The organism is Aeribacillus sp. JST-2 (assembly GCF_056032925.1).
In genome coordinates, this window is sequence record NZ_JBVVUU010000006.1 from 1 (window position 1) to 56875 (window position 56875).

At 41.2% G+C, this 56875-nt stretch carries 62 protein-coding genes and 2 tRNA genes (1 of these 64 cut by a window edge); 16 read left to right on the top strand and 48 right to left on the bottom strand.

The features are described 5' to 3' along the window. Positions 1 to 284 (bottom strand): IS110 family transposase (locus AC0KTX_RS04860; protein ID WP_474251116.1); only part of this gene is annotated, 284 nt, incomplete at its 3' end. A gap of 235 nt (positions 285 to 519) precedes the next feature. On the opposite strand from AC0KTX_RS04860, the gene AC0KTX_RS04865 reads away from it, so the two are divergent. Further along, positions 520 to 593 (top strand) — tRNA-Pro (locus AC0KTX_RS04865). Between the two features lie 11 nt (positions 594 to 604). Beyond that, positions 605 to 692: transfer RNA gene (locus AC0KTX_RS04870), tRNA-Ser, on the top strand. 153 nt (positions 693 to 845) lie between these two features. Here AC0KTX_RS04870 and AC0KTX_RS04875 read toward each other — a convergent pair. Beyond that, entirely contained in the window at positions 846 to 3989 is a 3144-nt protein-coding gene (locus AC0KTX_RS04875; protein WP_474251117.1) for an efflux RND transporter permease subunit, read from the bottom strand. 160 nt (positions 3990 to 4149) lie between these two features. On the opposite strand from AC0KTX_RS04875, the gene AC0KTX_RS04880 reads away from it, so the two are divergent. Beyond that, positions 4150 to 5019 carry a TetR/AcrR family transcriptional regulator gene (locus tag AC0KTX_RS04880; protein WP_474251118.1) on the top strand — a complete coding sequence of 290 codons (870 nt, stop codon included), beginning with the start codon at positions 4150 to 4152 and terminating at the stop codon, positions 5017 to 5019. Between the two features lie 33 nt (positions 5020 to 5052). Here AC0KTX_RS04880 and AC0KTX_RS04885 read toward each other — a convergent pair whose 3' ends face one another. Further along, positions 5053 to 6249: an MFS transporter gene (locus AC0KTX_RS04885; protein WP_474251119.1), complete on the bottom strand. Its 1197-nt coding sequence runs from the start codon at positions 6247 to 6249 to the stop codon at positions 5053 to 5055. Positions 6250 to 6829: 580 nt separating this feature from the next. Between AC0KTX_RS04885 and AC0KTX_RS04890 the strand changes: the two genes are divergently transcribed. Continuing rightward, positions 6830 to 7459, top strand: coding sequence for an NUDIX hydrolase (locus AC0KTX_RS04890; protein WP_474251120.1), 630 nt, complete (start codon positions 6830 to 6832; stop codon positions 7457 to 7459). Positions 7460 to 7479: 20 nt separating this feature from the next. On the opposite strand, the gene AC0KTX_RS04895 is transcribed toward AC0KTX_RS04890, so the two are convergent. Continuing rightward, the gene (locus AC0KTX_RS04895; protein ID WP_474251121.1) at positions 7480 to 8820 is read right to left on the bottom strand and encodes an MATE family efflux transporter; all 1341 of its coding nucleotides are present in this window, start codon (positions 8818 to 8820) and stop codon (positions 7480 to 7482) included. A gap of 135 nt (positions 8821 to 8955) precedes the next feature. Between AC0KTX_RS04895 and AC0KTX_RS04900 the strand changes: the two genes are divergently transcribed. Continuing rightward, positions 8956 to 10197 (top strand): YeeE/YedE family protein, encoded by a 1242-nt coding sequence (locus AC0KTX_RS04900; RefSeq protein ID WP_474251122.1) that lies wholly within the window; start codon positions 8956 to 8958, stop codon positions 10195 to 10197. 32 nt (positions 10198 to 10229) lie between these two features. On the opposite strand, the gene AC0KTX_RS04905 is transcribed toward AC0KTX_RS04900, so the two are convergent. Next, positions 10230 to 10961 carry a glucose 1-dehydrogenase gene (locus tag AC0KTX_RS04905; RefSeq protein ID WP_474251123.1) on the bottom strand — a complete coding sequence of 244 codons (732 nt, stop codon included), beginning with the start codon at positions 10959 to 10961 and terminating at the stop codon, positions 10230 to 10232. Between the two features lie 140 nt (positions 10962 to 11101). Here AC0KTX_RS04905 and AC0KTX_RS04910 point away from each other — a divergent pair, with 140 nt between their 5' ends. The 4 genes from AC0KTX_RS04910 to AC0KTX_RS04925 all read left to right on the top strand — a co-directional run bounded on the left by AC0KTX_RS04910 (position 11102) and on the right by AC0KTX_RS04925 (position 14029). Further along, complete coding sequence (locus AC0KTX_RS04910) at positions 11102 to 11422, top strand: hypothetical protein (RefSeq protein WP_474251124.1); 321 nt, start codon at positions 11102 to 11104, stop codon at positions 11420 to 11422. Between the two features lie 33 nt (positions 11423 to 11455). Continuing rightward, positions 11456 to 11983 carry a peptide-methionine (S)-S-oxide reductase MsrA gene (gene msrA, locus AC0KTX_RS04915; RefSeq protein WP_474251125.1) on the top strand — a complete coding sequence of 176 codons (528 nt, stop codon included), beginning with the start codon at positions 11456 to 11458 and terminating at the stop codon, positions 11981 to 11983. Positions 11984 to 12142: 159 nt separating this feature from the next. Further along, positions 12143 to 12478: a DUF485 domain-containing protein gene (locus AC0KTX_RS04920; protein WP_474251126.1), complete on the top strand. Its 336-nt coding sequence runs from the start codon at positions 12143 to 12145 to the stop codon at positions 12476 to 12478. Between the two features lie 15 nt (positions 12479 to 12493). After that, the gene (locus AC0KTX_RS04925) at positions 12494 to 14029 is read left to right on the top strand and encodes a solute symporter family protein (RefSeq protein ID WP_474251127.1); all 1536 of its coding nucleotides are present in this window, start codon (positions 12494 to 12496) and stop codon (positions 14027 to 14029) included. A 110-nt stretch (positions 14030 to 14139) separates the two neighbouring features. Here AC0KTX_RS04925 and ilvD read toward each other — a convergent pair whose 3' ends face one another. The 13 genes from ilvD to yunB all read right to left on the bottom strand — a co-directional run bounded on the left by ilvD (position 14140) and on the right by yunB (position 25047). Next, positions 14140 to 15816, bottom strand: a complete 1677-nt coding sequence (ilvD, locus tag AC0KTX_RS04930) for a dihydroxy-acid dehydratase (protein ID WP_474251128.1) — start codon at positions 15814 to 15816, stop codon at positions 14140 to 14142. A gap of 158 nt (positions 15817 to 15974) precedes the next feature. Beyond that, complete coding sequence (locus tag AC0KTX_RS04935) at positions 15975 to 16766, bottom strand: TIGR00266 family protein (RefSeq protein ID WP_474251245.1); 792 nt, start codon at positions 16764 to 16766, stop codon at positions 15975 to 15977. A 113-nt stretch (positions 16767 to 16879) separates the two neighbouring features. Next, positions 16880 to 18052 (bottom strand): LL-diaminopimelate aminotransferase, encoded by a 1173-nt coding sequence (locus tag AC0KTX_RS04940; RefSeq protein WP_474251129.1) that lies wholly within the window; start codon positions 18050 to 18052, stop codon positions 16880 to 16882. Between the two features lie 71 nt (positions 18053 to 18123). Next, complete coding sequence (locus tag AC0KTX_RS04945; RefSeq protein ID WP_474251130.1) at positions 18124 to 19524, bottom strand: M48 family metallopeptidase; 1401 nt, start codon at positions 19522 to 19524, stop codon at positions 18124 to 18126. A 118-nt stretch (positions 19525 to 19642) separates the two neighbouring features. Then, entirely contained in the window at positions 19643 to 20557 is a 915-nt protein-coding gene (locus tag AC0KTX_RS04950) for an NAD(P)/FAD-dependent oxidoreductase (RefSeq protein WP_474251131.1), read from the bottom strand. A gap of 14 nt (positions 20558 to 20571) precedes the next feature. After that, a complete protein-coding gene (locus AC0KTX_RS04955) occupies positions 20572 to 21432 on the bottom strand; it encodes a DUF421 domain-containing protein (protein WP_474251132.1) in 861 nt (286 codons plus the stop codon). Between the two features lie 14 nt (positions 21433 to 21446). Beyond that, the gene (locus tag AC0KTX_RS04960; RefSeq protein ID WP_474251133.1) at positions 21447 to 21653 is read right to left on the bottom strand and encodes a DUF1657 domain-containing protein; all 207 of its coding nucleotides are present in this window, start codon (positions 21651 to 21653) and stop codon (positions 21447 to 21449) included. A 4-nt stretch (positions 21654 to 21657) separates the two neighbouring features. Further along, positions 21658 to 22014: a stage V sporulation protein AE gene (spoVAE, locus tag AC0KTX_RS04965; protein WP_474251134.1), complete on the bottom strand. Its 357-nt coding sequence runs from the start codon at positions 22012 to 22014 to the stop codon at positions 21658 to 21660. 5 nt (positions 22015 to 22019) lie between these two features. After that, positions 22020 to 23027 (bottom strand): stage V sporulation protein AD, encoded by a 1008-nt coding sequence (spoVAD, locus tag AC0KTX_RS04970; protein ID WP_474251135.1) that lies wholly within the window; start codon positions 23025 to 23027, stop codon positions 22020 to 22022. After that, on the bottom strand, positions 23027 to 23506 hold the full coding sequence (gene spoVAC / locus AC0KTX_RS04975; RefSeq protein ID WP_474251136.1) for a stage V sporulation protein AC: 480 nt from the start codon (positions 23504 to 23506) through the stop codon (positions 23027 to 23029). Before spoVAC ends, spoVAD begins: the two co-directional genes overlap by 1 nt. A 15-nt stretch (positions 23507 to 23521) precedes the next feature. Continuing rightward, the gene (locus AC0KTX_RS04980; RefSeq protein WP_474251137.1) at positions 23522 to 24043 is read right to left on the bottom strand and encodes a YhcN/YlaJ family sporulation lipoprotein; all 522 of its coding nucleotides are present in this window, start codon (positions 24041 to 24043) and stop codon (positions 23522 to 23524) included. Next, positions 24015 to 24221, bottom strand: coding sequence for a DUF1657 domain-containing protein (locus tag AC0KTX_RS04985; RefSeq protein WP_474251138.1), 207 nt, complete (start codon positions 24219 to 24221; stop codon positions 24015 to 24017). Before AC0KTX_RS04985 ends, AC0KTX_RS04980 begins: the two co-directional genes overlap by 29 nt. Before the next feature lie 70 nt (positions 24222 to 24291). Continuing rightward, positions 24292 to 25047 carry a sporulation protein YunB gene (gene yunB, locus AC0KTX_RS04990; protein WP_474251139.1) on the bottom strand — a complete coding sequence of 252 codons (756 nt, stop codon included), beginning with the start codon at positions 25045 to 25047 and terminating at the stop codon, positions 24292 to 24294. A 168-nt stretch (positions 25048 to 25215) separates the two neighbouring features. Here yunB and AC0KTX_RS04995 point away from each other — a divergent pair, with 168 nt between their 5' ends. After that, complete coding sequence (locus AC0KTX_RS04995) at positions 25216 to 25437, top strand: hypothetical protein (protein ID WP_474251140.1); 222 nt, start codon at positions 25216 to 25218, stop codon at positions 25435 to 25437. A 157-nt stretch (positions 25438 to 25594) separates the two neighbouring features. Continuing rightward, on the top strand, positions 25595 to 26821 hold the full coding sequence (locus AC0KTX_RS05000; protein ID WP_474251141.1) for an MFS transporter: 1227 nt from the start codon (positions 25595 to 25597) through the stop codon (positions 26819 to 26821). A 41-nt stretch (positions 26822 to 26862) separates the two neighbouring features. On the opposite strand, the gene AC0KTX_RS05005 is transcribed toward AC0KTX_RS05000, so the two are convergent. The 5 genes from AC0KTX_RS05005 to AC0KTX_RS05025 form a co-directional block, all read right to left on the bottom strand. After that, positions 26863 to 28569 carry an ABC-ATPase domain-containing protein gene (locus AC0KTX_RS05005; RefSeq protein ID WP_474251142.1) on the bottom strand — a complete coding sequence of 569 codons (1707 nt, stop codon included), beginning with the start codon at positions 28567 to 28569 and terminating at the stop codon, positions 26863 to 26865. An 18-nt stretch (positions 28570 to 28587) separates the two neighbouring features. Further along, entirely contained in the window at positions 28588 to 28953 is a 366-nt protein-coding gene (locus AC0KTX_RS05010; protein WP_474251143.1) for a replication termination protein, read from the bottom strand. Positions 28954 to 29213: 260 nt separating this feature from the next. Further along, entirely contained in the window at positions 29214 to 29783 is a 570-nt protein-coding gene (gene cotJC / locus AC0KTX_RS05015) for a spore coat protein CotJC (protein WP_474251144.1), read from the bottom strand. A 32-nt stretch (positions 29784 to 29815) separates the two neighbouring features. Continuing rightward, positions 29816 to 30076 (bottom strand): spore coat protein CotJB, encoded by a 261-nt coding sequence (locus tag AC0KTX_RS05020; RefSeq protein ID WP_474251145.1) that lies wholly within the window; start codon positions 30074 to 30076, stop codon positions 29816 to 29818. Next, positions 30073 to 30288: a spore coat associated protein CotJA gene (locus tag AC0KTX_RS05025; RefSeq protein WP_474251246.1), complete on the bottom strand. Its 216-nt coding sequence runs from the start codon at positions 30286 to 30288 to the stop codon at positions 30073 to 30075. Before AC0KTX_RS05025 ends, AC0KTX_RS05020 begins: the two co-directional genes overlap by 4 nt. A gap of 234 nt (positions 30289 to 30522) precedes the next feature. Here AC0KTX_RS05025 and AC0KTX_RS05030 point away from each other — a divergent pair, with 234 nt between their 5' ends. Together AC0KTX_RS05030 and AC0KTX_RS05035 are read left to right on the top strand one after the other, a co-directional pair. Then, positions 30523 to 32007, top strand: a complete 1485-nt coding sequence (locus AC0KTX_RS05030; protein ID WP_474251146.1) for an aldehyde dehydrogenase family protein — start codon at positions 30523 to 30525, stop codon at positions 32005 to 32007. Between the two features lie 186 nt (positions 32008 to 32193). After that, positions 32194 to 33042 (top strand): superoxide dismutase, encoded by an 849-nt coding sequence (locus AC0KTX_RS05035; protein ID WP_474251147.1) that lies wholly within the window; start codon positions 32194 to 32196, stop codon positions 33040 to 33042. 32 nt (positions 33043 to 33074) lie between these two features. Here the strand turns inward: AC0KTX_RS05035 and AC0KTX_RS05040 are convergent, their stop codons facing one another. From AC0KTX_RS05040 to rarD, 12 genes are all read right to left on the bottom strand, one after another. Further along, positions 33075 to 34523 (bottom strand): NAD(P)H-hydrate dehydratase, encoded by a 1449-nt coding sequence (locus AC0KTX_RS05040; RefSeq protein ID WP_474251148.1) that lies wholly within the window; start codon positions 34521 to 34523, stop codon positions 33075 to 33077. A gap of 37 nt (positions 34524 to 34560) precedes the next feature. Continuing rightward, positions 34561 to 34767: a DUF6501 family protein gene (locus AC0KTX_RS05045; protein ID WP_474251149.1), complete on the bottom strand. Its 207-nt coding sequence runs from the start codon at positions 34765 to 34767 to the stop codon at positions 34561 to 34563. A gap of 108 nt (positions 34768 to 34875) precedes the next feature. After that, complete coding sequence (gene odhB / locus AC0KTX_RS05050) at positions 34876 to 36123, bottom strand: 2-oxoglutarate dehydrogenase complex dihydrolipoyllysine-residue succinyltransferase (protein WP_474251150.1); 1248 nt, start codon at positions 36121 to 36123, stop codon at positions 34876 to 34878. A 14-nt stretch (positions 36124 to 36137) separates the two neighbouring features. After that, a complete protein-coding gene (gene sucA, locus AC0KTX_RS05055; protein WP_474251151.1) occupies positions 36138 to 38978 on the bottom strand; it encodes a 2-oxoglutarate dehydrogenase E1 component in 2841 nt (946 codons plus the stop codon). A 225-nt stretch (positions 38979 to 39203) separates the two neighbouring features. Next, positions 39204 to 41117, bottom strand: coding sequence for a vWA domain-containing protein (locus AC0KTX_RS05060; protein WP_474251152.1), 1914 nt, complete (start codon positions 41115 to 41117; stop codon positions 39204 to 39206). A gap of 10 nt (positions 41118 to 41127) precedes the next feature. After that, on the bottom strand, positions 41128 to 42009 hold the full coding sequence (locus tag AC0KTX_RS05065) for an ATP-binding protein (RefSeq protein WP_474251153.1): 882 nt from the start codon (positions 42007 to 42009) through the stop codon (positions 41128 to 41130). Positions 42010 to 42036: 27 nt separating this feature from the next. Next, positions 42037 to 42501: a hypothetical protein gene (locus AC0KTX_RS05070; RefSeq protein WP_474251154.1), complete on the bottom strand. Its 465-nt coding sequence runs from the start codon at positions 42499 to 42501 to the stop codon at positions 42037 to 42039. Positions 42502 to 42616: 115 nt separating this feature from the next. After that, positions 42617 to 43672 carry a C40 family peptidase gene (locus AC0KTX_RS05075; protein ID WP_474251155.1) on the bottom strand — a complete coding sequence of 352 codons (1056 nt, stop codon included), beginning with the start codon at positions 43670 to 43672 and terminating at the stop codon, positions 42617 to 42619. Positions 43673 to 43871: 199 nt separating this feature from the next. Further along, a complete protein-coding gene (gene bshB2, locus AC0KTX_RS05080) occupies positions 43872 to 44540 on the bottom strand; it encodes a bacillithiol biosynthesis deacetylase BshB2 (protein WP_474251156.1) in 669 nt (222 codons plus the stop codon). Between the two features lie 38 nt (positions 44541 to 44578). Continuing rightward, complete coding sequence (locus AC0KTX_RS05085) at positions 44579 to 44929, bottom strand: YojF family protein (protein ID WP_474251157.1); 351 nt, start codon at positions 44927 to 44929, stop codon at positions 44579 to 44581. Further along, a complete protein-coding gene (locus tag AC0KTX_RS05090) occupies positions 44916 to 45212 on the bottom strand; it encodes a hypothetical protein (protein WP_474251158.1) in 297 nt (98 codons plus the stop codon). The genes AC0KTX_RS05085 and AC0KTX_RS05090 overlap by 14 nt, the downstream gene beginning before the upstream one ends. A gap of 18 nt (positions 45213 to 45230) precedes the next feature. Then, positions 45231 to 46142 (bottom strand): EamA family transporter RarD, encoded by a 912-nt coding sequence (rarD, locus tag AC0KTX_RS05095; RefSeq protein WP_474251159.1) that lies wholly within the window; start codon positions 46140 to 46142, stop codon positions 45231 to 45233. A 137-nt stretch (positions 46143 to 46279) separates the two neighbouring features. On the opposite strand from rarD, the gene AC0KTX_RS05100 reads away from it, so the two are divergent. Next, positions 46280 to 46687, top strand: coding sequence for a spore gernimation protein GerT (locus tag AC0KTX_RS05100; RefSeq protein ID WP_474251160.1), 408 nt, complete (start codon positions 46280 to 46282; stop codon positions 46685 to 46687). A 49-nt stretch (positions 46688 to 46736) separates the two neighbouring features. Here the strand turns inward: AC0KTX_RS05100 and AC0KTX_RS05105 are convergent, their stop codons facing one another. Continuing rightward, the gene (locus tag AC0KTX_RS05105) at positions 46737 to 46910 is read right to left on the bottom strand and encodes a hypothetical protein (RefSeq protein WP_474251161.1); all 174 of its coding nucleotides are present in this window, start codon (positions 46908 to 46910) and stop codon (positions 46737 to 46739) included. 271 nt (positions 46911 to 47181) lie between these two features. Between AC0KTX_RS05105 and AC0KTX_RS05110 the strand changes: the two genes are divergently transcribed. Further along, positions 47182 to 47805: a nitroreductase family protein gene (locus AC0KTX_RS05110; RefSeq protein ID WP_474251162.1), complete on the top strand. Its 624-nt coding sequence runs from the start codon at positions 47182 to 47184 to the stop codon at positions 47803 to 47805. 171 nt (positions 47806 to 47976) lie between these two features. Here AC0KTX_RS05110 and AC0KTX_RS05115 read toward each other — a convergent pair whose 3' ends face one another. From AC0KTX_RS05115 to AC0KTX_RS05145, 7 genes are all read right to left on the bottom strand, one after another. Beyond that, on the bottom strand, positions 47977 to 49320 hold the full coding sequence (locus tag AC0KTX_RS05115) for a S41 family peptidase (RefSeq protein WP_474251247.1): 1344 nt from the start codon (positions 49318 to 49320) through the stop codon (positions 47977 to 47979). Between the two features lie 156 nt (positions 49321 to 49476). Further along, a complete protein-coding gene (locus tag AC0KTX_RS05120; protein ID WP_474251163.1) occupies positions 49477 to 50316 on the bottom strand; it encodes a M15 family metallopeptidase in 840 nt (279 codons plus the stop codon). Between the two features lie 122 nt (positions 50317 to 50438). After that, positions 50439 to 51146 carry a purine-nucleoside phosphorylase gene (gene deoD / locus AC0KTX_RS05125; protein ID WP_474251164.1) on the bottom strand — a complete coding sequence of 236 codons (708 nt, stop codon included), beginning with the start codon at positions 51144 to 51146 and terminating at the stop codon, positions 50439 to 50441. 107 nt (positions 51147 to 51253) lie between these two features. Next, positions 51254 to 51568, bottom strand: a complete 315-nt coding sequence (locus tag AC0KTX_RS05130; protein ID WP_474251165.1) for a hypothetical protein — start codon at positions 51566 to 51568, stop codon at positions 51254 to 51256. A 71-nt stretch (positions 51569 to 51639) separates the two neighbouring features. Then, positions 51640 to 52248: a phosphatase PAP2 family protein gene (locus AC0KTX_RS05135; protein ID WP_474251166.1), complete on the bottom strand. Its 609-nt coding sequence runs from the start codon at positions 52246 to 52248 to the stop codon at positions 51640 to 51642. Between the two features lie 85 nt (positions 52249 to 52333). Further along, positions 52334 to 53107, bottom strand: a complete 774-nt coding sequence (locus tag AC0KTX_RS05140; protein WP_474251167.1) for a sporulation protein — start codon at positions 53105 to 53107, stop codon at positions 52334 to 52336. Next, complete coding sequence (locus tag AC0KTX_RS05145; protein ID WP_474251168.1) at positions 53094 to 53912, bottom strand: serine/threonine protein kinase; 819 nt, start codon at positions 53910 to 53912, stop codon at positions 53094 to 53096. The genes AC0KTX_RS05140 and AC0KTX_RS05145 overlap by 14 nt, the downstream gene beginning before the upstream one ends. A 76-nt stretch (positions 53913 to 53988) precedes the next feature. Between AC0KTX_RS05145 and AC0KTX_RS05150 the strand changes: the two genes are divergently transcribed. Then, on the top strand, positions 53989 to 54174 hold the full coding sequence (locus AC0KTX_RS05150; RefSeq protein WP_474251169.1) for a hypothetical protein: 186 nt from the start codon (positions 53989 to 53991) through the stop codon (positions 54172 to 54174). Positions 54175 to 54193: 19 nt separating this feature from the next. On the opposite strand, the gene AC0KTX_RS05155 is transcribed toward AC0KTX_RS05150, so the two are convergent. The 5 genes from AC0KTX_RS05155 to AC0KTX_RS05175 all read right to left on the bottom strand — a co-directional run. Beyond that, positions 54194 to 54871, bottom strand: a complete 678-nt coding sequence (locus AC0KTX_RS05155; RefSeq protein WP_474251170.1) for a hypothetical protein — start codon at positions 54869 to 54871, stop codon at positions 54194 to 54196. A gap of 97 nt (positions 54872 to 54968) precedes the next feature. After that, a complete protein-coding gene (locus AC0KTX_RS05160; protein WP_474251248.1) occupies positions 54969 to 55196 on the bottom strand; it encodes a YozE family protein in 228 nt (75 codons plus the stop codon). Between the two features lie 84 nt (positions 55197 to 55280). After that, the gene (gene bioB, locus AC0KTX_RS05165; RefSeq protein WP_474251171.1) at positions 55281 to 56279 is read right to left on the bottom strand and encodes a biotin synthase BioB; all 999 of its coding nucleotides are present in this window, start codon (positions 56277 to 56279) and stop codon (positions 55281 to 55283) included. 133 nt (positions 56280 to 56412) lie between these two features. Continuing rightward, positions 56413 to 56553, bottom strand: a complete 141-nt coding sequence (locus tag AC0KTX_RS05170) for a YjcZ family sporulation protein (RefSeq protein WP_474251172.1) — start codon at positions 56551 to 56553, stop codon at positions 56413 to 56415. Between the two features lie 106 nt (positions 56554 to 56659). After that, positions 56660 to 56875, bottom strand: the final stretch of a protein-coding gene (locus AC0KTX_RS05175; protein WP_474251173.1) for a magnesium transporter CorA family protein. The gene runs 723 nt beyond the window's last position; 216 of the gene's 939 nt are visible here — the last part of the coding sequence; its start codon lies off the right edge, out of view — the gene reads right to left on this strand; it ends in the stop codon at positions 56660 to 56662.

Consider the following 56875-nt stretch of genomic DNA (forward strand, 5'->3'; position numbering starts at 1 on the left):
ATGCCCTTCTCGTCAAGAAAGTAAGCGAGATTGAGCCAATAATGTCCCGTTGGCTCGATGCCAACGATCACTTCCGTTTTTTCAAATTCCTCCATCGCTTTCACGATGCACTGGTACAACCATTCCAACCCTTCTCTGGATTGCGGAACGGGAAACGATTTTTTCAGCACCCTCCCTCGCTCATCCACAAAGCAGGCGTAATGCTTCTTTTTCGCGATATCCATGCCAACAACCAGCGTTTGATCGGTGACTTGATTAATCTTCTTGTTTGAGATAGAATTCATGTATAGTCCTCCTTGGTATCCAAATTAGGGGTCAATTCGTGTGATTGACACCCCCGAATCATACCAAGAGGGCTTTTTTTATTCAAGTCCCCGAAAAAACTTCTAACAGGAATGCTCCTTTCTGTATTTCTACCTTCATTCTACAAAAAGATGGCCATTCCTTTATTTAAAAAAAATAAATTTTTTTGATGACAAAATGTTCACTATGTTGTATAATGTTTTTTGTCGACACAAACGGGAAGTAGCTCAGCTTGGTAGAGCACCACGTTCGGGACGTGGGGGTCGCAGGTTCAAATCCTGTCTTCCCGATCAAATATTTTGGAGAAGTACCCAAGTGGTTGAAGGGGACGCACTCGAAATGCGTTAGGGCGGGCAACCGCCGCGTGAGTTCGAATCTCACCTTCTCCGTTAAAGCCGCCTGTTTTGCCTAACAGGCGGCTTTATGTTTCAATTGCAATTATGAAAAAAACCGGGTGCATCATTCAGCATCCGGTTTTTTTGTGCATTTTTTCAAACGTCGGTGTTTCCTGCCTTTTTAAAAAGTGCTGCTTTTCAGCGGCATCATTGTTGATGTTCAAGCGAACTTTTCCTTCTAAACTTGCTCAATATTTCATAGACAATCGGGACGATGACAAGCGTTAGCAATGTAGAGCTTGTTAAACCGCCGATCACCGTAACGCCGAGTCCCTTCGAAATCATCCCTCCATCGCCTTCATAACCTAAAGCAAGCGGAATTAATGCTCCGATTGTAGCCAGCGCCGTCATTAAGATCGGACGGAGACGAGTTGCACCGGCTTCTACGAGCGCTTCTCGAGTGGATAGTCCTTCCCGTTCCTTATGAATCACTCTGTCAATCAAAACGATTGCGTTCGTCACGACGATCCCGATCAACATCAACGCGCCGATTAATGCGGAAACGCTTAATGTTTCACCGGAAATCCACAGTGCTAAAAGTCCGCCAATGACGGTAAATGGCAGCGAGAACAAAATGGCAAATGGCGCAAGTCCTTGGCTAAACGTAACGACCAGCACAAAATAAACAACCGCAATCGCAGCAAGCATCGCCATTCCTAATTGAGCAAACGATTCATTCATCTGCTCTGCCACCCCGCCCGTTTCAACATCTACACCAGGCGGCAAATCCAATTCATCAAGTTTTTCTTGGATGTCCGCATTCACTTTTCCAACATTATCTGAAGTGATTTCGCCGCTGATCGTTGCGGCATATTTCCCGTCTCGTCTTGATATCGTATTGGATGTCTCGCCCTCTTTCACTTCTGTAATATCTCCAATTTTCACATTTACGCCTAATGGAGAGAGAATGGTCTTATTTTTCATATCTTCGATAGAACGATAGGTTTCTTCCTCTGTTTCTAAATAAACGTCAATATCACGGCCGTCTTTTTGAATCGTTGTTAAAACCGGACGATCATGCTGGCGGCTGAGTTCCATGGCAATTTGGCCGGTTGTCAAACCCAGCTTGCTCAATTCTTTGTGATTGACGGCAAATGTGTATTCATCATATGTTTCAGATAAACTTGTATCGACATTTCGAACATCTGGTTCCTCTTTTAGCAGCCTTTCCACTTTAGAAGCAACTGGTTCAATATCTTTCATTGAATCGCCGTATACATACAATGTATACTCGTTCGTTGATCCTGAGGACATGTCCATCGTTTCCCAGTCGCCTTGCTTATTCGATAACTTGCTTAAATCTTTGATAATGGCCTCTTTTTCTTTTTCAAAGTTCGGCGTATCCTCATCATACATAATAAAAAATATCGCTTGATTTTGATTTCCCGGATTCATCGGGTTTTCGCCGCCAACAGATAATTGGATCGTTCGGACATGATCGCGGTGGAGAAAATAATCTTCTGCTTTTAAAGCAATGTCTTTCACATCTTCCAGCGTTTGTCCTGGTTTAGGGTTATAGGTGGCAATGACTTGTTTTTGTTGTTCATTAGGCAAAAAGCTTGCTCCGATGAAAGGGACTAAAAACAAACTGGAAACAAGCAAAAGGACTGCGATAAGAGATGTTATCCATTTATGATTGAGAGCCCAAGTCAAAATCTTTTTGTAGCTGTTCACTAGCAGGCCAGAATTACTTTTGTTCTCAGCCCGACGGTTCACTCCTTTTCTGAACAAAACATAAGCCAATGCCGGCACAACCGTCACGGCTACCAATAATGATGCCAACAGCGAAAATACAATGGTAAGTGCAAACGGCATAAATAATTGGCCTACCATTCCTCCCACAAAAGCAAGAGGCAAGAAAACCGCGATTGTCACAATCGTTGATGACATAATAGGAATAAACATTTCTTTCGTTGCCGCAATGATCAACTGTTTTCCTTTTAACGTTTCTTCTTTTAATGTCATGCGGCGGTAAATGTTTTCGATCACGACAATCGAATCATCAATCACCCTGCCGATCGCCATTGTCATGGCACCTAATGTCATCATGTTAAGAGTGATGTCCATTTCCTTCAAAACAATGAGCGCGATCAAAATGGAAAGCGGAATAGATACGACAGATATCAATGTTGAACGAACGTTGCGCAAAAAGAGCAATATGACAATGACGGCAAAAATGGAGCCGAACAAAGCTTTATTTAACATTGTTTCAACGGATTTTTCAATCGGTTCTGCCTGATCCAGAGTTGAATCGACTTCAAGCCCTTTGTATTCTTTGCGCAAATCGGCGAGCTTTTCCTTCACTTCATTGACAACTTCAACGGTATTTGCATCCGTTGCTTTGACAATCTGCAATCCGATAGCCTCTTTACCGTTTGTTCTTGATACCGTTTCCGCCCTTCCAACGATTTCAATGTCGGCAATTTCGCCTAATTTTACAGTTGGCAGCCCTGTAATCGTTGCCTGGTTTATCGGATTTGGCCCGACCGGACGATTTTGTCTAGCGTTTTGCGGCAACGCTGAATGCTGATCTTGGACTGAAGGCGCTGGAGTGATCGGAATTTCAAGAGCTTTTAAATCATCGACGGTTGCTATATTCCCGTCTACAACTACAGATTTTTCGGCATCTTGAAACGCATACAGGCCCAACGGTGTTCTCAGATCTGCGCCTTGAATGTAATTTTTGACCGTTTCTTCATCAAGACCATATTTTTTTAGTTTGTCTTGACGAAAAACGAGCCGTCCTTCTTCTACTTGCTGTCCGGAAGTCACAACGTTCTCCACACCATCTATGCCTTTCAGTTCCGGAACAATCACATCCTCTACAAGCCTCGTCAGCTCTGCAAGAGATTTTCCGCTATCAGAGAAGCTGACGGTATATACCGGAAACGCGTTAATGCTGAACCTTGCAATATTCGGTTCACCTGCGCCTTCGGGGAATTCAATCTGTTTGATCGCCTTTTCCACTTCTGCTTCGGCCCGCTCCATATCTTTTTCATATTGATATTCTATCTGGATGGAAGAAGCATTTTCAAAAGAATTGGAGCTCACCGTTTCCACGCCGTTTAAATTGCGGACGGCTTCCTCAAGAGGGATCGTCACCTTTTCTTTTACTTCTTCCGGCGCAGCCCCCGGATATGTAGTCGTGATAGTTATGACAGGAGTATTAATGTCAGGGATTGTTTCCAATTTCATATGCAAACCGGAGTACAAACCGGCAAAAATTGCCATCGCCGTTAAAATCCAAATGGCGAGCCGATTTTTTAATGAAAACTGAATGATCTTCTCCAAAGTCTCACATCCTTTTTTAAAATTGACAATGTAGTCAAAATCCGCCATACTAATAGATGACTGACTAGATAATCACATTATAATTGACCGGTCGTCTACTAGTCAACATGAAATACATTTTGTTGATGAAAAGAATCAAAAATGAAGGGGCGTGAAGGAGATGAAAGATAAAGAACGTTTAATCATTGAATCGGCCATGAAGTTGTTTGCCCGAAAAGGATATTCCTCCACCTCAATCCAAGAAATCGCCAATGAATGCGGCATTCCGAAAGGTTCCTTTTATTTTTATTTCAAATCAAAAGAAGACTTGTTGATCAAAATTCTCGAACAATTTTTTAGTAAATTAAAGACAAACACCAACTTGATCGGGTCCAAATACGATGACCCGCGAGAGCGTTTTTTGCAACAATTATCTTCCCTGCTTGAGGTGATTCTCGATCACAAAGAAATGTTCATTATGCAAAACCAAGAAAATTTAACAAAACACAATGAAAAAATTGATACGCTGTTAACCGCTATGAAAAACTACATGTTCGGGTTTTTCTCTGCAAATTTAAAAAATATTTACGGGAGCCGCATCGAAAAATATATAGCTGATTTAAACATTATTATTCAGGGAATATATTTTTGCTTTATTCAGTTTTTCATTTTTGAAAAAAAAGCCGCAGCAGAAAAAGAGGAGTTGGCCGGGTATATTTTGCATATTCTAGATGACATTGTGGAAGGATTATTATCCAGACAATCACCGCCGTTAATTTGTGCTGAGATGCTTCAAAATCTGTTGTTTCAAACTGATGTCGATCCAAAAGATGCAGATTGCCCAAAGGGCATCTTAGAACAATTGAAAGAAGCGAGCCAACAGATAAATGATAATGGGCATTTACAAGTCACCATTGATGTTTTGGAAAAAGAAATGATGTCTGATGAGCCAAGGCTTCCAGTTATAAAAGGGATGCTTTCAAATCTTTCCGAATACCCCGAACTTTCTTCCTTTCAAAAACAACTTTTCAACTACTATCAAATCAAGTAGGCCTCTAAAGGAAAAATTCCTTCAGAGGCCCTTTTACTCAAGTTCCAGAGCTTTTGTTTCTCTGCCGAACAAAAGAACAACCAATGCCCCTATCACAATGGCGATGCAAAAAATCAAAAAAATATTTCCGACCGAAACGTTTTGTGCTGCCAAATAGCCGACGAAAAGCGGGCCAAAAATGCCGCCGATCCGGCCGAAAGACGCCGCCATACCAGCACCAGTTCCCCGAATTTCCGTTGGATAAAGTTCAGGTGTATAAGCATAAAGCGCCCCCCATGCTCCCAAGTTAAAAAACGATAAAAAGATTCCTGACATTAAAAGCACAAAAACCGAGTCGGCAAAACTGAAAAAGAAGGCGCTGACCGCTGTTCCAATCAAATAGGTGACTAGGACGAATTTTCTTCCCGCCCGTTCAATAAGCCAAGCCGCGCTAAAGTAACCCGGCAGCTGCGCAAGAGTCATAATCAAAACATATTCAAAGCTTTGGACTAAACTGTAGCCTTTCATGATCACAACGCTTGGCAGCCATAAAAACATGCCGTAATAGGAAAAGACGACCGAAAACCATAATATCCAAAGCACAGCCGTCGATTTGGCATGTTTTTTTGAACAAACGGCGGCAATGTGCTGCCATGCATTTCTTTTTGCTTTGTATTGACTTGATTCGAACTTTTTTGAATCAGGAAGCTGCAGACGCAAATATATAGCATAAAAGGCAGGGATGGCGGTTAATAGCAAAGCCGTTTGCCACCCGTATTTCGGAATTATAAAGTAGGAGATGATCGCAGCTGCCAGCCAGCCTCCTGCCCAGAAACTTTCAAGCAAGACAACCGTTTTTCCCCTCTCCTTTGCAGGAACGCTCTCCGAAACAAGCGTGGAAGCGACCGGCAGTTCTCCGCCTAAACCCATGCCGATCAAAAAGCGTAAAATTAAAAAAGCCGATAAAGTCGCAGTAAAGGCTGACAGGCCGCTCCCGACTGAAAATAACAATAACGTAATGATAAAGACTTTTTTTCTTCCAATCTTGTCGGATAAAAGACCAAATAAAAATGCACCTGCTGCCATCCCGATCGAGTTCATGCTTCCGATCCAGCTCATTTGTTCAGGAGATAAATCCCAATCTTCTTTTAAAGCCGCAATTATAAATGAAAGCACACCAACATCCATCGCATCAAAAAGCCATGCAAGACCAGCTATTCCTAAAAGTTTTTCCTTTGAAAGGCTCTTCATTTTTCAACCTCCCCCATTCATCTGTCTTTACAAATGAATTGTTATATGTAAACATTCTTTATCATATCATATTTTGCACCACTGTCATGACATTTGGCAAAAAAATTATTTTTATCAAATTCGCTTCAGTATGCCAATCATGCTGAGGATGTTCGAAATTGATTTGTAATTTTGCTGGCAACTAGGTTCGGGGTAGATTTTAGAAAAAGACATAAAAAGAACCGGGGATTCCCGGTTTTGGAGGAAAAATATTTACGTTGACTGAAAATATCTTGTGATCAATTCCCTTCCGATTCTTTCTCCTCTTCTTCCTTATCCTTAATGTGATAAGCCTGCCCGTATGCTTCACGAGACGGCTCATACAAATCATGAACATCAGTTCGCATTTCCAAAGATGTTTGTTTTCGTGTCCTTTTTTTGTTTGGGAACCATTCCACGGATCTTCACCTCTCGCTGTTTCTTCTCCTTATTGTGGCAAAATATTTTTGGCTTATTCAAAAGAAAAACGATATGATCAACGAATTTTTCTTTTTTTCCTATATAATGAAAAAGAGAGAGAACAACTGGAGAAGGTGGAAACATGCAAGTCAAAGATATTTTTAATACAGTCAAACAGCGGAAACCAACTTTGCACGGAATCGACAAGCTGAAAAAATTCGCCGTTTTGCTCCCTTTCATTCAAGAAGCAGAAGAACCTTGTCTTTTGTTTGAAGTTCGCGCAAAACATTTAAGATGCCAGCCTGGGGATGTTTGTTTCCCCGGCGGGAAGATCGAGCCGTTTGACCGCCACGCAATGGAGACAGCCATCCGAGAGACCTCTGAGGAGCTCGGCATACCTGCCGAGGCGATCCATCACGTGCATCCGATCGATTATTTGATCACACCATACGGAACAATGATTTATCCTTTTATCGGCATAATTGAAGCAAATACATTGTTTCACCCGAATGAAGATGAAGTCTCCGAAATGTTTACAGTTCCTTTTTCCTTTTTTCTCAATACTGAACCGAAAGTATACGAAGTGCAGTTTCAAGCAGTTCCTGATGAAAATTTTCCATTCGAGCATATTTACGGGGGAAAACAATACAGATTTAGATCAGCAAAAACGAAACAGTTTTTCTATTATTACCAAGATAAAGTCATCTGGGGCTTAACAGCTAAATTAATCTATAATTTTGCCGATTATGTAAAAAGCCATCCCTCTGAATAAATGAGGGAATGGCTTTTTTCTCATGCAGCATCTTTAAACAATTCTTTCTTTCTCCAGCCTCCGAAACGATAATAAAGAAAAGCAAACAGACTGGAAATAACAAAGCTTACCCCCATTCCGATGCCTATCCCTTCATCTCCCAGCAATTTTGAGAAAAGATAGGTGAGCGGATACCTAAGCACCCAAAACGAGATAATGTTCAACATCAACACTTGCATCATCGCGCCCGACGCTCGCACTACACCGTTTAAAATAAAATTGATCCCTAGAAAAGGATAGAAAAAAGCAATGATTTTTAAATATTCCGTGCCAAAATCCACTGCCCTTTCTTCCTTGATAAACCATTGCACTCCGATATGAGCAAAAAAGAGAATAAAAAAAGCGAATGTCAGCATGATCATCAAATTATAAACCAAACCGTACCGGCCGATTTTGTAAACACGATCCCAGCGGTTCGCTCCAATATTTTGTCCGGCAAGACTTGTGACAGCCGTGCCGAGGGACGTTGCCGGGAGCATGATGAGGTTGTCAAGCCTTTGGGCTGCTCCGAATCCTGCAAGCACATCTTCTCCAAATCCTGCCACCACGCTCATGATCGCTGTCACTCCGGCAGAAATAACCAACATTTGCAGACCGGACGGCACCCCCATTTTTAATATGAGCAGAATCTCTTTTTTATCGGGCATTTTTGGCCAAGAAAAAGGGACGAGCTTGCGCTTGATCGCCAAATACATGCCGAATAGAAAGGCAATTCCCTGTGCAAAAACCGTTGCATATGCTGCGCCGGCAATCCCGAAACCGAAAACAGAAATAAATAATGGGTCTAAAACAGCATTTAACAAAACAGCCATTACGACAAAATAAACCGGCGCTTTGCTTTCCCCCACTGCACGCATCAAAGTCGCCACAAAGTTATATCCAAACAAAAAAATGATACCGAGAAAATTAATTTGCAAATAAAGCGTGGCAGCATCCATCATGCCGTCAGGAGTGTCAAGCATGCGCAAAATAGGCTGCGCCAAAAAGAATCCGATGCACCCCAAAATAATGGATAGAAGAAAAAGCGTGACGACAAAAGCATTGACGTATTGCTTCAGCCCCTCTTCATCCTGCTTCCCTTTCAGCTGCGATAAAATCGTTAATGTCGCCTGGTTGATGCCGATAATGAAGGATAAAACCGCAAAGATGACCGTACCGGAAATGGCAACAGCACCAAGGGCATTGGCTCCCAGTAAATTTCCAACCCATAGGCTGTCAATAAACTGGAAGGAAACTTGGAGAAAATTGGTCACCATAATCGGTGCTGAAAAAAAGATAAGTTGTTTTAAAATGTTTCCTTGAGTATAGTCGCCCTGTTTCATGAATAATCTCCTTCCAGCTCATAAAGTCGCGAATCGTTTGAAGAAAATCAAATCATTTTACAAATAAATATTTTTGTAATAAAATATCCCACATGCAAAACTTACTAAACAAATCAGAATAAGGAGTGATTAAAATTGGCAGCTGAACAAGCAGCTATCACAACAAAGAAAGAAACAACGAAAGCTTCTTTGCCATCGCCGCAAAAAACACTGGCAACAGTCGTTTTGCTTTCGCTACTTATTTTAAGTATATATATCTTTTTAAATCAAGGATTGCAGCTTGGCATTCAGCTTTGGATCGGATTTTTGCTCGGAACAGCATTGTTTCATGCCCGGTTCGGCTTTACCTCCGCTTTTCGGCGATTGGTTTCTGTCGGCAATGGGGAAGGAATTCGCGCTCATATGGTGATGCTGGCGGTTGCCTCCACCCTGTTCGCTATCATTCTGGCCAACGGCTACGGGCTTTTTGGTGTTAAACCGGCCGGATATGTTTCACCTGTAGGTGTGAGTTTAATCGTCGGTTCATTCTTGTTCGGCGTCGGGATGCAGCTTGGAAACGGCTGTGCTTCAGGCACTTTATACAGCCTTGGAGGCGGCCAATCTTCCATGTTTATCACGTTATTTGGTTTTATTGTCGGCTCTGTGCTCGGTGCTTGGCACTTTGATTTTTGGATCAATAAAATGCCCGCTTTCCCCACCGTTTCCTTGGCCGATGTGACGGGGAGCTACTTTTCCGCATGGGCGGTTCAAATGGCCGTCTTTGCAGCTATTTTTGCGGGGACTCTTGCCATTGAACGAAAAGTGAGACCGCCCAAAATGAAGCCTCTTCCAACAACGACAGGATGGAAAAGAATCATCCGCGGTTCTTGGCCGTTATGGACGGCGGCGGTTGTCCTTGCTGTTTTAAATGCTGCTACATTAATTGTCCGCGGACAGCCTTGGGGAATTACATCCGCTTTTGCTCTTTGGGGATCAAAAGCCGCCATGGCCGTGGGGATTGATGTCACGGAATGGGCATACTGGTCAGGGGCTAACAGCCAAGCTTTGAAGAGGTCCGTTTTGGCCGATTCCACTAGTGTAATGAATTTTGGAATTATATTGGGCGCCATGCTGGCTTCATGCGCCGGCGGATTTTATGCCCTTCGCAAAATCCCTCTTCGCAAAGCAGCTGCTGCGCTTATCGGCGGCATTTTAATGGGATACGGCGCCCGCCTTGCCTTTGGCTGCAACGTTGGCGCTTATTTCGGCGGCATTGCCTCTTTCAGCTTTCATGGTTGGGTATGGGCCGTCATCGCACTTCTTGGCAGCTACACCGCTCTTTTCTTACGCCCGCTTTTCGGCCTGTCCAACCCGAATCGGAATGACCAGTTTTGCTGAAAACAAACCGGGAATCCCCGGTTTGTTTTCGTTTATTCTTCATAAATCATTTTTTTGGTCATGCCGCCGTCTATAATAATATTTTCTCCTGTGATGAAATCGTTGTCCGGATGGGATAAAAACAAACAGGCTCTGGCAATGTCTTCCGGTTTGCCCACACGTTTTGCCGGATGCTGAAAATGATCGCGTTCAGTAAGCGCATGATAATCTTTTGTTTCAATCCAACCTGGACTGATGCAGTTTACCCGAATATTATCTTCCCCAAGGGAAATGGCAAGAGCATGGGTTAACGCAACGATCCCTCCCTTTGTGGCGGCATATGCTTCCGAATGTTTCTCCGACATGAACGCTCTTGTGGAAGCAATGTTGATGATGGCTCCACCTTTTTCATTTTTCTTCATATACCTTGAAGCTTCTCTTGCACATAAAAACACCCCCCTCAAGTTTGTATTCACGACCTCATCCCATTCTTCAACAGTTAATTCATAAAGAGATTTGAATCTGGAAACACCCGCATTGTTTACGACAATATCGATTCTTCCAAATTTATGATGTGCATCACCCATTAAATGGATAATGTCTAATGGATTTTTGACATCTGTCCGGATAAAGGTGGCGTCTATTTCATCAGCTGTTTGCCGTCCCTTTTCGTTTACATCTGCAATCACTACTTTTGCACCGTTTTTTCCATAGGCATTGGCGACTGCTCTGCCAATCCCTTGCGCTCCTCCGGTGACAATCACGACTTTTCCTTCAAAACTCATTAATATTCCCCCTAATGACATAGTATTTCTACCATCTTACCATAATCAAGCACGATCGTTGACATGGACTATATTCAAACATAAAATACATATAAACTCATATATTTAATCGGAATCGTATTTGGAAAGGGGCATCACGTTTGCTGCAAAAAATTCCACTAATCTCTATATTGCTTTTAATGATCTTTTCATGGTTATTTGGATTGTATTCTCTATCTTTATTTTATACTCCCACAATTGTCTTCCCTGTTTTAGACAATTATTATTGGTTTGCTCCTACTGCAGCCATGTTGGGTTTAACCGCAATTTTTACCATTGTATCTGTTTTGATCTACTTTATGCTAAAAAAACGGCAGCCAAGAAAGTTTCCGGCTATACATGTTTTCAATGCCCTCGCTTGGGTGCTCATCATTGCGATACAAGTAAAAATTGTTTTCTTTAATCTTGGCATCTGCCATTAGAAACATACAAGAAACGAACAAGGAGCGATTCAAATGAAGAAAAAACTGGACGTAGCAACATTTGCCGGCGGATGTTTTTGGTGTATGGTAAAACCTTTTGATCAATGGGAAGGAATTGAAAAAGTCGTTTCCGGCTATACGGGCGGGCATGTCGATCATCCTACTTATGAACTAGTGAAAACAGGAACAACCGGGCATTTTGAGGCGGTACAAATTGTGTTTGATCCCAGCGTGTTCCCGTACGAAAAGCTGTTGGAAATTTACTGGCAGCAAATTGACCCGACAGATGACGGAGGCCAATTTCATGACAGAGGCAGCCAATATCGAACTGCTATTTTCTACCATAATGCAGAACAAAAAGAGAAAGCGGAGCAGTCCAAAGAAAAGATAGAAAAAAGCGGAAAATTCAACAAGCCGATTGTGACGAAAATATTGCCGGCAGGACCTTTTTACCCGGCGGAAGACTACCATCAAGACTTTTATAAAAAAAATCCCGAAGAATATGAAGAAGATCGCCGAAAATCAGGTCGTGACGAATTTTTGAAGCAGCATTGGAAATAACAAAACGTTCTTTTTTTAGAACAGTAAAATCTTATGAAAGATTTTGCTGTTTTTTTATTCGTGATGAAAGCGCTTTATTTTTTTGTTGACTGTTCATTGTATATTCATTATTATTAGAATTGATCTAGAATTATAAATATTCTGAAAAGGAGTGGGATTATGTTGGAAAATAACAACGAATTGGCATCGCCAAAACCTAATGCTGTTGATTATGAAAAAATTGTATCTTCCAGTAAATTTAAACAGTTGATTCAAAAAAAAGTTCAGTTTGTTGTCCCCATCATGGCCGTTTTTTTTGTTTCATACTTTCTTTTGCCGATTCTGACAGGCTACACCTCCATTCTTGAGGTCAAGGCAATCGGCTGGATTACTTGGACATGGATTTATTCCCTGGGGCTGTTTGTCATGGTTTGGGTGTTTGCCATGATGTATGTCAAGAAAGCGGCAACATTTGATCAAATGGCTGATGAAATTATTGAAGAAAACATTAAATAAGGAGGCTCCCCTTTCATGAGTGTACCGGCATTTATTTTGTTTTTAATTATTCTTTTAATCACTTTGTATATCACATATTGGGCTGCAAAAAGAACAAAAACCGCAAACGAATTTTATACAGCCGGCGGCGGCTTAACCGGGTGGCAAAATGGGTTGGCGATAGCAGGCGATTATTTATCAGCCGCATCCTTTCTTGGAATTGCAGGCGCCATCGCATTAAACGGATTTGATGGTTTTTATTACAGCATCGGCTATTTAACCGCTTATCTCTTCGTTTTATTTATCGTTGCAGAGCCTCTCAGAAATTTAGGAAAATATACACTGGCTGATATGATAAATGCAAGGTTTAGCGAGAAAAAAGTCCGCGCAACAGCTGCTCTCAGCTCCATCACCATTGTTATTTTCTATATGATTGCTCAACTTGTAGGTGCAGGTGCACTTATAAAATTATTATTAGGAATTGATTATTGGATCGCAGTATTGCTCGTTGGCGTCATGATGACGATTTACGTATTATTTGGAGGAATGACAGCCACAAGCTGGGTGCAAATCATAAAGGCTATCTTGCTTATGGCGGGAACGATCATCATTTCTTTCCTAGTTTTGTTGAAATTTAACTTTAATGTTGTTGGCATGTTCAACGATATGACTGAAGCGACGCCACATGGCGAAAACTACCTGCATTCAGGAATTGTATATCAAAACCCGTTAGATTTAATTTCGATGATGCTTGCCTTAGTGTTGGGAACGGCTGGGCTCCCGCATATCTTAATGAGGTTTTTTACTGTAAAGGACGCAAAAACTGCACGTTCATCGGTTGTCAACGCAACATGGGTTGTCGGAATCTTTTATGTCATGACAATCTTTTTAGGATTCGGTGCGGCAAAATTTGTCGGATCAGAAACGATAATCGCTGAAAATCCGGCTGGTAATATGGCGGCGCCGCTGCTAGCGAAAGCACTTGGCGGAGACTTCTTAATGTCATTCGTTTCCGCAGTCGCTTTTGCAACAATACTCGCAGTTGTTGCTGGTTTGGTTTTGTCTGGTGCATCCGCATTTGCTCATGACATTTACGGACAGATCATCAAAAAAGGAAAAGTGACAGAAAAACAGCAAATGATGGCAGCAAGATGGGCATCTGTCGGAGTTGCTGCATTTTCGATCCTGCTGGCGCTTGGTGCGCAATCATTAAATGTCGCATTTCTTGTTTCTCTTGCTTTTTGCGTCGCTGCGAGCGCTAATTTGCCTGTCATAATTTATACGATTTACTGGAAAAGGTTTAATACTGCCGGAGCCGTTACTGCTATGCTGGCCGGTTTAATTTCGGCGATCGTTTTAGTGTCGGTCAGTCCAAACGTCATTCATCCGGAAGTCGGAAAAGCCTTTTTTGTCGGCGAACCTCTTTTCCCGCTCACAAACCCTGCACTCATTTCTGTGCCTGCTGGTTTCATCGGAGGTGTGATTGGCACGCTTGTCTCCGCAAAACGGGACGAGAAAAAGTATGCGGAGGTATCTTTTAAAGCCAATACCGGGTTCAAAGGGGCAGATTGAGAAAAAAAGATCGATTTTTAGCACGTTATAAGATATAAAAAACAATAAAAAAGCTTGCAGAGAAAATCCCTTTCTCCACAAGCTGAACTCGCCGATGGGCGAGTTCTTTTTTATATTTTCATAATACCGCCTGTACTTGCGGATGTAACGAGTTTCGAGTAGCGTGCCAAATAACCGGTTTTTACTTTCGGCTCAAAGCCTTTCCATTCCGCTTTTCGCTTGTTCCATTCATCTTCGGAGACATGAACATCAATGGTTCGTTTCTCAATATCAATGACAATATGATCGCCGTCCTGAATAAAGGCAATTGGCCCGCCTTCAGCAGCTTCTGGTGACACATGCCCGATCGAAAGCCCGCGGGATGCGCCTGAAAAACGTCCGTCCGTGATGAGAGCCACTTTCGGACCAAGACCCATGCCGACAATTTGCGATGTTGGTGCGAGCATTTCCGGCATTCCAGGGCCGCCTTTTGGTCCTTCGTAGCGAATGACAACAACATCTCCTTCTTTCACTTTGCCTTTCGCAATGCCCTCGAGCGCTTCTTCTTGAGAGTCAAAAATGACCGCAGGGCCTTCAAAATGGGTAATTCCTCCTTGAACGCCGCCTGTTTTGATAATTGCGCCATCAGGAGCCAAATTGCCAAATAAAACAGCAAGCCCGCCTTTTTCGGAATAAGGTTTGTCAATCGGACGAATCACATTGTAATCTTTCACTTCTGAGCCGGCAATATTTTCACCGAGCGTTTTGCCTGTTACAGTGATGCAATCCAAATGGAGTGTTCCTTCTTTTTTCGTCAGTTCGTTCAACACCGCAGAAACTCCTCCAGCTGCATGTAAATCTTCAATATGAACATCGGATGCCGGAGCAAGCTTTGCTAAATGAGGCACTCTTTCCGCCACTTGATTGATCCGTTCAAGCGGGTAGTCAACGCCAGCTTCATTGGCAAGGGCGAGCGTATGCAAGACAGTGTTTGTCGAGCCTCCTAAAGCCATATCTAAAGCAAAGGCGTTATCGATTGCTTTTTCCGTCACGATATCGCGCGGTTTTAAATCCATTTCGATCAATTTCATTAGCTGTTTCGCTGTCCGTTTGACAAGTTCTTTCCGTTCCGGTGAAACAGCTAAAATCGTCCCGTTTCCAGGGAGTGCCAAGCCTAATGCTTCAGATAGACAGTTCATTGAGTTTGCCGTAAACATGCCTGAACAAGAGCCGCACGTCGGACAACCGTACATCTCAAGTTCTTTTAATCCGTTTTCATCGATTTTCCCCGATTGATAAGCGCCTACTCCCTCAAAGACAGAAGATAGGGAAATTTTTCGCCCGTCGCTTGTTCTTCCGGCAGCCATCGGTCCACCGCTGACGAATATCGTCGGAATGTTGATCCGCAAAGCCGCCATTAACATTCCCGGCGTAATTTTATCGCAGTTTGGAATGCAGACCATCCCATCAAACCAGTGGGCGTTGACAACTGTTTCAACCGAATCGGCAATAATTTCACGGCTTGGGAGCGAATAGCGCATTCCGATATGCCCCATTGCAATACCGTCATCGACACCGATTGTATTAAATTCAAATGGCACACCGCCGGCTTCGCGAATCGCTTCTTTCACAAGCTTTCCAAATTCTTGCAAATGAACATGGCCCGGGATAATATCAACATAAGAGTTGACCACGGCAATAAACGGTTTGTCGAAATCTTCCTCTTTAACGCCGGCTGCACGCAACAGGCTGCGGTGCGGAGCGCGGTCAAATCCTTTTTTTATCATATTGCTGCGTAATTGTGCCAAAATAAATCCCCCCGCTTTTGAAATCCATTTAATTTTCAATTAATTTTAATATTTTAATATTATACTACTATTTTATTTTTTTCACAAAGGGTTTTTCTCTCTGCTTTTTCCCATAAGAAAAGAGGAATGGCCTTCAGCCGCTTCCTCTTTTCTTCGAATTAATCGTCTCCGTCAAACAAGTCGCCGAGACCTCCTAAAATGCTGCCTTCCCCAACGCTGCCTCCCCTTTGCGGAGCCGCGGCAAAGACTCTGTCAGCTAAACGGCTGAACGGCAATGATTGCACCCAAACAGACCCGGGACCGCGTACGGTTGCGAAAAACAACCCTTCACCGCCAAAAAAAGCGGTTTTCACCTTGCCGACAAATTCAATGCTGTAATCGACTTCTTTTGTCATTGCCACTAAACAACCTGTGTCAATTCTCAATTTTTCTCCCGGCGACAAATCTTTTTTGATAATCGTACCGCCCGCATGCAAGAAAGACAATCCGTCTCCCTCCAGCTTCTGCATGATGAAACCTTCGCCGCCGAAAAATCCAGTTCCAAGTTTACGCTGGAACTCAATCCCAACTGAAACCCCTCTTGCAGCACAAAGAAAAGCATCTTTTTGGCAAATGACTTTTCCGCCAAATTCTTTCAAATCAATTGGGATAATTTTCCCCGGGTATGGAGCGGCAAAGGAAACATGTTTTTTTTCCAACCCTTGATTTGTAAACACCGTCATAAACAGGCTTTCTCCGGTAATCAGACGTTTCCCGGCACCGACGAGTTTACCGAGGAGTCCTTTTCCTTGATCACTTCCATCACCAAACACGGTTTCCATCTCAATGCCATCATCCATCATCATCATGGCGCCGGCTTCGGCAATCGCACTTTCACCGGGATCTAATTCAATTTCGACAAACTGCATATCGTCTCCATACAGCTTGTATTCAATCTCATGAGCTCCCATTTCTTCACCACCCATCACTTTCAATTTTGCATTTGAATATGTAGCATACTCATCATAGCTCTTTTTCATCCAGATTGCCAGATCTTTCGCAAGAATCTTCTGCCATATTTTTTCTATACTCTGAGCAAGCCGCTTCGATCAATCCGTTCAACGGCCTCTTTCAATCGCGCTTCCGGTTGAACAAGCGCAATGCGGACATACCCTTCTCCATGTTGACCGAATGCTGATCCTGGTGTTACAACAACACCCGCCCGTTCGATCAGTTCTAAAGCAAATTCTCTCGACTTGATGGGCTTTGGAATTTTTGCCCACATGAACATCGTTGCTTTCGGCGCCTCGACATCCCAGCCGATTGCTTTCAATCCATCGGCTAAAAGGTCTCGCCGTTTTTCATACATGGATCGATTCAGATCCAAAAACTGATCGCCGTCTGTCAACGCAGCAGCCGCCGCTTGTTGGATTGGAGCAAACACTCCGTAATCCAGATTGGATTTGAAACGGGCAAACTGACGGATGATTTCTTCATTGCCAACAATGTAGCCGATCCGGCAGCCGGCCATGTTAAAGCTTTTTGACAATGAATTGAATTCCACGCCAACGTCTTTTGCTCCTTCGACGGATAGAAAACTGATACCTTTCCTTCCGTCAAATATTAACTCAGAGTAGGCAAAATCGTGAACAACCATGATTTGATATTGTTTCGCAAAGCGCACCACCTTTTCAAAAAATGCTTTTGTCGCTAAAGCTGGGACGGGATTTCCGGGAAAATTCAAAATCAACATTTTTGCTTTTTCTGCAATTTCGCCTGGAATATGATCCAAATCAGGCAAAAAGGAGTTGCGCTCCAATAAAGGCAGAGGGTATATCGTTGCTCCCGCCAGCTTCGCTCCGGCTTCATAGGCAGGATAACCCGGATCAGGAAGCAACACGATATCGCCTTCATTGACAAAAGCCATAGGGAAATGAACGAGTCCATCTTGTGAGCCCATCGTCTGGATGACTTCTGTAGAAGGATTGAGATGAACTTGAAATTTCCGATGATAGTATTGGCAGACAGCCAAATGAAACTCATGAGACCCCGAGAGGCTGTAGCCATATTCATTTTCATTTAAGACAGCTTTGCTGAGAATATTACGGATAAATTCAGGAGGCGGGGCGTCAGGGCTGCCGACGCTCAGATCAATGATATCGATCCCTTCCCTCATTTTCCTTTTTTTATGGTATGCCAATTCTGTAAAAATTAACGTTTCAAATGCATTCATTTTTTTGGATGTTTTGATTTCCATTTTCGATTGCTCCTCTTTCATAGCATATTTTGCTTTCCATTCGTTTCCCTTGCAGGTGGAGAGCAAGCCTGTTACCGCATTTCTTTTCTCAACATGTCGATAATTACCCGATTTTGAGGCTGTTGACGAATCGCATAAACTAGTGGCGTATCGCCTGCATAATCCGTTTTGATAGGATCCGCCCCGGCATCAAGCAGCAATTTGACGATTTCAGGACGATTGCTCATCACTCCATAGAAGAGCGGAGTCATGCCGTCCGCATCCTCTGCATTCGGATCGCTTCCGTGAAGAAGCAATTGTTCGGCGACGTTTAGATGGCCATTTTGCGCAGCTTCCATCAAAGGAGTCATCATATAGTCATCCGTTTCATCAATGTTCGCTCCATTCTGCAGTAAAAGCAAAACCATTTCTTCATTGCCAGCAAGCGCTGCCCAATGAATGGCAGACATCCCCTCGCTATCTTTTTCATTTAAATCCTTTCCTTCTTTAATCAACTGTTTCACTTCATCTGTGTTTCCGTAAATAACAGATTGAATGATTTCCGGTTTTTCAGGATTTTCCCCTTCTTCCAATGAAACTTCCTCATCTTCGGCAAAGATCATCGATTCACCGAGTTTTTCCATCTGCTTAACGAAAAAAGAAATTCCTGCTGTAAAAAGGACAGCCGCTGCAACTGTTCCAGCTAAGAAAATCCATCCCCATTTGCTGCTCTTCAAGTCCATTTCTTTTTCTTCCAAAAAGCGCATGACTTCGTAAATTCGTTTCGGAAGCGGCGGATGCGATGACAGTATTTCGCTCAACCAAGCAAAAAAGCCTTTTTCTTTCTCCATTTGCTTTAAATAAGCTTCCCGATTTACCCGCTTATATAGCTTTTTTCCAACGGCCAAAATGGTTAAACTGTTTTTGGCCGCTTCAGAATTTCCGCAATAGAAAACAGCATATCGGTCACAAGTAAATTCACAAGCCCGCAAATATAGTTCGCCTAGTCCCGGGATCCACATGGCCGGCAAAATAAAAGAATGTTTCAACAAATGGTTGCGTTTAATATGAGCTAGTTCATGGGCAATAATGAAAACAAGTTCATCTTCGGCTTCTGATTCTGTCAGTTCAAAAACTTCTGAATATAAGACAACCATGTTTTTGCCGAAAAATCTTGTTGCAAAAGCGTTTAAAATTCCACTTGATTCCACTACATAGACATCAGGAACTTTATCGATTCCCATTTGAACGCAAAGATCTTGAACTTTTTGATGGACAGCCGGAAATTGTTCCTCGGTCACTTTTACGCCATTCGTCCGGATGTACCCAATCATTATTCCATGGAAAAACATTGAAATGATGAAAAATAAGAAGAGGACCAACAGACTGATTACTGAAAGACACAACACGATATAAATGACAAGACTGATGAAAAGAACAAGACCAAAATAGATGCGCTCTTTTTTATGTACAAGATGTTTTGTTTGCTCCATGCCCTTTCTCCTCTCTGCGTTTTTGTCTAGAAAAATAATACAAGAATTAATAAATATTACAATACTTTTTTGAAAATAAAATAAGGACTTAAGGGAACTTCTTTCCGAACCTTTTCCCTTAAATCCTTTCTTTTTCCTCCAATAACCTTTTATGAATCCAAATAGCTGCCTGCGTGCCTTCCCCCATGGCAATCGGCGCTTGTTCGGAGTGTGCGACTACGTCGCCGGCCGCCCAAACATTTTGAATGTTTGTTTCTTTCGTTCGGGCATCAACAAGCAAATGTTTGTTTTCCATTCTCTCGACTTGAAGTTGGGCTGCTAAATCAGAATGAACTTTGTTTCCTCCAAAGGCTAAAAATCCTCTGTCGGCTTTAAGATACCGACCGTTTTTTAATTTGACGCCTTGAAACCACTCGCCTTCTGCTAACACTTTTTGAATCGGTTCTTTTATGTATTGAATCCCTTTTAACATTAATTTGTTTTGCAACTGTTCGTTGATTTCTTTTCCGTCATGGTTGATGTATACAATATCTTTTGTCCAATAGGTTAAAGCGAGGGCTAAATGAGCTCCTGTATTTCCTGCTCCAAGCACGATCACCGATTTGTTGATCACTTCATATCCATCACAGTCCGGACAAACATAAATGGAAATCCCTAAGCACGGTTTCATATTTGACAACTCTTCAGGTATACGGTCAGTCACACCAGTTGCGATGAGCAGTTTTTTTGCCCGATAAATGCTTGAGTCTTCCGTTTTGACAGTAAACATTTCTTGGTCTTTTTCGAGTTGTTGAACAAGCTGCTCCTGAAATTCCACTCCGCATCGTTCTGCTTGTTTCCTGCCTAGTTTTCGCAAAGCAAGTCCGCTTACTCCATTCGGCCATCCTAAAATATTATGGTAGCTTCTGCAAAGTGTTGATCTTCCTTCCGCCGCGTCAATTACAAGTACATGATGCTGATACCTGCCAAGCATAATAGCTGCCGATAAACCTGCAATACCGCCGCCGATAATGATGCAATCATATGTTTTCATTTTCATCCTTCCCATCAATCTTGTAAAAAAGGTGTTAAAGTTTGAATCATCTTTGTCATTTTTTCTTTGTTTTTTAAATACATGTTTTTTGCTTCATGATTTTTTGTTTGCAAGGCATAAAGTTCAAAATCGGCTTCCACTTTTTTTAGAGATGAAAGAAGAAGTTCTTTTTCAATCGGCTTCGGAACTTTTACTTTGTCATCATATAAATCAACGGTGAGTTGTCCATACGAATCGACTTGGGCAAAAAATACGTTTTCTACGGCTATTCCCATTTGATCGAGTTTTTCTTTCAGCCATCTCCGATTTAACCCAATAGTGGAGAGCGCCTCATCCATAATTTTCCCGTCCAAAATGACATTTTGCGGTTCTTTTATTGGCGCAACATTTTTCTTTAAATCGCCCACAGTTACAGGCTGTTTTTCTTTTTTTAACAAGACACTTAATTCCCCTGTTGTCTCAAGAATGGCGAATTCTACATCTGAGACATGGTGGATTTTGTGTTTCCTCAACTGTTCCAATAAGGAAGACAAAGGGAATTTTTCCTTCTTTAAATTGTCTTCCATAATTTTTCCATTTTTAATGAAAATTGTTGGTTTTCCTTCAATAAATTCTTGAAATTTCGGACTCTTCAAGGAAATATAAGAAATGAGAAATGGAATCAATGCCCAAACGATAATGCTGACGATGCCGTTTGTCAAATTTAAATCAACATCCATCGACAGTGTTCCGGCAATATCACCGATCGTAATCCCAGTAATGTATTCAAAAAAAGATAGTTTCGACAGTTGTTTTTTTCCTAAAAGCTTTGTAATGACAAACAAACCGATAATGATGGCAAGAGAACGAATGATTACTGCAACCCACTCTGGCATAACAATCCCTCTTTTCAAAAACCTTTGTATTCCGGCTCTTCAAATTCAAGTTTTCCGATCCTTTTCGTTAAATCATGGATGATTTCTTCCGCAGCCAACATCGTTTCATGAAAAACTTTTTGCGCTTCTTCATTGGCTGAAGTCAGCGCCAAATTTTGCAATCCGGCGTGGATGCTTTCTAAACTTGCCAGTGTTTGTTTCACTTGTGACGCAACGGTCATGATATCACCCCTTTGGTTTAAATAGCAAAGCACCGATAAAGCCGAAAACAATTGCTGCTGAAACACCGGAACTTGTCACTTCAAACATTCCCGTTAAAACACCGATTAATCCATGCTTTTCCGCCTCCTGAAGCGCACCGTGGACAAGGGAATTGCCGAAGCTTGTAATCGGAATGGTGGCTCCCGCACCGGCAAAATCGATAAACGGTTCATAAAGCCCAAATCCATCTAAAATGGCGCCAATAACAACCAACGTACTTAATGTATGACCAGGTGTTAAATGAAAAACATCAAACATGATTTGGCCGATGACACAAATGAGACCTCCGATGACAAACGCCCAAAAAAATGATGCGGCCAATCCATTCACCCCCTGAACTCAATCGATACTGCATGGGCAATGCACGGAATTGTTTCCTTTTGTTGATAGGTCAACGGCGACAGCAAAGCCCCCGTTGCGACAGCAAGAATTCGGCGAAATTCACCCTTTTTCATTCGATTTAACAAATGTCCATATACGACGACAGCTGAGCACCCGGCGCCGCTTGCCCCGGATAATACAGGCTGTCCCTCTCTGTAAATCATTAAACCGCAATCTTGAAATTTGCTTTCATCCATGCCTGTTCCGTTTTTCGCAAACAGATCAAGGGCAATTTCTCGTCCTATTTTTCCTAAGTCTCCTGTGACAATTAAATCATAATAAGATGAATCAATGTTTAAATCCCTGAAATGAGCCTCGATTGTATCAACTGCTGCAGGAGCCATCGCTCCACCCATATTAAACGGATCAGACATTCCAAGGTCTACCACTCTTCCAATCGTTGCAGATGTGACATAAGGTCCTTTTCCTTCATTGCTTAACAGCGCAACTCCTGCACCCGTGACAGTCCATTGCGCAGTTGGCGGTTTTTGCCCGCCATATTCGGTCGGATAACGAAATTGTTTTTCAATCGCCGCATTATGACTGGAAGCACCAGTTAATAAAAATTTAGCGCCGCCATAGTTTATGATAAAAGCGCTTAATGCCAATCCCTCCATTGAAGTTGAACAAGCGCCAAAAATTCCGAGAAACGGGTTTCCAAGTGTTCTGGCAGCAAAGCTTGAAGGAGTAATCTGATTGACCAAATCGCCGCAAATAATGAAGTCAACCATTTCTTTTTCAATATTTGCCTTCTCCATCGCTTTGAAAAAGGCTTCTTCCAACAAAACTTTATGTGCTTTTTCGTACGAATCTTCCCCCAACCATAAGTCTTCATGCAAAAGGTCAAAATCTTCCGAAAGTCTCCCGTTTGCTTCAAAAGGACCGCCGACAGTCGCCGCTGATACGATCACAGGCCGATTGGCAAAAACCCACGTGCGATGCCCTTTTAGCATTAAAAACCACCCCATTTCACGAGAATCGTTCGAATCAGTGCGACAACAAAAGCCGAAAAAGTTCCAAACAAAATAACCGATCCGGCCAGCTTAAACATGTTGCCTCCAACTCCGAGGACAAATCCTTCTGTTCGGTGCTCAATAGCCGCGGAAATAACAGCATTGCCAAAACCAGTTACAGGAACTGCACTTCCTGCTCCGCCAAATTGAGCAATTCTGTCGTAAACTCCAAAGCCAGTCAAAAGCATCGAAAGAAAAATCATCGTGGCAACAGTCGGATTTCCGGCCGTTTGCTCAGTAAAATTAAAAAAATAAATGTAAATCCATTGAATGGCTTGTCCGATTGAGCAAATGATTCCCCCAACAATAAAGGCTTTTACGCAGTTTTTAATGACGGGTGGTTTCGTTTCGTTTTTTTTCTCCAATTGATAGTAATCTTGCATCACTTTTGTCTGATTTTTCCTTTTTTCATTGGCCATCTTTAAAACACCTTCTTATGTCTGTTCTTTGCTGAGCTTAACAATTTTTTCAATTTTTTGTTTCATCTCCTTTTTGTTTAAGACGTTTAAATCTTTAGCAATTTTTTCTGTTTCCAAATATATCTTCATGTCGCTTGATACGGTAAGACGGTGCTTTGAAAATGTTTTTTCAAGCCTTTTTTTTAATTTCTTTTCCATTTGTTTTAACTGAAAACGCTTCATATGCTCGAGTTTAAAAACAACTAATAAATCTTGATCCGTATTGATGCTTTCAACATCTAAAACCCCATCATAACCGGAGGCAATTTGTTTTGCTTTCATGCTGGGAGACTGATCAAAAGGGGCAGTATTGTTCCAATAGCTTATATCTGACGGTTTTATCGATCGTTCATTCGTCCCTTCTCTCTCTTGACATCCAGCAAAGGCGGCAGCAATCATTGATATGACCATCAATATCCGAATGGCAGCCTCTTTTTTGCAACAATAAGGTTGGCGAAAACCAACCTTATCATTGTTGCTTATATTGCGGCTCTTCATGTTGGACTTGCTGCATCCGGGAATTGATCATATCAACGATCGATTGTGTTTGCTGGGCAGCTTGCTGATACATTTGTTTTGCTTGCTTATTTTCTGTTTGCAATGCAAACGTTTCAAAATTTGCTTGGGCACTTTTTAAACCTGCCAAAGTTTGCTGGATTTGTGTTGAAACAGTCACAATAAATTCCTCCTTATTATTTTTGTCATATTTAATATTTCCTAAATTACAAAATTTAAAATGGTATTTTTTATTTTCCTTCATCCTTTGATGGCGTAATGGCAGGAGGAATGACGGACCCTCCATGGTTGTAAAATTGTGGAACATCTCCTTCAATAAATAAATCCCCTATTTTCACTGAATTTTTAATTACCATGTTTTTTTTGAAAGAGGGAACGATCACATTCATTTTCACTTCAATATGCATATAAATTTCCAAATAGGCGTTGTTAATGCCCATTTCATGATATTTTGTTTCAATATCTGAATTAACAGAACCGATCATCTCAAAACTTATCGGAACTTTTGGACCTAAATTGGCCAAAAGGGCATTATCCGTCACTAAACCGAGGGGAATGTGATACATTAATCCTTTTCCATTCGGATTTTTGTAAACATTCACTTCATCCATGTCTTTTAATTCCTTTTCAATATCACCGTTTAAATATTTTTGGATATGCAGGGAAGCATCTGAAATAAGACGGTTGAAAAGCTGTGAGTTAAAACTGTAGCTTTTCGACTCATTTGCTTTATCATCGCGAATGATGATTAATTCATTCATATCTAGATCTTCTGTAATGATTTTTGATACCGCATCTTGGATCGCATGTTCAGCAACTTGCCGAGTATTCGTTTCCGCAATGTTGATTAACGTCGGTTCAATCACTCGATTGATAAACCATAAACTGTATGCGGTCAAAACATTGAACAAAATAAACGAGATAAGCAGCACATGTTTCAATGGCAAAGGTCCACGTCTGCGCCGCCGTTTCCATCTTTTGTACAACAAATGGGATCCCCTCCTCTGTACCAATATATGAAGGTCAAAAATGCAATTAGAAGTTAAAACCTCTTCATGGAATAAAGTGTTATTCATAAAAAGAAGATGGCCAATTGAAAATATGAATGTTGGAAGTTTTTCTTCCAAACACCACGCTAAAGAGGTGCTTTCATCATGAAACAAATGGGATCCCTCTTCAATATGGGCAGAAAACGATCCATGTTTACCAACCGTCGGCAAAATCAAACCTTTATGTGGCTTACTCTGGCCGGAATTGGTGCAGCAGCGATATACGGCATGGCAAAACGCCAAAATTCCCTTGCCAATATTCTAAAACCGTTCAAACAGCAGTTGAAAAACAGCCAACTATCGAACCTGATACCGACGAATCAATAACTAAAAAAGCCGATTTTCTTTGAACTTTGAAAGAAAATCGGCTTTTTCCATGTAAAAAACTTGAGTTCCTTTGAAAAATTTGTATAATGAAGTAGCTGTAATCTTTCGCAAGGCTAAATTTTCATGTTTTTAATCATTTAGGAGGTGTTTTGCTTCCATGAATAAGCGGGTCAGCCATTCCGATATGCCGCCGCTTTGGACGAAATCATTTACCTTATTAGTTATCGGAAATTTATTTGTTTTCATGAGCTTCCAGATGCTTCTTCCCACCTTGCCGCCTCAAGCCAAAGCAATCGGGGCTGATGAAATTGAAATCGGACTTGTTACGACCTTATTTTCCATTGCTGCCGTCTTGATCCGCCCGATAATTGGCTTTATTCTTGAATCCGCAACACGCAAATGGCTTGTTATTTTAGGAGCCGTTATTTTATTGATTTTAACTTTATCTTATTCTTGGACATCCGTCATCTTCGTCTTTTTGCTAATCCGTTTTTTGCACGGATTGGCATGGGGATGGTCGACAACGGCAAATGGAACCGTTGCAGTTGAACTCGTTCCTGTCAAAAGAATCGGAGAAGGCATGGGTTATTACGGTCTATCCATTACCATTGGGATGATTGTCGCTCCAAGTGTCGGCATCTTAATTTACCAACATTTTGGGTTTAAACCTTTGATTTACGGCTCTGCCATTTTAGGAATGTTGGCTGTTGCCGCTCTATTAACCGTTCAATATCGAACGCCAAAATCGGTTCAAGAGAAAACATTTAATGTAAAAGATTTTTCCTTTATGAATTCTCTTATAGACAAACATGGGCGTTTCCCGGCTTTACTTACATTTTTATCTTCTTTTGGATATGGCGGAATCATCACATTCATCGTCATCTTTGGCCAAGAACGAGGAATTGACCAAATTTTTTTATATTATTTAAGCAATGCTCTCAGTGCAACAGCGGTTCGCCCTATTTCCGGAAAATGGTTTGATCGAAACGGTCCGTGGGCTCTTACAATTGTTTGTGCCTTGTTAACCTTTGCAGCGCTCTGGATTTTATCCTTCACGTATTCTGTCGGCATGCTTATATTGGCAGGCATTTTGTTTGGAGCAGGTTACGGGTCGTTAATGCCTGCTCTTCAATCATGGGTTCTGTCGAAAACCCCGGAAGATCGCCGCGGGATCGCCAATGGAATGTATTATTCAGCCATTGACAGCGGAATCGGCGTCAGTGCAATAATCTTAGGATTTTTATCATCCATGATGAGTATTGGCGCCATTTTCCAAATATCAAGTATTTGTTTTCTCATTGTCATGGCTTTTGTTTGGAAGGATTACGTCAAAGAAAAAAACCGGACGAACAAGCGACAAAAACAGGAAGCGCGTGTGAATTAAGTTATTTTTCAGGAGGAGTTTTTCTGGAGCTCCTTCTTTTTTTATTCCGCTAATGAACGAGTATTTAACGTTTTCAGTCGGTTTATTGCTGCGGCCAATTCAAACCTCCGAACAAAAGCCAGTTCTCCAGGATGTCCTTTGTGTGCAGAAAAAGTATGAAGTCCCTCCCGTTTCATTTTTTCCTCAACCAAATCTAAAAGTTGTGAGATGGTTAAATTCCGGTTTAAAATACCTGTCCGTTCAAAGTAAAATAAGATTTCGCCGATCATTCTTACTTGGCTTTCGTCCACTAGCTGCTCAATGGCAGAGAGATCGATTGTGTTGATGCCGTATTGGATTTCATCGGAACGACAGGCGATTTTATGTTTTTTCCCTATCCTGCTGTCGAAACTTCCTGGCAATGGGATGCGCGGCGAGTATACGCCAAAAGCTTTACCTCCTTCAAGCTGCCTTCCCGTCTGAATTTTTTTGGCAATGGATTTCGCTTCTTCCGTCACATCATAAGGTAGAAAATGTTCCATTTTCACAACCTGATCAGCAACCGAAAAATAATCGCCGGAACCGCCCATGACAAGAACGATGGAAACATGATAATCGTTTTTCAGCTGTGCAACTTTATCAATAAAAGGTGTGATCGGTTCTTGTTCTTTATGAATTAATGCTTGCATTCTTGCATCCCGTATCATAAAATTCGTTGCACACGTATCCTCATCCATTAAAAGCGTTTTTGCACCCGCTTCCAACATTTCCATAATATTGGCTGCTTGTGATGTACTGCCGCTGGCATTTTCTGTAGTAAACGTTTTTGTTTCTTTTTGGTACGGGAGGTTTTGAATAAAAGGGGAAATATTGACTTGCCTTACGCTTCGTCCGTCTTCAGCCCGAATTTTGCATGCTGTCTTGTCCGTCAGCACAAACTCCCTTCCATCGCCTTTTATATGATCGTACACGCCATGTTCAAGCGCCTTCAGCAACGTGCTTTTTCCATGAAAGCCTCCGCCGACAATAATCGTAATGCCTTTTGGAATTGCCATTCCTTTGATAGGCTCATTTTTATGCGGCAAAGGAATTGATACTTCCATTTCTTTCGGGCTTTGAAAAGGGATGGCCGTTTTCAGCGGCCGATCGCTTATCCCGCTCTCTCTCGGCAAAATCGAACCGTTGGCTACAAAAGCGATCAATCCGTGTTCTTTTAAATATGTTCGGATCGCTTCTTGCTGATCGCAAAGCTGGACGGCTTTTTTGATTTGTGTTTCATCCATTGCATAAACTGAATTGCTTATCATTCTAGGAATAATATCAACCAGCATTTTTTTGGCTTCTTTTCCTAAAATTCTTCTTCCTTTCGCCGGCAAGCCAACGGACAGACAAATTGTTATAGCACTTTCATCGATTTGCGCTGCCGTCCGTTCCAGCACTTTTTGACTCGGTTTATCAATCATGATCAGCCCGCTCTTTCCGGATCCGTTTCGCGCCTCCTTCATTTTCAAAATTTCTTTGTAAACAGCGCGAACGATTAAATCTTCACAGCGGACTTTTCTTGCATGACTATTTGTCCATTCTTCGGAAAATGCCGTTTGCTTTTTGGGGATCTGTACGCGAATTTTCGAAGGCGCAGCAAAGGGATCTCCTTGCACATGATCAATGTGCAGTTGAAAATCCGGGAACAGGTAGGAACCTTGAAGATCTTTATAAGCCTTGTAGCCCCTGCCGTCCATTTGTTCCAGCTTTTGCTTCAACCGTTTCATCATACACCTCCAACACTATCAATAATTATCCTTCAATGCCTTTTCAATGATCGCTTTTGAACGATCAAGTTCCGCTTTTAGCTGTCTTTTATATTTTTTTGCTTTTTCATAATCTACGAACTGATAATAAACGACCTCTTGAAACTCTGTTCCTTCTTTTTTTCTTTTCACTTGTCTTAATATACCCTCTTTTATTAAATCATGTAGGGCTTTGTAAAGCTCTGAATGATTCGGCCTGTACCCGAACGGACGAAACTCTTCTCTAAGCTCGTCCAATATTTTCAGACCGTAAAGCCGTTTCTTTTCCGTCATAGTAATTAAATATAATTTTAAAAATGCGCGCTGTTTTAATAAAAAACCGCTCGGTTTTCTCTTTTCCCCCATCTACGCAACTCCCTTTTCAACAATAATATAATTATGTAAACTTCAAAAATTCTAAAGCCTTTTCATTTCTATCTTAATATAAGCTGATGGAAAAATAAATTGTTTTTTTTCTTTTAGAACATTGTTTTTTATAAAAAATGCACCAATGCAGCGGCATCGGTGCCATTCCCACCATACAAATATTTCCATAATCAAAGATTGAATTTGATTTCGCATTCCAATCCCATAAACTTTCAGATTATTTGTCCTCTTCCTCCCTGTTAAAAAAACTTTTTTCGGTCTCTCTCTTCTTTTAAAATTTCGACCGCTTCCCGGAACCGCTGTGAATGAACTACTTCTCTTTCCCGCAAAAAGCGCAGACCGTCATTTAAATCCGGATCATCCGACAAGTCGATAATCCATTGATAAGTCGCTCGCGCCTTTTCTTCCGCCGCAATGTCTTCGTAAAGATCTGCAATCGGATCTCCTTTTGCTTGTATATATGCAGCCGTCCACGGAACACCTGCTGCATTTTGATAATATAACGCTCCGTCATGATTGACATAATGTTCGCCTAAGCCAGCTTCTTTTAACTGCTCAGGTGTGGCATCTTTTGTTAATTTGTAGACCATTGTTGCAATCATTTCAAGATGGGCAAATTCTTCAGTGCCGATATCCGTTAAAAGCCCGATTACTTTATCAGGAATCGTGTATCTTTGATTTAAGTAGCGCAGAGCTGCAGCAAGCTCGCCATCTGCTCCCCCGTATTGTTCAATTAAATATTTTGCCAATCGGGGATTACACGTACTTACTTTTACAGGATATTGCAGTTTCTTCTCATAAAACCACATCGTTGTTCTCCTTTCATCTTAACCTGATAAAATTAAACTTGCCACGGCCAAGGCATTGTGCCCCAACTCCAGTTTGGGTCGGCAAAGCTGTTTCCGAACTGCTGCAAAGCACCGAATTTACCTTCAAATATTTGCTTTAATTGCTTCGAATATTGGGCATATTGATTGAACTGTTGGATCGCCTCCATATCGTTTGGATGAGTATCCAGATAAAGTTGAAGTTCAACAAGGACAAAGTCAGCCGCTTGAATGTCCTCAAGAAGCTGATAATACTCTTGAGGAAGCACTTTCATTCCTTTGACCTCCCTTTATGTTCGTACGGATTTTCGTAATAATCATATAAAATTTTCCAAAGCGTTCCTTTCATTAAAGCCTCTTTCGGTGGAAATTGTTTAAGATTGGGAGGCTGAAACCCAAGATAAAGATTGGGCGGTGTTGAATAATATTTTACTCCTATCGGTCTGCACGGATCGTAGCGGCCGCGAAACGGACGATATGACTTCATTGCACTAAACCCTTTTGACTGTTTTCCGCTCAAAGCCATCACCTCATTTTTAAACATTTCTTTATACGAATATTCCAAAACAGTTTGTCTTCATGACTGAAATTATCATTTGCCAAAAAATTATAATCAATATTGTATATATAAGTTGAAAAATTCTAAATTTTCTATTATCATAATGATGACTTGGTTTTTCATCCAGATTCGCAAACGAATAAAAAAATAGGAGGATGATGGATGAGTCAGTTAATCGCAAATGTTGATGGAAAGGTCGCTGAATTTTTGAAAGGAAAAAAAAGATTGTACATCAATGGTGAATTTCGTGAAAGCATCTCCGGCAAAACATTTGATACACCGAATCCCGCCACAGGAGAAGTTCTTGCAACCGTTTACGAAGCTGAACAAGAGGACATTGACAGAGCTGTTCGTGCCGCAAGAGCAGCATTTGACAACGGTCCGTGGTCAAAGATGACGGCGGCAGAAAGAAGCCGGTTGATGTACAGGCTTGCCGATTTAATGGAAGAAAACAAAGAAGCACTTGCACAGCTTGAGACACTTGATAACGGAAAACCGATCAGAGAGACGAGAAATGCCGATATTCCGTTAGCCATCGAACATATGCGTTATTATGCCGGCTGGGCGACTAAAATCGTTGGCCAGACGATTCCTGTCAACGGGCCGTATTTCAATTACACGAGACACGAGCCAGTAGGCGTTGTAGGCCAAATCATCCCGTGGAACTTTCCGCTTTTAATGGCCATGTGGAAGCTCGGCGCAGCTCTTGCTACAGGCTGCACAGTTGTTTTGAAGCCTGCGGAACAAACACCGCTTTCGGCATTATATTTGGCAGAACTAATCGACCAAGCAGGTTTTCCGCCAGGTGTCGTCAATATCGTTCCCGGCTTTGGAGAAACAGCTGGCCAAGCAATTGTGAATCATCCTTTAATCGATAAAATTGCCTTTACCGGCTCAACTGAAGTAGGCAAACTCATTATGAAAAATGCTGCTCAGTCGTTAAAACGCGTAACATTGGAATTAGGCGGAAAATCACCGAATATCATTTTGCCCGACGCTGATCTCTCCAAAGCGATTCCTGGAGCTTTAAACGGTGTGATGTTCAATCAAGGCCAAGTTTGCTGTGCAGGCTCACGTGTATTTATTCAGAAAAAACATTATGACAATGTATTAGCGGATATGTCCTCCTATGCTAAAAATATACGTCAAGGCTTCGGTCTTGATCCTGAAACGGAAATGGGGCCGCTCGTATCTGAAGAACAGCAAACGAGAGTGCTCAACTACATTGAAAAAGGCATCGAAGAAGGTGCGGAGGTATTGACAGGTGGAACGACACAGTCTGAGAAAGGATATTTTGTCGAACCTACCATTTTTGCGGCAGTTGATGATCAAATGACCATTGCGAAAGAAGAAATTTTTGGCCCTGTTATTGCTGCAATGCCTTTTGAAGATTTGGATGAAGTGATCGCACGCGCGAACAATAGCGAATACGGGTTGGCTGCCGGATTATGGACACGGGATGTAGCGAAAGCTCATTATGTTGCCAATCGCTTAAGAGCAGGTACGGTATGGGTCAACTGTTACAATGTTTTTGATGCCGCATCTCCATTTGGTGGATATAAACAATCCGGCATCGGCCGTGAAATGGGATCTTATGCTTTGAACAACTATACGGAAGTTAAAAGTGTATGGGTTCGCTTGAACTAACTCCTTTCTTTTCAAATTCAAAAGGGACTGTCTCTTAAGTCGATGTTCGACTTAGAGCTGTCCTTTTTTTATGTAATACTATAGTTTTTTACATTTCATTGAATTTTCCCCTTTTCTCCTTTTTTCACTTTTTTCATTGTCCATTCATATTGTATCTTGGGCAATCAACTAAAGGAGGGTTTTGCTTTGAGTGAAACATATGCTAACGAGTTAAAAAAATGGTGCGATGATCTTTTAAAAAACGTCATTCAAACCCAACCTTTTTCAAGGGATCTTGAAGAAAAAATCAATCGTTTGCAATCAGAATTAAACAGCGGGGGCGAGATGCCGGATCATCAATTATTTGACAAGGCAAACGAATTATATTATGATATCCGCTCTTATCTCGAAGAGGAGGAAAGAGCCTCAACAGTTCCAATCGGCAAACATCAGCTGCCCCCGCTGCCATATCGGTACAATGCTCTTGAACCTTACATTTCAGAAGAAATCATGCGCCTTCACCACACAAAACACCACCAAAGTTATGTAGATGGTTTAAACAAGGCGGAGTTGGAAATGGAAAAAGCGCGGAAATCCGGCGATTTTTCTTTGATCAAACATTGGGAGCGGGAAGCCGCCTTTAACGGTGCCGGGCATTATTTGCACACAATTTTCTGGAACATCATGAATCCGCAAGGCGGCGGAGAACCGACCGGTGCTTTGAAGCGAGCCATCACTGAATCATTTGGGAGCTTCGCTACTTTTCAAAAGCATTTTACAGAAGCGGCCAAGGCGGTGGAAGGAGGAGGATGGGCCATCTTAGTATGGTCGCCCCGATCACGCCGACTGGAAATCTTGCAAAGTGAAAAACATCAAAATCTCAGCCAGTGGGATGTGATCCCCCTCTTAGTGTTGGACGTATGGGAACATGCCTATTATTTGCAATATAAAAACGACCGGGCAAAATATATTGAGAATTGGTGGAAAATCGTTTATTGGCCGAAAGTGGAAAAACGATTTCATGCAGCACGAAAAGTGGCCTGGAAACCTTATTAAAATATTGGACGGGAAAGCACAAGCTTAACCTCCTAGTCAAAAGTTTTCATGACAAGAGGCAATAAATCTGGAATGTCGCTTGCCAACATCGTCCTGGCGGCTTTGTCTTTCACATAATAATCGGCGCATAAACCATGCAAATAAACGGCATTTGCAACGGCGGCTTTTTCATCTTGATAAAAGGATAAGAAGGCTGTAATCATCCCTGTTAATACATCGCCGCTACCGCCTTTTCCAAGGGCGATGTTGCCTGTTGTTTGAATGATTCCAGTTTCATCCGGAAACGCAATAACTGTATACTGCCCTTTCAACACGACGATGACATTTTCTTCTGTTGCGAACTTTGATGCATATTCGATGCGTTGCTGTTGAATTTCTTCAACTGATAAACCTGTCAAACGGCTGAATTCTCCTGGATGCGGCGTCAGTACAATCGGTTTTTTTCGCTCTTTCGGATAATTTCTTTTGCTGAGGGCTCCGGCATCAAGTATAACAGGCAAATCTGTTTTCAGAACGGCTTGCACCGCTTTTTCCGCCTCTTTTCCGGGAATAATACCAGGTCCGATGGCACAAACCGATATTTTGGGAGGAAAATCGTCTTTTCCAGCTTTTTGAAGCCCATCAAGCTTATACGTTGCTTCAGGTACTTCCCCGGCAATGACAGAAGCGGCAAACCGAGTCGTTCCAACGACCAGTTTTCCGATTCCCGCCCGCACAGCTCCTTTGGCCGCAAGAAGAGCGCTGCCTGGCATTTCATCGCTGCCGGCAATAATATATCCAGTGCCAAATGTACCTTTATGGGAAAAGGTGGGAAACACCGGCCAAGTCCGCTTGACGTCCTGTTCCGTCCATACTTTCCACTTCCCCTTTTGTGTCAGTCCTATTGAAACAACTTCTTTATGTCCATAATAGGATGAGGAAGGAAGGAGAAAGGCCGAACGTTTAAAACCGTGCAAGCTAATCGTCAAATCAGCCTTAACCGCGGTAGATACCTCCCCGCTATCCGCCAAAACGCCCGTTGGGAGGTCAATAGAAATAACAAAAGCATCTTTCTTGTTGATCAACTCAATGAGTTTCTTGACATCATCCTTAAGCGGATGTTTTGTCCCCACCCCTAATAATGCATCAATGATCACATCATAGTGTTTTTTTTCATATTCTCTTTCCTTCACTGTGTCCAAGCCGATTTGTTGAACATAGGAAAAATGATGTTTGGCGCAATCGCTTTTCGGCAGTCCAAGAGGAAAAGCAAGTTCAGCTTGGAAACCGTTCAGTTTCAGATAACGGAATAAAACAATTCCATCTCCGCCATTATTTCCTTTCCCCGCCAAAACGAGAATGCGCTGATTTTTATTAAGAAAGGAAACGGCTTTATCGAATAAAGACCTTCCTGCATTTTCCATTAAAACAATTGGAGAGAGTCCGTTTCGTTCAGCTTCTTTATCTGCCGTACGAATTTCATGTTCCGTGTAAACGTACATTTGCTCTGTCCCTCCTCAAGAAACAGCCAAGGAGATTTTATTGCGCTAGTTTAAAATAATCTTTATAAAATCCTCCCACTTTGCCGGAGTTGTCAATGATAAAATAATAATCTTCGGTTTCATTGATCACGTCGTATGTTTTTCCGGGAGTCAACACACGGTCAACCATATATTTTTTGGCATTTGTGTGAAGACAAACAACCTTTTTATTTGCTTTATTGTTCTTCCAGTTTAGATGGATCATGTCATCCACTCCTTCGCTTTCATCTGTTTCCGTTATTTTGATTATCGCTTATTTCTGACAGAAAAGGAAGAACGCTTTCGCATTCTTCCTTTTTCATCCAACTATCTTTTATCCTTCAAGAAGCAATTGTTCCGGATCTTCCAACAATTTTTTTATGGTCGCTAAGAAGCTGACAGCTTCTTTTCCATCAATGATCCGATGGTCATAAGAAAGGGCAATATACATCATCGGGCGGTTTTCTATGCGCTCTTCATCTACGGCAACTGGGCGAAGCTGTATTTTGTGCATGCCTAAAATTCCAACTTGCGGTCCGTTTAAGATCGGGGTGGACAACAAGGAACCGAATACTCCGCCGTTTGTAATCGTAAATGTTCCGCCTTGAAGATCTGAAAGCGTAAGTTTGTTGGCGCGAGCCTTCGCTGCAAGATCAGCAATTTCCTGCTCAATTTGCGCAAATGTTAAACGATCTGCATCCCTTACAACCGGAACGACCAATCCTTCATCTGTTGAAACGGCAACACCGATGTCATAATATTTTTTCAAAACGATCTCATCGCCTTGAATTTCCGCATTTAAAAGAGGGAATTTTTTCAATGCTGCAACAACCGCTTTTGTAAAGAAAGACATAAATCCTAGACGGACATCATGTTCCTCAAAAAATTGTTCTTTTCTTCGTTTGCGGATGTTCATTACAGCTGTCATATCGACTTCATTGAATGTTGTCAACATGGCAGCTGTATTTTGAACCTCTTTTAGCCGTTTGGCTATTGTTTGGCGTCTGCGCGACATTCTGATTCGTTCCACCGGTTTTGGATCAGCTGTTAAGCTTGGCTCCTGCTTCAATATATTTACTTGTTGATTTGCAACTGGTTTTGGAGCTTCATAGGAAGCAATATCTTGTTTGCGAACGCGGCCTAACGGGTCGCTCGTAGGAACTTGCGAAAGGTCAATTCCTTTTTCCCTGGCCAGTTTTCTCGCAGCCGGTGATGCAATTGGTTTTGTATGGATGGACGTCTGTTCTTCTGTTTTTTCCTGCACTTTTTCTTGCGGTGCCGACGGCTGCTGTTCTGTTTTTGCTTCTTGTTTTTCTTCCGGTTGGGCGCTTTGTTGCGGAGCTGCGGCACCTTCTTCGATTATTCCAATTACTTCGCCGACTTCGACAACATCGCCTTCATTTTTATAAATTTCTTTTAATACTCCTTCGTGTTCTGAAGTAATTTCCACATTGACTTTATCTGTTTCAAGCTCAAGAATATATTCCCCTTTTTCAACTTTATCTCCGGGTTTTTTCAGCCATTGGGAGATCGTGCCTTCTAAAATGGATTCTGCTAGTTCTGGAACTTTGATTTCAGCCATTTTTAACTTCCTCCTCATTTATTCCACGTAAGTGCTTCATTGATCATTCGGTTTTGTTCTTTTTTATGAACGGTCGGATCCCCTTCAGCAGGGCTTGAACGTCTCGGGCGACCGATATACTTGACTTTCAAGTTGTCACCTACAATGGATTTCAATTGTGGATACATAAATACCCATGCCCCCATGTTTTGCGGCTCTTCTTGAACCCAGACAATCTCTTCTAGATTGTCAAATCTCTCAATGATTTCTTTAACTTCTTTTTCAGGGAACGGATAAATCTCTTCCAAACGGACAATATGCAGCCAATTTGTGTCTTCTATTTTTTGCAATCCGTTTGCCAGGTCAATCGAAACTTTTCCAGTACAAAGAACTAAGCGTTTCACTTGTTCAGGATTTCCGCCCAAGTTCGGTTGTTCGACAACCGGTTTAAATGCACCTTTAGTCAATTCATCCACATGAGAGACAGTGAGAGGATTTCTGAGCAAACTCTTCGGCGTCATGATAATGAGCGGCCGCACTTCCTCTTTTGTTAATATTTTAGCTTGACGTCTTAATAAATGAAAATATTGCGCTGCACTTGTAACATTGGCAACCGTCCAGTTGTTTTCAGCAGCAAGCTGCAAGTAGCGCTCCAAACGTCCGCTAGAATGTTCAGGCCCCTGTCCTTCATATCCATGAGGCAAAAGCATTACAAGACCGGATTTTTGTCCCCATTTTGCTCTGCCTGCGGAAATAAACTGATCAAATATTACTTGAGCCACGTTTGCAAAATCTCCAAATTGCGCTTCCCAAATGACAAGTGTCTCCGGTGAAAATACGTTGTAGCCGTATTCAAATCCCAGTACAGACACTTCCGAAAGCGGGCTGTTATGAATTGCAAACGATGCATTGACATCGGACAGATGATGCAGAGGAGAAAATGTCTCGCCTGTTTTCACATCGTGCAACACCAAATGTCTGTGTGCAAACGTTCCTCTCTCCGAATCCTGCCCCGTAATCCTGATTGGCGTTCCGTCTCTTAAAATGGAAGCAAAAGCAAACGCTTCACCAAGCGACCAATCCACCTTTCTTTCTTCCACAAATAAAGCTGCTCGACGTTCCAATATTTTTTTCAATTTACCAAAAACCGTAAATCCTTCCGGGAAGGATATTAGCTCTTGATTGATGGTGTCCAAAACATTTTCTGGAACCGTTGTATCTACAGGAGGAAGTCCATGGCTGACAGTTTCCGGAACGTGAATCTCTTCTGCCTGCGCTTCCGTTTTCGGAACTTTTTCAAATGCTTTGTTCAGCCGATCCATGACAGTTTCTTGAAATTTACGGACTTCTTCTTTTGTAATAAATCCTTCTTCTTCTAACTTTCTTGCATACAATTTGCAAATCGTTTCATGCTTTTTAATTTTCTCGTATAAAAGCGGGTTGGTTGCCATTGGCTCGTCCATCTCGTTATGGCCGTAACGGCGGTAGCCTATTAAATCAATCAGAAAATCTTTATGAAATTTATTTCTGTAAAGAATAGCGATATATACTGCTGCAATACATGCTTCAGGATCATCCGCATTTACATGAACGATCGGAATTTCAAATCCTTTCGCCAAATCGCTTGCATATTTTGTGGATCTTGAGTCGTAGCTTTCGGTCGTAAAGCCGATCATATTATTAGCAATAATATGAATCGTACCGCCCGTTTTGTAACCGTTTAACTGGCTTAAATTAAGAGTTTCCGCCACGACTCCTTCGCCTGGGAATGCGGCATCTCCGTGAATCAAAATTGCCAATGATTGATGAATATTTTGTTTTGGATATCCGCTTACATTCCGATCATCTTGCGCTGCACGTGTATATCCTTCAACAATCGGATCAACAAATTCGAGATGGCTAGGGTTGTTGGCAAGCGTCAACCGAGCGCGGACGACATTATGATCCTTAATCTGCCGATCTGCACCAAGATGATATTTGACATCCCCTGTCCAACCGTAGTTGATGCCGATTGATCCTTCCGATGGCACTAATTCTTTATTTGGTGCATGTTGGAACTCAGAAAAAATCAGTTCATACGGCTTACCTAATACATGCGCCAATACACTTAACCGGCCTCGGTGAGCCATTCCGATGTTAATGTTGACCGTTCCGCTCTTAACGGCTTCCGAAATAAGCTCGTCGAGCATAGGAACAAGCATGTCAACGCCTTCAATGGAAAATCTTTTCTGTCCTACAAACGTTTTATGGAGGAATCCTTCAAACAATTCGACTTCCGTTAGCCGTTTTAAAATGGAAACCTTTTTTTCATTTGAAAGGGTTTTAAAAATTTCTCCCGATTCAACCATTTTGTTGAGCCATTCATGCTCTTCAAAATTGTGGACATGTTGAAATTCAAAAGCGATTGAACTTGAATAGACTTTCTTTAAATATTGAATGGCATCAACCCCGTTTTTGACCGAATCCGATGCATACGGGCACAACAATTTGGCTGGGATATTCATTAAATCTTCTTTTGTAAGGCCATACCTTGATTCATTTAATACATCTTCATCATTTTGCATAATCCCCATCGGGTAGATAGAAGCATCCAAATGTCCAAATGTTCGAATATCTTCAGCAAATTTTACGGCAGCCACCACTTTTTGCAATCTCGCAACACTTTCCAGCTGGCTGCTTAAGCCGTTTGGAGATTGGCCAACTTGTGTTTCTTCCACAACTTCCGGAGCTCCCCAAAGATCAAACATCTCTTTTAAATCCTTATCAACGGCATCCGGATTTTGCAAATATTGCTCATATAAATCCATTACATACCCTAAGTTGGGACCGTAAAAATTACGCCATGCCGTTTTTACATTAGACGAAGTTTCTTCCATTCCTTTTAAACCCCCAATGATTTCTAATCATTAGATTTCTCGATGCTGTTCTTTTCATTCTCAATCATTGTTCTTTCGTTTTTTCCTTATCACCATCCCCAGGAAGCAGGCCATTTTTTGTCCCATAATCGCTTCCATCGCTATTTTAACACTATTCGCCAATTTGACCAATAGTATTTACTTAAAAATTAACATTATTACGAAACAATTTTTATTTTAAAAGAATTATATAATGCTTTTTTGCAGTATTTTTCTTAATAATGGAAAAAGCCTATCGGGAAGATCCGCTGAATTTTGGACAAACATGCTATATTTTCCATATATCATTTGAATCGTCTTTTTTTGGCTCTCTTCTAAATGGCCGTTTGATAAAAAAATGTTCATCACTTCAACGCCTTGTTTTCGCGCTTCTAATACTGCTTCATGTGTATCAACCAAACCGTTTTGGTCATATCCGAACGCTGCCGGCTCTCCGTCTGAAAACACAAGCAAAAATTTCTGTTTTTCATTTCTTGCCAACAGTTCTTTTGTCATATGGCGAATGGCAAATCCGTCCCGGTTGTCTTCTTCCGGGGAAAGCTGCATGATTTCAGGTCCTGAGCCAGATTGAAGAGATGCAGGAAACGTGATCACCTTTTGAAAATAGTTTGGCTGATATTGTTCCCGGCTGTTGGAAGAATCTTCCCAAAAACCGACAATTTGATGCGGAACTCGAACGGTTTTTAATGCCTCGTGAAATAAAATGGTGCCCAGTTTTGTTTCATCCATTTTGTCATACATGGAAGCTGAACAATCTACCAGAAGGCAAAAAACTGCATCAATTTCTGGTGAAGGCGCTCTTTTTTTAGCAAACATCCGCGGGTTCTCATCGGTCCATAAACGAATAAGCTTTTGGTGCAACCTTCCGAAATGATAATCTGATTTAGGAAATTGTTTTTTATGCTCAAGCGTCTTTTCCATGATCTTTCTTAATTTTTTTGTATATGGTTTGATCCGCAGCAAATTTTGTTCATATATAGATTTTTCTCTGACGGTCGGAAGTTTGGGGAATACATCAATTGCTTTTGCAAATCGATTTTCTTTTCCGAAAGATTCGCTTTTTCCATAAGTTGCATTTGCTGTTCTTTCCGCTGCTTCTACTTTCGCATAATCTTTGTTATTTGTCTTCCTGGCACTGCCCTCCACAATCACGAAAGCCTGGTCTCCTGTTTCCGCTTGCCTTGCTTCTTCGTTAATCAAATTCGTTTGCGTCCCTTGTTGCAAATCAAATTGTAAAAAGCTTTTTGTTGGTGTCGATGTTTCCCGGTGCCACGTAGCCATTTTTTCATCATGAAGGTCTTCATCGCCTTTTTTCACATTCTTTAGCGAATCTTGATTTTGAAGCTTATGTTTCCTCCTCATTTGATCAAAAAAGGAGTTTTCTTTGTCCGGCCACGTTACATCCGGGAAGACGAAATAAGTGTTGATTACATCTTTTGGCAGCACGTCATCGAGCACAGCCGCCGTTTCCAGCACAATTTGGGAAACATCTCTCGTATTTTCAGCTTCAAACACCTTCATCGCCTGCATTTTTAAAAAAGGGATCCGCCTATCGATTGTTTGATCGATAGAAGGTATATCGATAATTGGAGAGCTGGCGGTTAAAATGAAATAGAAAGCGCAAAGCAGCGCATCAGCATAGTTGCTGCGGCCAACGTTGACTTTCAATTGATCCCCGAAATATTTTTTTAACATTTCGCTTCGTTTTTGAAAATACTGCTTTGTACCCGGGCGCTTGCGTTTGATGCATTCTTCGATCCGCAAATCTTCACAAAGCATGAACATTTGCCGGGCAAATTCTGGATGGCGAATATTTTGGATCTCTTTTTGAAATATCGCCATCTGTTCAAAGTTAGTAAAATAAAAGCTGCCGATTGCCCGCAAATACACATCGGACTTTAAACCTGTCATTTTATCATTATCCGATCGATGATTCCAAAAGTGGCTAACATAAATTTTTTGTTCAATTGGATGGTAGTACGACTGAACGCCGAACTCAATATCAATATCGGTTCGTTTCGTCAATGTTTTTACCAAGTCAGACAACTGCATAAACAAAAATGTGTCAACTGTTTCATCATTGAATTTAATAAAACGCATTCTACCACCCTCATGAAAAGATCGTTTCGGCAATGTTCATAATAGCCGCTTTTTCCCTTTCGTCTTCCAGTTTACCGGCAATTGCCCTTTCAATCGCCCGCAATGGCGGTAAATAGACAGAAAGGTCGCAGGCATCGATAAGAGCGCGGATGGAGGCCGCATCCTCCGATACTAGGCCGTTTTCCACCTGAGTCATAATATCACTGGACAAGACGAGAAATTTATTCATCAATTTCTCGTCCTTTAAGGCGGAGTTCCTCATTAAAACCCGCAACAGTTCGTCCCCTTGAACATATGGTACTTCAATGACGATAAATCGGTTTTTCAACGCTTCATTCAACGGCACCGTCCCGACGTATCCTTCATTTATGGCGGCAATCACGCCAAATGTGTCTTTTGCTGTCACAACCTCCTGTGTAAAAGGATTTGTGATCCGCCTGCGGTAGTCTAAAACACCGTTTAAAATCGGCAATGTTTCAGGCTTTGCCATATTTATTTCATCAATATACAGCAAATGCCCTTTTGTCATTGCTTGAATGACAGGACCTTCGACAAACTCAATGTTCGTTTGCCCACCCGCATTGACAATCGTTTTGTAGCCAAGCAGAGCTTCCGCATCCAAGTCAACTGAACAATTGATGCTGTGCATTGGCTGGCAAAATAAAGCGGACAGGGTTTCTGCCAGTTTCGTTTTTCCTGCTCCCGTCGGTCCTTTCAGCAAAATATTTTTTCCTAAGGCCAATGCAATCACCGCATCTTGCAAAATGGCGGGATTATCAGATAAAAAACCGCCTTTTCCAATTAATGCGTGGTCTTCATCCTTAACTGAAAATCGTTTTTTTCGGTTTTCAATGAAAGCAAAAATGTCATCTGGCAGTCTCAAATCAAGCATATGTTTTGATATTCCTTTCTCATCCGTTTAATGAGCAGGCTGCTCTTTGATAAACGCGCTGATAAGGCTTACGAATGGCATCAAAATGGAAGATAGGAAAAAGATTGGAACGGCAAACATGATTGCACCTGCACAGCTTTCCGGTTCATCAAAGAAAAGGGCGCCGAATAAAAAGGCTATGTTCGGAATGACGCCAATGAAGCCGATTAAAAATGTTTTTCCCTTTCTCCATGCCGTTTGCTGCTTTGCAAAGGCGACCGAATAACGAATCCAGATGTAAAAATAAGCGGCAGCAACCGCAGCTAGATAAAAAACGACAACCGGTCCAAAAACAGCAGTCGTCCAAATATGAGCTTCCGCCAAAAACGAAAAAAATATAATGAAAAACAGCATTAACCCAGCTGTCAATAGGATGTAAACAAAATTTATGAGCATTAGCCTTCCGGATTCTTTAAACACATTCCCGCTTTTCGGTTCCAGCAGCCGAAGCATTTTCTCTTACTCCCTTCACGTCCACCACATTTTAAACATTGGCCATTTGATTGTTATGTTAAACTTATCATACTATCCAATTGAAGCAAAGAAAAAAGGAGCTTGTCCGCTCCGATTAAAAGAAAGACTTCGCTCCTAAATAACGTGCTTTCCAATAAGAATTGCTTAAATTTGAAATTTGCACTCCGTGCGACCCGGCATGAATAAAATCTCCATTGCCAAGATAAATGCCCATATGAGACGGACCTGGTTTATAGGTGGTAAAATAGACAAAATCTCCTGTTTTCGGCGATGAAACAGACTTCATGATATTCCAATACCCGGCGGTGTTTAATCTTGATACGGAGGTCACTTTGTTCAAAACATAATAAATAAATCCGCTGCAGTCAAATCCGGACGGTGTGTTGCCGCCCCAACGATAAGGAACTCCAAGCAATTTTTTTGCTTCCTGTATCATGACTAAAATTTTTCCGTTTGTTACAGATGACTGACCTGATTGAGAGCTTTTGTTGCCAGCGGCTCTGTTTGATTGTGTACCAGATTTTGAAGCAGAACCCGAAAGCTTTAATACTTGTCCGGGATATATGGTATCGGAGGAAAGATTGTTGGCTGCTTTTAATTGGCTTACAGTCATTTTAAATTTTACAGCAATTTCCCACAATGTATCTCCTGATTGAACGGTGTATGTATTAGGCGAGCTTGAAGGCGCGAGCACCTTTTTTGGTGTTGAAGGTGATCCCGTGCTCTTTGAAGGAGAAGATCCGGTTACTTTTAACACTTGCCCCGGGTATATGATATCGCCGGTTAAACCGTTTAAACTCTTCAAATTTTGAACAGTCGTTCCATAGTTTCTAGCAATCTCCCATAATGTATCGCCTTTTTTGACCGTATATGATTTCGCTGTTTCATTTGAAGTTGCCGTTGATGAAACAGGCGGTTTTTGAGTTTGCGCCGATTTTTGCGGTATGTTCAACATTTGTCCAACATAAATCGTATCCGATGATAAACCGTTTGCTTCTTTGATCTTTGCAATGGAAATATTATATTTTCGGGAAATTTCCCATAATGTGTCCCCGGGTTTCACTTGCCATGTTTCCGCCGATGCAACACCTGCAATCATTGTCGAACCGAGTACTGCAGATGTTGTCAGGCTGATGACTTTTTTTTTCATTCATCCTTTCCCTCCAAATGTTAGATTCATAGTTACTCTTATTGGATATATCGACATAATATTTTATTTTTTAACAAAAATATTTTCCTATTAAAAGTCATATCACAAAACTTAGACATCAGTCAATGCTCAAAATTTCCTTTCCAGCCGTTTAATACAGGAGGAAAGATGGACATGTTTTGAAAATCGATAGACGAAACTATGATTCTTGAAATGAATAAGTCCAGAACACTTCTTTATCAAACCATTGTTGCCATTGCGGATTCGCGCTATCAAGCTCTTGTTCCATTTTTTTGATCATCCAAAATGTTTGCGAACGATGAGCTTTGATGGCTTGAAATTTTATATCAGCCACTTCTTTTATATCAATTTCCACATCGGGCTCTCCGATATGTTCAAAACGGTCGTTCGAGAATGCCATACAGTATACGACAGGTCTTTCGGCTTTTTTCATACGCTTAACAGCGCGGATGACGGCTTCTCCACACGCATCGTGATCGGGGTGTACAGCAAAGCCCGGATAAAAAGTTACCAGCAGCGTAGGTTTTACATCCCGGATAATTTGTTCAAAGTGATCAGCCAGTTTTTCCTCATCTTCAAATTCCAATGTTTTGTCGCGGTAGCCAAGCATCCGCAAGTCATTGATCCCTAATATTTCGGCAACCTTTTCAAGCTCTTTTTTGCGGATGTTCTTCAACGTTTCCCGATTGGCCACCAGCGGATTTCCCATATTGCGACCCATTTCTCCCAAAGTGCAACATGCATATGTGACAGGTACATTCGCCTTTCGTTTTAATGCGATCAGGCCGGCCGCCCCAAACGATTCATCATCAGGATGAGGCAAAATGACTAACAACCGTTCGTTCATTGTTCTTCACCTTTCTTTTTAAAGTAAAAAACTTTTCCTTATTGCGGAAATGGTGTTTCGCTTATTTCAAGGGCGATGGCCAGTCTTCCTTCCTGATCATGTCCGGCCATCAATAGTCTGTTTTGAACATCAATCGTATAATGAGTCAATCCTTCCGCATATACCCATCCTTCCTCTGTTTTTAATCCAACGCGGTACGGTCCCTTTCCTTTTATTTTCCCTTGTGAAAAATTGATTTTTGCATTGCGTATGAAAGCGACAACCGTCATATTGCCGGCGTTTTGATGCGCCGAATAAGCTCCGGTCGTCGTTTCGAGATGGATATAAACATCCTTATGCAAAAAAGCATCTATGGCCTCTTGAACTTTTAGGGGATCAATTGGATTCAAATGCTTCACCTTCTTTTTCTTTTTGGATTTTGTCAAATATTTGAATGTAACAGTCTATTAAACCAATTTTTTCACCATCAGAAAGATCCGATTGTAAAATTCGGTTGATGGCGGCAACAAGCTTCCTTCCATGGCTTTTCCGCAACCTTGGATGTGTTATTTCGTCAAGCAAATCGGCTTTGATGGCCTTTTCAAGAGTCAATCGTTCATTTTCCACAACAGGTAAACTTCTATTATTCCATAGTAACCGAAAAGATTGAAGAAGTTTTTTGTCGTCAAGCATGTTTGCATCTACTTTTACTCAGTTTGAATTTGTGGCGCGTTTAAATTTCCATTTATTTCTAACAAATGGCTCGCTAAATGTAAAAATGGCCAGCCCCGTCCAAATAAAAGCGAAGGTCAGCACCTCAATGATTGTAAAAGGTTCGTGGAAGAGAAAGATTCCGAGACAAAACGTGATGGTTGGTGCGATGTATTGCAAAACTCCCATCATATACATTGGTATTTTTGGCGCTCCTTTTGCAAACAAAAGCAGTGGAATCGCTGTTGCAACTCCCGCGCCAAACAGAAGAAAATTGATGAGAACATCCCATTCAAAAAAAGCGCTTTTTCCTATTGATTTTAAGTATAGCACGTAAACGGCGGCAACAGGTAGGACAACAAACGTTTCAAGTGCAAGACCAAAGTTTGATTCGAGCTTTGTCACTTTTTTTACGAGACCGTAAAATCCGAACGTGACCGCCAAAAGCAGAGAAGTCCATGGGACATGGCCATAATGAACAGTTGATAATATGACGCCTCCGGCTGCAAAAAGAAAAGCAATTTGCTGCCCTTTGTTCATTTTTTCCTTTAAAAAAATCATGCCGAGCAAAACGCTGACCAACGGATTTATGTAATACCCCAAACTTGTTTCAAGCACATGGCCATTGTTCACTGCCCAAATATATGTAAACCAGTTGATGGTAATAAAAAATGAAGCAAGAATTAAGGAAAGAATAGTATAAGGCTGGCGGATTAATTTTTTGCACTCTCCTAAAAAGTCTCGAAATCTCTTTTGAAAGATAATGATCATCATCACAAAAACGAAAGACCAGATAATTCGATGAGCTAAAATTTCCTCAGCCGAAACACTTTCAATCATTTTCCAATAGATGGGCAAAATCCCCCATAAAACATACGAAAGACCAATATAAATCATCCCTGATCTCATCATTTTCTTTATTTTCTCCTTTCTTCGTATTATTATATTCCCTTTGCCTATCTTTTTCCAAGAAATTGTTTTGAACGATCCATCTCACCTTTTCATATATTACATTGAATTGAAGCTGGATCAATGGGGATGTGGAAAAAATGAAGCCATGGAAAAACATGCATTTAGAGGATCTTGACCATTATATTGAAGAAGTAATGAAGCAAGCGTTCGGTACAGACTATTTGCACAGTTTTCCGTTTAATGGTTCTTTTCCTTTTGCAGATTTGCCAAAAAAACCTCAAAGCGGACCCGATTTTTTTGAGACTGATGAGTATGTATACGTAAAGCTTCCAATCAATGAAGAACAAAAAAAAATAATAAAAATTCAGCATAATCAACATCATTTGTACTTGTTGAATTACCCTGAAAAAAAACAGCAACAAAAATATATCTTTCCAGCCCCGGTAAGGCGAAAAGGAACAAAAACCGTGTTTGCAGACGGCATATTGGAAATGAAGTTTATCAAGCTGAAAGATCTGCATTATACTGAGATTTTGCCTTTTTAAAATTTGAAGGCAGGTTCTGTCTCGTTTGTCTGAACCCGCCTTTTTTTGATTAATATGGGTAGTAACCGCCGGATGGATAAAAAGGATACGGTGAGTAAGGATAAGCATATGGCCTTGGATAAAGAAGACTGCTGCCGATCAGCCCCCCAAGCAATCCCCCTAAAAACGGAACTCCGAATGGATAGAAAATTGGAAACCGGTATGTTCTGACTGGTGGATACATGTAAACCCCCCTTCTTAAATATACAATAAAAGGATATTCAACAATCAGCATATTTGCGTGGGCATTTGTCTTTCTTTTCAACTGTTGCAGGCGGTTATTCGGGCATGATAACGATTCGGAAGAAAAACTTTGAATACCCTGCCCTTAGACGCAATAGTCTGGAAAGCGCTGCAATACAAGCCTTTTTCTTGACAATATGATTTTACTTTTATTAACATGCGAATGATGGAAAAAACAGCGTTGCCCGATTGAATATTCGGAGGTGTGCACAATGATTTCTGTTGAGCAAAATCAATTTTTGCAATTCATGATAGAACGGACATCCATTCGTCATTATGATCCTAATGTCGTCATTAGCAAAGAAAAATTAAAGGAACTTTTAAAAATTGCCGGAAAAGCTCCCTCCGCTTGGAATTTGCAGCATTGGCATTTCGTCGTTTTTCATAGCCAAACAGCTAAAGAACGGCTGCTTCCCATTGCCAATCATCAACAGCAGATTGTTGACTCTTCAGCTGTGGTGGCTGTTCTCGGAGATTTGCAAGCAAATCAAAAAACGAATGATGTTTACCAGCCGCTTGTCGATGAAGGAGATATGACGGAGGAAATAAAAAAAACGTTGGCTGGCCAAATAGAACGTGCTTATCAAAATCAGCAATTTGCCCGTGATGCCGCTTTTACGAATGCTTCTTTAGGGGCGATGCAGCTCATTTTGGCGGCGAAAGCGGAAGGCTATGATACTTGTCCAATCGGTGGGTTTGACAAAAAAGCTTTTATGAAGGAGTTCAATATTTCCGAGCGCTATATCCCGGTTATGCTTATTACAATCGGCAAAGCGTTAAAACCCGCACATAAAAGCAATCGGCTGCCGGTCGAACAGTTGTCGACCTGGTTGTAAAAAAGGCGGTTGAATGAAAAAACGGCCTGTCTTTTGGTCGGGCCGAAAGTAGCCGGTATTCGCCAGCTACTTTCAGATAAAAATCAAAAAAATATAAAAGCAAGTGGAGAGAAATGCATCGTTTTTCTCCACTTGCTTCATTATTAGGAACTTATGAACTGCCCCTTTTTTTTACATTTCCGATTTTAGTACTTCAATTGCTTTTTTCATTTGAGTATCATTTTCCACAATTTTTTCCCTGACGCGATCCATCAATTTTATTGTTGTTTCTTTTGAAATTTCACCGGTCTGTTTCAATTGATTTTCTTTTTGGAAAGCAAGCACCGTATTTTTTAACTGCTCGTCAAAGAAACCATCCGCATCAATTCTGTAACCGATTGCTTTCATCATCTCTTCGGCCGCTTTCACTTCAGCTGAAGAATCGCCCTGTTTCAACGTTTTATCAGGATTTAAATAAGGTAAGTTGGCATATTCAGGTAATGATACTTTATATTGCGGCTCAATCCCTTTTTGGTGAATCCACTTTCCGGAAGGAGTCAGCCATTTCGCAATCGTATACTTAATGGATGAACCATCATCAAATTCTTTTGTCGTTTGCACTGTTCCTTTTCCAAATGTTTTTTCGCCAACAATCGGAAATCCGGCTGATTCATGAAGAGCGGCAGCCATAATTTCCGCTGCACTTGCTGTTCCTTTATCTGTTACCACGACCACTGGAACTCGAACAACTGCGGGACTCTCTGCTTTGTAAACCTCCTTCGAACCATCTCTCGCTTCCACTTGCAAAATCGTTTTTCCTTTGGCAACAAACATATCTGTCATGGCGATCGCTTGATCCATCAAGCCACCGGGATTTTGGCGCAAATCGAGAACGATTCCTTTTACTCCTTTATCTTCAAGATCGCTTAATGCATCAGCCAATTCTTCCCCAGTTTTCTCAGAAAATTTGGTGATTTGGATTTTTCCGATCGTTTTTTCAACCACTTCGCTATAAACGGTTTCAATTGGAATGGTATCTCTTGTGATGGTGAATTTCAGTTTTCCGACATTTTCCCTTTCAATTTCAATGTGCACTTTTGTACCTTTTTTCCCGCGAATTAGTTCAACCGCTTCGTTGACTGACATGCCTTCAACGCTTTTATTGTCAACTTTTAAAATTTTATCTTTCGGTTTTAATCCTGCTTTTTCCGCAGGGGAGCCTTTGATCGGCGATACAATGACAATAGAGCCGTCATCCTCTGTAACTTCTGCTCCGATCCCTTCGAAGCTTGACGAAATATTTTCATCAAAACCTTCAGCTTCCTTTATATTCATGTAGGATGTGTACGGATCATCCAAAGATTCGACCATCCCCTTAACGGCTCCTTCCACCAGTTTCTCGTCATCTACTTTTTGATAATAGCCTTGTTTGATTGTTTCATACGTTTCAAAAAGTTTATCAAATTGCTCGGTTTCTTTCCCGCTGACTGATGTAAACCTGGAAAACGAGAGGGTAAACCCCATTGTGATGATCATGGTGAGCAAAATAGCCACCAAAAAATTTCTTTTTTTAATGTACAATGATGATTCCTCCTTTTCTCATGATTCCATTATGTCGGAGTCGGCTGCAAACGTCAAACAAAAGAAAAATCTTTAAAATAGGCAAAAATGAATCCCGCAATTGCGCGGGAATTAAATTTTCTTGACTTTTTGGAAATATTCTTCAAGTGTTAAATGGTTCTCTTGGATGACTTTTGCTGCTTTCTTTCCAACATAACGGATGTGCCAGGGTTCATATTTATATTGAGTGATGTTTTCCTTTCCTTTCGGATAGCGAATGATGAATCCATATTTAAAGGCGTTATTTTGAAGCCAAATTCCTTCCTTTGTTTCACCAAATTTTTCCGTAATTTGAAAATGGACACTTTCGCTTGTCACATCAATGGTTAATCCTGTTTGGTGCTCGCTTTGTCCCGGCCGAGCAACCGATTGCGCCGCCTTTTCTTCACCTTTTTGCTTTTTCTCCGCATCAAAAATGGCCGCCTGCCGTTCATAAGAACGGTATCCTGAGGCGCCATAAAGGATGATCCCTTCTTTTTTTGCAGCGGCAAAAAGCTGTTCAAGGGCATGAGCTGCTTCTTTTCGCATATATCGTTTCGGAATATCAGAATCACCAAACGAAAACGGGACTTTTGGTATCGTTAAATCACTCGGTTCATAATCAGCAGGCAGAAAATAATTTTTATTGACGAGAACTAAAATATTTTCCGGGTTTTGAATAACGGCTTTGCCATTCACCGTTTGAACTACATTAAAATATTGTTTTTCGAGTAGAAATTCAGGATCGGTTTTTTCCGTTTCTGCCCTTTTTTCCTCTTTTTCAGCGGATTTTTTTTGTTGCGCTGCTGTTTCTTTTGCTTCGTGCTGCACTTGGCTGTCTCCATTAATAAACGGGAGCTTGTCAAAAGATTGATCGCATCCCGCAAGAAACAATCCTATAAGGAGAATCAGCATAGCAACCGTTTTTTTCATGCAAATTCCCACCTTGTTTTCTATCTGTCTCTTTCATTTTAACACTTGTCCCGATCGTTGAAAATGTTCCAACAACCTGTTTCTCATGATGAAAAACAAAATAGTGGCTCAAAGCCACCATTTCATTCGTCTTGAATTGCTGTTTCAAGCGCAATTTCAATCATTTCGTTAAATGTTGATTCTCTTTCTTCCGCTGTTGTTTCTTCACCGGTAAATAGATGGTCACTGACCGTTAATATCGATAACGCTTTTCTTTTGAATTTCGCCGCAAGGGTATACAGGGCGGTTGTCTCCATTTCAACAGCCAAAATACCGTATTCGGCCCATTTCTCCGGTTCTGCCTTGTCATTATAAAACAAATCGGTTGTAAATACGCTGCCGACTTTTACGTCAATTTTTTTCTCACAGGCAATGTCATATGCTTTTTTCAATAAATCAAAACTGGCTGTTGGCGCATAATCAACAGAGCCGAAAGTGATGCGGTTCATCTGTGAATTTGTTGAAGCGCTCATTGCTAAAATTACATCACGAACGCTCACGCTTCTCTGAATCCCGCCGCAAGAACCGACACGAATAAGGGTCCGCACTCCATATTCCTGCATCAATTCATTGATATAAATGGAAATGGAAGGAACACCCATTCCCGTTCCTTGAACAGAAATTCGTTCACCTTTATAAGTTCCTGTGAACCCGTACATGCCCCGAACTTCATTATAACAGACCGGATTTTCCAAAAACGTTTCCGCTATGTATTTCGCACGCAAAGGATCGCCCGGCAGCAAAACCCGTTCGGCAATCTCTCCTTTTTTCGCTCCGATATGCACGCTCATTTTCTTCAACCCTTCCTTCTACGAGTTTTCGTACTGCCATCTTATCATATTGCAAGTATTAAAAGAAATGGAGCTTTTTAATTTATTGGAAAGAGTGTGTTGTCGACTCAACGCACATGAATACGATTTATTTTTTCCCAACCGCCAATCACTAATTTATAAAAAGATTGCCCTCTAAGTCCTTCATCGATAAACACAATATCCCCCGTCCCAATGAATCGGGCGGTGTAGTCTTCCGGCATAGCTTCTGCAATATTAAAAAGGCGGAAAACATGATCAAGCACATCCTGATGGTTTTTGCCGCTGACGGTTATGCGGTATACTGGCCGATATCCTTTTTTCTCTCCAGCGTTTGGCGTTTGAAAAATCGTCACATCATAATCGGTTGCTTTGCCGTTCAACCTTAAAAATTTTAAAGGCAAACCTTTTCCCTCCAAAACCATTTTTTCATTTTATTGGCGATTTTTAACGGAAATCCTGCTGAAAAATAAAACTAGTTTTGGCGAATCATCGCGAATAATGCGATCATGGCAAAAAGCCATAACAATCCGGCTAAAAATCCAGCCAACACATCGGATGGGAAATGGACGCCCAGATAAATGCGGCTCAAGCCTATCAACAGGCAAAGACAAATTACAAAGACGGCAACGATCCGTTGGAAAAATTTGTTGTTCGTTGAACATATGAGGAAATAAGCAAAAAGACCGTAAACAGCCGTTGAATTCATCGCATGGCCGCTTGGAAAACTGTAGCTTTCCAAATGATCCAAAGGGTGAAAATCAGGTCTTTCCCTTGCAAAAACAACTTTTAATAGTTCGTTCAACATACGGACTCCAAAAAAATTCATGAAAAGCATCAGCACGTTCAGCCATTGTCTTCGCAACCCTAAAAATATGCTGATACATATCGTTAATAATAATTGAACTTTCATCGAACCGATGTTTGTCCAAAAATACATAAACGAATTCAGCTGTTCAGTGCGCTGCCATTCCAGACTGCGTACGAAGGTCGCATCCAACTGAAAAATTGTTTTTACTTGAACGATCAAGCTGATCAGAAAAAATAAGAGAGCAAGAATGAAAAATAAGAGCGGTTTTTTCATCATAACCTCCTCATATTTTTCATTATAGCGGTGTACTTCTTATTTATACAGAACAAAAGAAAGAAACCTGCCGAATTTGCAGGTTTCATGAGCAGTATCGCTGAATCGTTTGGATGAATTTGTCATCTAATTGCCTAAGGTCGTTTCGGCCCACCTTTATACGGACATGTCTCTCATCCAAATCCAATGCTTCTGCCAGCAACCCGGAAAGCCCTCTGGCTCTTCTGTCGATTTCCATCTTCATTTCCAATTCGTCTTGACTGATCGAGGTAAAGACGATTTCTAGCTCTTTCAGGAGGCCGCGGAATGAGCCGGATACAGGGTAAAATTCAAATTCTTGAGTAAACGGCAGCCTGTTTTTTAAGTGAAATGGCGCTTCTTTGTTTTCTACTTGAAGAAACTTAAATCCGATTCGTCGCAAACTGTTGAACACTTCGCCCATCAATTCGGCCGGTTCGACTTCAATGTAATCGGTATCTTGAGGATCGACTGCGCTTTTAATATCAAGTCCCGTGTGAATCCATACTTTGGAAGCGCCAATTGTAACAGGGGTATCAACAGGCAATTGGAATGAAAACGGGATTTCCTTTGTTTCTTTTGCTGATATGACGAACGGTTCATTGATTTTGATTTTGGCAATTTCCGCTTGCTTTGTCCATTTCTGATCGTCCTTTTCCTTTACGTATGAAGTCATAACCGATAAGTATATTTCTTCAATTTTTTGTTCGATGTTTCCGCCTTTTACCGCGACAATCCCTTCAATTGTTTCACCTGCTTGAAAGGAAGAAGCTTTGAGCCTCGTATCCACTTTTGCAGCGCCAATTCCGATGCTTGCCAGCACTTTGTTAAACAACGCCATTCTTTTTCCTCCCAATCGGCAATCGTTCAATATCATTTAAAATTTCCTCTGCAGATTGATAACATCCTTCCATGCGAAAAAGTTTTTTAATGATCCGTTTCCCTTCTGAAGAAATCGTTAGTTCTTCTTCCCAACTTCTTTCTTTTTTATCCATTGGTTCAAAGGACGAATATAATAAAAATAGCAAAAAATGTCCTAATGCGTAAAAATCTGTTTGGTAACGAATTTCTCGCATTCGTTGTTTTTCCGGCTCCCATTGATCGAAATTTTCCTCTTGTTCATCCGAAATAAATCGAGCCAAACCAAAATCAATGATGGAAATGCGGTCATCATGAAGAAGAATATTCGGAATTCTTAAATCGCGGTGTACAATTTTTTGATTGTGTATATATCGAACAATCTCGAGTATGTGTTTCAAATAATAAAAAGCATCTCCTTCAGCAAATTTTTTTCCATGCTGGAAGATTAATTGTTCAAAAGTTTCCCCTTTTTTGTACTCCATCACAAGGAATTGTTCATGATCGATGGCAAATTCCTCATAAAACGAAGGGATGTCGGGATGGTTCAGCGTTTTTAAAATTTCCTTTTCTTTTTGAAAAGATTGCAAATCCGATCGATTTTTCCGTTTTCGCATTTGTTTGAGAACAACCGTTTGGTTTGTTTCCCTGTCTTGCGCTAAATAGGTGATCCCATAGCTCCCCATTCCCAGTGTTGTTTTGACAATATACCGGCCAGCAAGTGTTCCTGGCTTTAACGGCCTTTGCCACCGAATAGAAAAGACACCGAGCAGATCCTGCCATTTCATCGCTAGCTGCTATAATAACTGGAGAAAAATCCGGAGCCTGAACGATGTTTTTTCTTGTAGTAATGATGTCCGTAGGATGGCGGATATTTTTTGTGAACCGGCTTATGATGATGCGGTTTATGAAAATAGTTGCTGCTCGACGAATGATGGTAAGAACGGTGGCCTAAAAAAGATTTTAGAATTTTTTTCAGCACGTGTTTCACCCTTTACATTTTGTTATCTTTTATACGAAGAAAATTTAAAAGAGTTTCAAAAAAAATAGATTTTGCTAAAAATATTTCCTATTCACGCCTTTCGATCGCTCTTTTTAAATATTGTATAACATTATTCATCATTTCTTTATATTCTTCATCGCCGAAAAATTCATACAGCAGCTTATAGTCATTATATAAATCAAGCATAGAATCAATGATGTTTGTCTGCTGCGTTTTTTTCCGTTCCTCTTGGCCGTTTTCCTTTTTCTCTGATTTTAATGCCGGCAACGTCTTTTGATCTTTCAACCCAGCGATATATTTTATAATATGAATATTTTGCAGATGTTTCTCAGCATCTTTTCTTTGAATGACCATTTTCAATTCGTCAGTTGTCGCTTCCAACCATTCGCCGTCGCGAAAACGAACCAATTCGTAGGTTACTTCCTCCCAGGCATCATTTTGATAACGCCACAATTCGGTGCGATACCCGACGATTTTGAATACTTCTTTTCCGTAGCCTTTTACATATACAAGGTCTCCAATGTTAAATTTCAATTCCACTTCCACCATTTCCGATTCGTAAACAGATCCTTCATAATCTGCGATGTATTCAAGGGAATTTTCAAAATATAAACTTTCGCCATGATTGACTTCATATAAAAATTCTTCGTCCATCATTTGAATATTCGTAATGATTCCAACAGTGCCGTACATTGTTATCACGACAGTGTCCCCTATCTTAAACTTTGGTTTTTTTCTTTTCAAAATGATTGCCACCCCCTTTTTTGCCGTGACTTCTAGTGTAATCCCATTATATGCACCGACAGCTTGTTTGAGTTGGGCGGACAAAGAATCGCAAAAATCAGTGTTTCAGCAGGACAGCTTCCGTATATTTTTCCCAAGCTTCATCAAAAACGGACATATTTTCTAAATAATAGCCGTTCAGTTCTAAATACGAGCTGATTTCATCATAGTCATTGGAATTTTTTGGAAAACTGTGATCGTAATAAACGTCATTAGCAAATCGGCTGATCGCATCTTTTGGTTTCGGATGCCGGAATGTAATTAAAAAATGATAAAAAGATGTCATCATTTCACCCTTTCCTCATTCAACAGATGTTTGTTTCATTATATCGTTTTTCCGAACGGCGGCAAATAAAAAGACACCCGCTTTTTATAAAGCAGGTGCCGCAATCTCATTTAGATCAATCTCAAACCCTAAATCTTTCAGCATTTCATGATCTTTTGTTGTTTCTTGTCCTTCTGTCGTTAAATAATCGCCAATAAAAATTGAATTGGCTGCATATAAGCCTAAAGGCTGCAAAGAGCGCAAGTTTACTTCCCTACCACCGGATATACGTATTTCCTTTTCAGGCAGTACGTAACGAAATAATGCCAGCACTTTCAAGCAATATTGCGGAGTCAGTTCATTTGTCCCTTCCAATGGTGTTCCTTCAATTGCATGGAGAAAATTAACCGGGATTGAATCCGCATCAAGCTCTCTTAAAGCGAAAGCTGTATCGATAACATCCTTGATGGATTCCTTCATCCCGATAATGACTCCTGAACATGGAGAAATCCCGGCTTTTTTCACTTTTTCCACCGTTTTGATCCGATCCTCATATGTATGAGTTGTCACAATGTTTTGATGGTGTCTTTCGGAAGTGTTTACATTATGGTTGTAGCGGTCGACGCCGGCATTTTTTAATTGTTCGGCCTGATTTTCTTTTAAAATTCCTAAGCATGCGCATATTTTTAAGTTGTAAGATTTTTTAATTTCGCGTACAGCTTCTTGAATTTGATCAAGCTCCCGCCCCGTCGGTCCTCTTCCGCTGGCAACGATGCAAAATGTGCCGGCTTTCAGTTCGTTAGCCCGTTTCGCTCCGGCAACAATTTCATTTTTGTCAAGCATCGCATATTTTGGAATTGGTGCATTCGACACGGCCGATTGCGAACAGTAAGAACAGTTTTCCGGACAATATCCAGACTTCACATTCATGATCATATTCAATTTCACTTTATTCCCATAGTAAGCGCTTCTAATCTGATAAGCGCCATGAAGTAAAAGAAGCAGATCTTGATTCGGACAAGTTAATATGTCTTTTGCTTCTTCTCTTGTTATTTTGTGCCCTGATAGCACTTGTTCCGCTAATTGAAGCCATTTCAACTCCATTTCTCTCCCCCTCCTTTATTTTATAAATCCATCATATAGATGAAAAACCCTTTATGTCAACCTAATTTATTAAATAAGTTTACATTTTACATAAAAAAAATCCTGCCCTAAAGCAGGATGACGGAAAAGGCTGTTATCTAATCACATATGCACTTCCGACGATGATTAACAAAATAAACAGCACTACAATCAGCACAAACGATGAACCGCCTCCATATGCAGGATAACCGTATCCATAACCGCAAGGAGAGCAACCATGGTGATAATAATGCATCTTCCCAACTCCTTATCGTTGAAAATCGTGATTCAATTTACATTATGATACGGAACCCATGTCCTGTATATGCAAACGCCTATTTTTAGAGGCGGCTTTCCTCTATTTAAAAATATTTTTTCTTCCAAAAAACATACGCAGTCAAACTAGACATCAAAACAGATATAAAGACAGGAATGAAAAAGGCAAAATGGTGATTTTGAAAAGGAAGCGGTACATTCATCCCATAAAAGCTGGCAACCAATGTCGGGATAGCGATGACGATCGTAATGGCCGTCAAAAATTTCATGACAATGTTGACATTGTTGGAAATGACGGACGC

What these genes read in the sequence shown, in the direction of transcription:
- AC0KTX_RS04880 (WP_474251118.1), top strand. Translation starts at nt 4,150, where the DNA reads ATGAAAGATAAAGAACGTTTAATCATTGAATCGGCCATGAAGTTGTTT.
- AC0KTX_RS04885 (WP_474251119.1), bottom strand. Translation starts at nt 6,249, where the DNA reads ATGAAGAGCCTTTCAAAGGAAAAACTTTTAGGAATAGCTGGTCTTGCA.
- AC0KTX_RS04890 (WP_474251120.1), top strand. Translation starts at nt 6,830, where the DNA reads ATGCAAGTCAAAGATATTTTTAATACAGTCAAACAGCGGAAACCAACT.
- AC0KTX_RS04895 (WP_474251121.1), bottom strand. Translation starts at nt 8,820, where the DNA reads ATGAAACAGGGCGACTATACTCAAGGAAACATTTTAAAACAACTTATC.
- AC0KTX_RS04905 (WP_474251123.1), bottom strand. Translation starts at nt 10,961, where the DNA reads ATGAGTTTTGAAGGAAAAGTCGTGATTGTCACCGGAGGAGCGCAAGGG.
- msrA (WP_474251125.1), top strand. Translation starts at nt 11,456, where the DNA reads ATGAAGAAAAAACTGGACGTAGCAACATTTGCCGGCGGATGTTTTTGG.
- AC0KTX_RS04920 (WP_474251126.1), top strand. Translation starts at nt 12,143, where the DNA reads ATGTTGGAAAATAACAACGAATTGGCATCGCCAAAACCTAATGCTGTT.
- AC0KTX_RS04925 (WP_474251127.1), top strand. Translation starts at nt 12,494, where the DNA reads ATGAGTGTACCGGCATTTATTTTGTTTTTAATTATTCTTTTAATCACT.
- AC0KTX_RS04935 (WP_474251245.1), bottom strand. Translation starts at nt 16,766, where the DNA reads ATGGGAGCTCATGAGATTGAATACAAGCTGTATGGAGACGATATGCAG.
- AC0KTX_RS04940 (WP_474251129.1), bottom strand. Translation starts at nt 18,052, where the DNA reads ATGGAAATCAAAACATCCAAAAAAATGAATGCATTTGAAACGTTAATT.
- AC0KTX_RS04945 (WP_474251130.1), bottom strand. Translation starts at nt 19,524, where the DNA reads ATGGAGCAAACAAAACATCTTGTACATAAAAAAGAGCGCATCTATTTT.
- AC0KTX_RS04950 (WP_474251131.1), bottom strand. Translation starts at nt 20,557, where the DNA reads ATGAAAACATATGATTGCATCATTATCGGCGGCGGTATTGCAGGTTTA.
- AC0KTX_RS04955 (WP_474251132.1), bottom strand. Translation starts at nt 21,432, where the DNA reads ATGCCAGAGTGGGTTGCAGTAATCATTCGTTCTCTTGCCATCATTATC.
- AC0KTX_RS04960 (WP_474251133.1), bottom strand. Translation starts at nt 21,653, where the DNA reads ATGACCGTTGCGTCACAAGTGAAACAAACACTGGCAAGTTTAGAAAGC.
- spoVAD (WP_474251135.1), bottom strand. Translation starts at nt 23,027, where the DNA reads ATGCTAAAAGGGCATCGCACGTGGGTTTTTGCCAATCGGCCTGTGATC.
- spoVAC (WP_474251136.1), bottom strand. Translation starts at nt 23,506, where the DNA reads ATGGCCAATGAAAAAAGGAAAAATCAGACAAAAGTGATGCAAGATTAC.
- AC0KTX_RS04980 (WP_474251137.1), bottom strand. Translation starts at nt 24,043, where the DNA reads ATGAAGAGCCGCAATATAAGCAACAATGATAAGGTTGGTTTTCGCCAA.
- AC0KTX_RS04995 (WP_474251140.1), top strand. Translation starts at nt 25,216, where the DNA reads ATGAAACAAATGGGATCCCTCTTCAATATGGGCAGAAAACGATCCATG.
- AC0KTX_RS05000 (WP_474251141.1), top strand. Translation starts at nt 25,595, where the DNA reads ATGAATAAGCGGGTCAGCCATTCCGATATGCCGCCGCTTTGGACGAAA.
- AC0KTX_RS05005 (WP_474251142.1), bottom strand. Translation starts at nt 28,569, where the DNA reads ATGAAACGGTTGAAGCAAAAGCTGGAACAAATGGACGGCAGGGGCTAC.
- AC0KTX_RS05010 (WP_474251143.1), bottom strand. Translation starts at nt 28,953, where the DNA reads ATGGGGGAAAAGAGAAAACCGAGCGGTTTTTTATTAAAACAGCGCGCA.
- cotJC (WP_474251144.1), bottom strand. Translation starts at nt 29,783, where the DNA reads ATGTGGTTTTATGAGAAGAAACTGCAATATCCTGTAAAAGTAAGTACG.
- AC0KTX_RS05020 (WP_474251145.1), bottom strand. Translation starts at nt 30,076, where the DNA reads ATGAAAGTGCTTCCTCAAGAGTATTATCAGCTTCTTGAGGACATTCAA.
- AC0KTX_RS05025 (WP_474251246.1), bottom strand. Translation starts at nt 30,288, where the DNA reads ATGAAGTCATATCGTCCGTTTCGCGGCCGCTACGATCCGTGCAGACCG.
- AC0KTX_RS05030 (WP_474251146.1), top strand. Translation starts at nt 30,523, where the DNA reads ATGAGTCAGTTAATCGCAAATGTTGATGGAAAGGTCGCTGAATTTTTG.
- AC0KTX_RS05040 (WP_474251148.1), bottom strand. Translation starts at nt 34,523, where the DNA reads ATGTACGTTTACACGGAACATGAAATTCGTACGGCAGATAAAGAAGCT.
- AC0KTX_RS05045 (WP_474251149.1), bottom strand. Translation starts at nt 34,767, where the DNA reads ATGATCCATCTAAACTGGAAGAACAATAAAGCAAATAAAAAGGTTGTT.
- odhB (WP_474251150.1), bottom strand. Translation starts at nt 36,123, where the DNA reads ATGGCTGAAATCAAAGTTCCAGAACTAGCAGAATCCATTTTAGAAGGC.
- sucA (WP_474251151.1), bottom strand. Translation starts at nt 38,978, where the DNA reads ATGGAAGAAACTTCGTCTAATGTAAAAACGGCATGGCGTAATTTTTAC.
- AC0KTX_RS05060 (WP_474251152.1), bottom strand. Translation starts at nt 41,117, where the DNA reads ATGCGTTTTATTAAATTCAATGATGAAACAGTTGACACATTTTTGTTT.
- AC0KTX_RS05065 (WP_474251153.1), bottom strand. Translation starts at nt 42,009, where the DNA reads ATGCTTGATTTGAGACTGCCAGATGACATTTTTGCTTTCATTGAAAAC.
- AC0KTX_RS05070 (WP_474251154.1), bottom strand. Translation starts at nt 42,501, where the DNA reads ATGCTTCGGCTGCTGGAACCGAAAAGCGGGAATGTGTTTAAAGAATCC.
- AC0KTX_RS05075 (WP_474251155.1), bottom strand. Translation starts at nt 43,672, where the DNA reads ATGAAAAAAAAAGTCATCAGCCTGACAACATCTGCAGTACTCGGTTCG.
- bshB2 (WP_474251156.1), bottom strand. Translation starts at nt 44,540, where the DNA reads ATGAACGAACGGTTGTTAGTCATTTTGCCTCATCCTGATGATGAATCG.
- AC0KTX_RS05090 (WP_474251158.1), bottom strand. Translation starts at nt 45,212, where the DNA reads ATGCTTGACGACAAAAAACTTCTTCAATCTTTTCGGTTACTATGGAAT.
- rarD (WP_474251159.1), bottom strand. Translation starts at nt 46,142, where the DNA reads ATGATGAGATCAGGGATGATTTATATTGGTCTTTCGTATGTTTTATGG.
- AC0KTX_RS05100 (WP_474251160.1), top strand. Translation starts at nt 46,280, where the DNA reads ATGAAGCCATGGAAAAACATGCATTTAGAGGATCTTGACCATTATATT.
- AC0KTX_RS05105 (WP_474251161.1), bottom strand. Translation starts at nt 46,910, where the DNA reads ATGTATCCACCAGTCAGAACATACCGGTTTCCAATTTTCTATCCATTC.
- AC0KTX_RS05110 (WP_474251162.1), top strand. Translation starts at nt 47,182, where the DNA reads ATGATTTCTGTTGAGCAAAATCAATTTTTGCAATTCATGATAGAACGG.
- AC0KTX_RS05115 (WP_474251247.1), bottom strand. Translation starts at nt 49,320, where the DNA reads ATGATCATCACAATGGGGTTTACCCTCTCGTTTTCCAGGTTTACATCA.
- AC0KTX_RS05120 (WP_474251163.1), bottom strand. Translation starts at nt 50,316, where the DNA reads ATGAAAAAAACGGTTGCTATGCTGATTCTCCTTATAGGATTGTTTCTT.
- deoD (WP_474251164.1), bottom strand. Translation starts at nt 51,146, where the DNA reads ATGAGCGTGCATATCGGAGCGAAAAAAGGAGAGATTGCCGAACGGGTT.
- AC0KTX_RS05135 (WP_474251166.1), bottom strand. Translation starts at nt 52,248, where the DNA reads ATGAAAAAACCGCTCTTATTTTTCATTCTTGCTCTCTTATTTTTTCTG.
- AC0KTX_RS05140 (WP_474251167.1), bottom strand. Translation starts at nt 53,107, where the DNA reads ATGGCGTTGTTTAACAAAGTGCTGGCAAGCATCGGAATTGGCGCTGCA.
- AC0KTX_RS05145 (WP_474251168.1), bottom strand. Translation starts at nt 53,912, where the DNA reads ATGAAATGGCAGGATCTGCTCGGTGTCTTTTCTATTCGGTGGCAAAGG.
- AC0KTX_RS05150 (WP_474251169.1), top strand. Translation starts at nt 53,989, where the DNA reads ATGGCGGATATTTTTTGTGAACCGGCTTATGATGATGCGGTTTATGAA.
- AC0KTX_RS05160 (WP_474251248.1), bottom strand. Translation starts at nt 55,196, where the DNA reads ATGACATCTTTTTATCATTTTTTAATTACATTCCGGCATCCGAAACCA.
- bioB (WP_474251171.1), bottom strand. Translation starts at nt 56,279, where the DNA reads ATGGAGTTGAAATGGCTTCAATTAGCGGAACAAGTGCTATCAGGGCAC.
- AC0KTX_RS05170 (WP_474251172.1), bottom strand. Translation starts at nt 56,553, where the DNA reads ATGCATTATTATCACCATGGTTGCTCTCCTTGCGGTTATGGATACGGT.